The sequence below is a fragment of the Rhizobium sp. 10PS4 genome, from assembly GCF_032464805.1.
Lineage (GTDB): Bacteria > Pseudomonadota > Alphaproteobacteria > Rhizobiales > Rhizobiaceae > Rhizobium > Rhizobium laguerreae.
In genome coordinates, this window is record NZ_JAWDIW010000013.1 from 107,890 (window position 1) to 163,185 (window position 55,296).

A 55,296-nucleotide genomic window follows, 5' to 3' on the forward strand; every position below is an offset into this window, starting at 1 on the left:
TGGTTTATCGTCCTTGGCGTCAGCGGGGCGATCCACATATTTGACGACCCGTCGGTGTTGGGCGCAGTCAATCCGGTCCACGCACTCTGGTATATCGCAAACAACATCGGCTCAGCCATCGCGGTGCTTGGGGCCGTCTTTCTTGCCGTGACTGGCGCGGAGGCCCTCTATGTCGACCTTGGACATTTCGGACGCCGTCCGATCGTCACGGCGTGGTTTTCGCTCGTCTTCCCCAGTCTGCTTCTGAACTACTTCGGGCAGGGAGCGTTCGTGCTCGCGAACCCGCAGATGGCTGAGCATCCCTTTTTCAGCATGCATCCGGAGTGGGCGCGGATTCCTATGGTCTGTCTGGCCACCGCGGCAACGGTCATCGCCAGCCAGGCCGTGATCTCAGGCGCTTATTCCCTTGTCCGTCAGGCGATGCACCTCAACCTGCTTCCTCGCCTGCGCATCCTCCACACCTCCGAAACTCAGTCCGGACAGATCTTCATGCCGCAGGTGAATAACCTGCTGTTCATCTTCGTGGCTGCTCTGGTGCTCTTCTTCCAAAACTCGAGCGGCCTTTCCGCCGCCTATGGCATCGCCGTGACAGGCGAAATGTTCATCACTTCGATCCTCCTCTTCATCGTGATGCGGCGGATCTGGAGCTGGAAGCTGGCGACGGTTCTTGCCGTCATCGTGCCGATGACACTGATCGACGCCGGGTTTCTGGCCGCCAACATCGCGAAGTTCGCAGATGGAGGATGGGTTCCCGTTGCGGTGGCGACGACGATGGCGCTCATCATGCAGACATGGACGGCGGGGCGTCGGCTGCTTGCCGCCCGCACCAAGGCCGACGAAATCCCACTTTCCGCGATCATTGACAACCTGGCCCGGAAGAAGCCACCCACGGTGCCCGGGACTGCGATGTTTCTGACAAGCGACATCGAAGGCGCGCCAACCGCACTCCTCCATAGCCTGAAGCACTACAAGGTGCTCCATGAGCAGAACGTCATTCTCAGCGTCGTGACTTCGACCACGCCTTTCGTCCCGGACGATGAGAAAATCTTCCTCGAAAGCTTCAATCGCCACTTCAGCCGGCTGGTGATCACGTTCGGCTACATGGAGACGCCCAACATCCCTCGTGCGCTCGTTCTCGCCCGCAAGCTAGGCTTGAAGTTCGATATTATGTCGACCTCGTTCTTCCTCTCCCGCCGAACGATCCTGCCATCGAAGAAAGGCGGCCTGCCGTTCTGGCAAGACCGGCTGTTCATCTCGCTTGCACAGAATGCCAGCAATGCCACAGACTATTTCGGGCTGCCGTCGGGGCGAGTGGTCGAACTCGGGCTGCAGACAACCATCTAGCGGCTGCCGATAAGCGCAGATCTTCTGTCACATTGCGAGGAACGCTGATCTTGTCCGTCTTCGATCTCATCTCGCTGCTTCTGGTTCTCACTGCCGGGTTCTCCTGGGTCAACCATCGCTATTTCAGGCTTCCCCCCTCGATCGGGATCCTCGTGATGGGACTTGCGGCCTCAGCTTTGCTCGTCCTGCTGGAGCTTTCGATTCCAGACGTTTCCGTCTACGCGGATGTCGCAGCTCTTGTGCGGCAGGTCGATTTCCAGACGACCGTCATGAACGGGCTTCTCGCCTTCCTCCTGTTTGCTGGCTCGCTCCATGTCGACTTTTCCGCCCTTCGCTCACGAGTCGCGGTCGTTGGTGCTATGGCCACCTTCGGCGTGCTGCTTTCAACGGCGCTCGTCGGCGTCGCGATGTGGGCCCTGGCAGCCCTGCTTGGCATAGAGCTGCCATTCCTGTGGGCGCTGGTGTTCGGCGCGCTGATCAGCCCTACTGATCCCGTGGCGGTTCTTTCGACGCTCAAGGCCATCAAGGTTCCGCAAGCGCTCGAGACCGACATGGCGGGCGAGTCGCTGTTCAACGACGGCGTCGGGGTCGTCGTATTCACCGCATTGCTCGCGCTGGCGAGCGGCGGCGCCGATGTTGGCGCGGCGCAGGTCGCGGAACTGTTCGTCCTCGAGGCACTGGGAGGGGCAGTGATCGGCCTGCTATCAGGTTACGTCGCCTACTTGGCCATGAGGGCGATCGACGACTATCCTGTCGAGGTTTTGATTTCCATCGCGCTGGCGATGGGTTGCTATTCCCTCGCCTCCGCACTGCATATGAGCGGTCCGATCGCCGTCGTGGTCGCCGGAATCCTCGTTGGCAACCGCGGACCGAAGGACGCGCTCAGCGACGTAACGCAGCGATATCTCTTCGGCTTCTGGACGTTGGTCGACCAGATCCTAAACTCGGTGCTCTTCCTCCTTATCGGACTTGAGGTACTTGTTCTTCGCTACGAGGCGCCGATCCTGCCGCTCGCCCTCGCCGCGATACCTGTGGCGCTCGCGGCCCGCTTCGCGTCGACCATCATCCCCGTGACCTTGCTCCGCAGACAGTACGACTTCGTTCGCGGGACCGTGATCGTTCTCGTCTGGGGAGGTCTCAGGGGCGGCATATCGATCGCCTTGGCGCTGTCCCTTCCGGAAACGCCTTTCAAGGCGGCTCTGCTTGCCGCCACTTATGCCGTCGTGATTTTCACGATCGTGGTTCAGGGACTCACGCTGGGGAAAGTCGCCAGCCGCTCGTTGCGGCCGTCCGGCCCTTGACTGTAAAGAACAACAGTAGCTTGAGTGGACGACGAAATCGCACGGTGACACTGGCAACATCGGCTATTGAATCAGGCGGAAGCGAGGTGACGGCGCAATGAGGGTAGCCATTCATGCGCTCGGCACGCGCGGCGACGTTCAACCCTATATCGCTCTGGCATTGGGATTGATCGAGCGAGGACATCGCGTACAGCTCGCTGCTCCGGTTCAGTTCGAGAGCATGGTGCAAGACCACGGCGTCGCATTCGCCCCCCTGCCTGGAGAGTTTCTCGCTCTTCTCGATACTCCGGAAGGAAAGGCGGCGATCGCCGGCGGCAAGGGCTTCAGTGCGGGTTTGAAGCTGCTCAAGTACGTCCGTCCGATGATGCGAACCCTGCTAGACGCGGAATGGAAAGCAGCGCAGGCCTTCAACCCCGACATCTTCGTGCATCATCCGAAGGCAATCGCGGTGCCACACATGGCGGAGGCGCTTCAGTGCCCATTTATTCTGGCCTCGCCCCTGCCTGGCTTTACGCCGACCGCCACTTTTCGCAGCCCGATGTTGCCTTTCAGAGATCTGGGCTGGTTCAACCGGATCAGCCATATCGCGGCGATCAGGGGCGCGGAACTTCTGTTCGGCACGTTGCTCTCGACCTGGAGGGTGGAACGGCTTGGTCTGGCGCGACGCAGGACGCCAGCTATCGCTTCGAGTGGCGCGCTCTACGCCTATAGTCGCCATGTCGTGCCGGTCCCTCCGGACTGGGGCAGTGACGTGCTGGTGAGTGGCTACTGGTTTCTCGACAGCAAGAACTGGCGACCCCCAGACGATTTGGCAGCATTCCTCGCGGAAGGGGAGCCGCCAATCTACGTTGGCTTCGGAAGCATGCCGGGCGTCGATCCGGGCCGAATGACAGCCACTGTTGTCGAGGCCCTCGCAAGGCAGGGCAAGCGGGGCATCTTGGCTCTTGGAGGCGGTGCCCTGGCCGCGGACCATAAATCCGAGCATGTTCACGTCGTCCGCGACGCCCCTCACGACTGGTTGTTTCCCGAGGTGAGCGCGGTCATCCACCACGGCGGCGCCGGAACGACCGCGGCCGCTCTTCGGGCCGGCAAGCCCATGATCATTTGCCCATTTTTCGGCGATCAACCGTTCTGGGCAAGGCGTGTAACAGACCTCGGCGTCGGACTGTCACTCGATCGCAGAGCATTGACCGTCGAGAGCCTGACAGATGCACTCGCAGCCATGGACGATCCACATATGCGACGCCAGGCAGATGCGGTTGGCGCACCAATCCGGGACGAGGATGGGGTTGCGAACGCAGTCGGTTTCATCGAGGCTGCTGCGGACAAACTTCAGGCGCATCCTTGAAATGCATTGGACGACATCGTGCCCAATCGACACTCCGTATTCGTGCCAGACCGGTAAGATCAGGAAAGCGCGATAAGCTGCAGCGGTGCCAATGACCGGCGCGAAGAATTCGCTTGCCTGCACAGATCGATGGCTTGGGTTCCGGACACGGGCCTCTCGATATATCATTCGATTGTGAACCCAAGCGCTCACGCGGCGGAAGGTAAGGAATGCTGTTTAGGAGACGGAAGCCGCTCTCACCGGCTCAGCGGATCCGTGAAGTCTTTTGGCCATCCAAGGGGCTATTGCGGTCCATCCGATACATCGCCATTCGAGTTCTTCGCTTGAAGGCTACTCCTCACGCCATTGCGGCTGGCGTGGCAGCAGGGGTGGCCGTGTCCTGTACGCCGTTCCTCGGCTTTCACTTCATCTTGGCCTTTTGTCTAGCCTTCATCCTCAGAGGCAATATGATCGCGGCTGCGCTCGGGACGGCGTTTGGGAACCCTCTTACCTTTCCTCTGATCTTTGCTGCCGCTTACCGGATCGGCATTTTTCTTTTGGGTCGGGCGCCCGAGCGGGTGGGTGAAGCCAATCTGTTCACGCTGCTCCGGCACCTCGATTTTGTGCCACTTTGGCATCCAATTCTAAAGCCGATACTTGTCGGCGGCCTTCCGCTCGCCGCGCTATGCGGTGCAGTTTTCTATGTATTGACATGGCAAGGCGTTCGCCTGTTCCAGCAGCGAGGAAAGCGGCGGAGATCGTAAGATCCAAAAGAGCCGGCAGCGCGCGAAGACCAATTCTGGCAGATGGACTTGACGTCCGTGAGAAGCGTCGTCGCGTATTTGTAAACGACTACGACCGGCTGCTTTTCCTCCTGCTCGCCATCAGCGAGCAAGCCAGCTCAGACTTGTCTCTTACCGTTTCGCAGTTCTGCCATATATTTCAAGATATGAGAGTCCGGCGGACGATTGTGTGGCGTTTGGAGCTTTGGCGGTGGATGCCGTCAATCCTTGCTTTGCTGCTGACGTTGCTCTCGGCCTTGGGCCTGGCGACGCCCGCATCCGAAGCTGAGCGTGTCGCTATAGTCCTGAAGATGAACGGGGCGATTGGCCCGGCGACGGCCGATTATGTAAGACGCGGCCTTCAACGAGCCAATGAACGCGGCGCCAGCCTGGTTGTTCTGCAGATCGACACGCCCGGCGGTCTCGACACGTCGATGCGCGACATCATTCGCGCGATCCTTGCCTCCTCGATACCGGTCGCGAGTTTGGTTGCACCCAGCGGAGCACGAGCCGCCAGCGCCGGCACCTATATTCTTTACGCAAGCCATATCGCGGCAATGGCACCGGGCACCAATCTGGGTGCGGCGACGCCGATCGCACTTGGCGGCCGACCATCCGATGATGACCGGAACGACAGCCCTGATACGACCGGCAAGCAGCGGCAAGTGCCGGGCGCTGCCGGCGAGGCGAAGGCGATCAACGATGCGGTGGCCTATATCCGCGGGCTTGCGGAACTGCGCAATCGTAACGCCGACTGGGCGGAGCGCGCCGTGCGCGAGGCCGCAAGCCTTTCCTCCGCCGCAGCTCTGCGTGAGAAGGTCATAGATTTCGTGGCGGCCGATATAAACGATCTCCTGGCACAGGCGCAGGGTCGGGTCGTGCAGGTCGGTCAACAGGATGTCCGGCTCGAAACATCGGGTCTCATCGTCCAGGAACTTGAACCGGACTGGCGAACCCGCCTGCTTTCGGTGATCACCAATCCGAACATCGCGCTGATCTTGATGATGGTCGGCATCTACGGCCTGATCTTCGAATTTCTGACGCCTGGGACGCTGGTGCCGGGAACCATCGGCGGCATCTGCCTGCTGCTTGGTCTTTATGCTTTGGCCTTGCTGCCGGTGAGTTTTGCGGGCCTCGGGCTGATCATTCTCGGCGTGGGTCTGACGCTGGCCGAGGCGCATTCGCCCTCCTTCGGCGCACTCGGCGTCGGCGGCGGCATCGCACTGATGCTCGGCGCTACCATCTTGTTCGACACGGACATACCCGGGCTTAAGGTTTCCTGGTCGGTGCTTGGCGCAATCGCCGTCGCCTGCCTCGCTCTTAGCCTTGTCATTGCCCGTCTCGCCTACATCTCGCGCCGGCACGATGTCGTCACCGGCGGCGAGCAGATGATCGGAATTTCAGGCAAGGTCGACAGTTGGACGGGCATCTCGGGCTACGTCATCGCCCATGGCGAGCGCTGGAAGGCCATTTCAACTGAGCCGCTTTCCGCCGGCGACGGCGTGAAAGTGACAGGCCGGGATGGGTTGACGCTCGAAGTGGTCCGCAGTTCGCAGGAGGCCTAACCGCCTTCAGGATGCAGGAGGAAAAGTCATGGGCATGTTTTCAGATCTCGCCTTCTATCTTGTGATTATCTTTGTTCTGCTCGTCGTCGTCGCATCTGCGATCAAGATCCTGCGGGAATACGAACGCGGCGTGGTTTTCACGCTTGGCCGTTTCACCGGCGTCAAGGGGCCCGGCTTGATCCTGCTCATCCCCTATGTCCAGCAGATGATGCGGGTCGACTTGCGCACTCGGGTGCTCGACGTGCCCGGCCAGGATGTCATTTCGCATGACAATGTTTCGGTCCGCGTCAGCGCGGTGATCTATTTCCGGGTTGTCGATCCCGAGAGGTCGACGATCCAGGTCGAGGACTTCATGATGGCGACGAGCCAGCTCGCCCAGACCACACTGCGCTCGGTGCTCGGCAAGCATGACCTCGACGAGATGCTGGCGGAACGCGACAAGCTCAACATTGACATTCAGGAAATCCTGGACGCCCAGACCGATGCCTGGGGCATCAAGGTCGCCAATGTGGAGATCAAACATGTCGACATCAACGAATCGATGATCCGCGCAATTGCCCGTCAGGCGGAAGCCGAGCGCGAGCGGCGTGCCAAGATCATTAATGCCGAAGGCGAGCAGCAGGCTGCAGCCAAACTGCTTGAAGCAGCCGAAATCCTCGCCAGGCAACCCGAGGCAATGCAACTTCGTTATTTGAGTACATTGAACGTCATCGCCGGCGAAAAGACCTCGACGATCATTTTTCCATTTCCGATGGAGTTCGGCAATTTGATGCCGCCCAAACCGGACCGATGACGACGCCTTGAATGCGCTGTTTTTGCCGATGGAGCAATGGTCCTGCGGTCAAGGTGTCAGCTAAAGAAGTGCGTTTGCAATCCTCATCGGCAACGCCATAATGCCGGTGGCGGTGCCCTTGGCGCTGGAGCCGGACTGCGAACCGGCATCGGTGCCCGTCTGAGAACCGGATTGGGCCTGGCCGCCGCTCCTGGTGTCCTGCTGGGCTGCGGCGGGCAGTGTGGCAAGCGGCGACACGCTGAGTGACAGCGCTGCTACGAGCATGGTGAGATGCTTGCTTTTCATGATCAACCTCGGAGGTTTCGGGCACGCGATGCCGTCCCGCATTCTCATGCGTCGCATGCGTGCCCTAATCGTCGTAAGGGGCGGCTGAGCCGCCCGAGGTCACTGAATGACCTGGATGACCTTCCGGGAGGAAGGTTCGACGATCACACGCTGATCGTTGATGATCGCGTATGCATAGTTCGGATCATCGGGAATTGGCGTGACGACCACGGTCTCCGGCAGGGGCTGTCCGACGACCACTCTCTCCTTCACCACGACACGCTCGGTCGGGGCCGGAGCCTGCTGAACATAGGTCACCACCTTCGGCGGCGGCGGATCGATGACGCTACCTCCGACGCCGCCGACGATGCCGCCGACAGCAGCGCCGACCGGGCCGCCGACAATCGCGCCCGTTGCAGCACCGCCTGCGGCGCCCGTCACCGTGGACGACTGCGCAAAGGCAGAAGTCGACGCCACAAGGATGCCCGCTGCGAACCCTACTAGTTTGATATTCATCTGTTTTCCTCCTTGGATGCGGTTGGTTCCGCTGAGGAGACAAACCGCAAGATGGAGGAAGTGTTCCAGGTGTGGGACTTCAGGCCGGGGCGCTCCGACCTTGGTCCTAGAGCCTTTCCGGGTTAGATTGCAGCATTCTGCCGGAGCAGGTTTTCGTCAGGGCAAAGGCGATTGGCGAAGGGCATACCCCAAGGTACGTGCGAGCCGATCGCCTTTGCCCTGACGTAAAGATGCCCGGCCCTTCGGGTTGGCTGAAACGGGCCGGCTGATCGACCGGCCGGCTTGGCCGTAGAACTGGGCTACGACACGCGCCGGCCGGTCGACCATCCGACTCCGTTTGAGCCAACAGAATGCTGCAATCTAATCCGGAAAGGCTCTAGCGTAAGATTCGCCTGTCTATTGCGTGGGAAAACGGCTGAGCATCCGGTCCTGGACATTCTCCCAGCCAACGATCATCGCAGCAAGCGAGATGGCTTTGTCGCGGTCTGCAGCCTTGGTTATAAAGCCTTCGAGCAGGACGACAGGGCCGAGCATCCTGATCTCGATGGCACTGCTGTCGATATCCGGATCGGCGGAAAGGGCTGCTTCGATTGTGGCGATCGTGGATGCCGAACTATGGCCTTGCGAGCAGCGCTCTTCGTGATTGTAGTTATCGGGGCCGAACTTCATTTTCTCCTCCTGTACGCCCCTCCACGGACCTTCATATTGCCTCAGACCTAATATGAGCAGCGTGTCCCGACATCGCCAGCCGGACTTAAGTCCGCCTTTCCCCCGGGACGATCCGGCTTAGATTCTCCTGATCCTTGCTGAAAGGACGTCAGGGAGGTTCAGCATGTTGCCCAACTCCAGTCAGAACCTCCCTGATGATTTACCGATCAATGCCAGCGGATGGAGCACGCGTCTTGCGAGGTAAATGGTTGGTGATGTGCCGCTCGCACCTTCACGGTAAATCTTGGGTTCGGTGTCGAGGATCGTGGCCATTTTTTCGCCATGTTATTTCCCTCGTCCGGCTCGGAAGAATGCCGTTGATCCGTGTGCCTGGTTTTTCATACGCTTCAACCGGCCATGCTCCTCAATCGTGGGCATAGAACAAGTCTCTTCGTGTCGCGTGGAGATCTCAATGATGTTGGTTTCGCCATGCCCTGACGTGCTGGGTGCTCCCCAAACGCCTCGCAGCCGCCATTGCATCCGCCGATATCGTGGCGCCTAGTCACACGAATTCAGGCGACCTGCTCTACCGCCAACTTTCCGGCTATCGGCTCGCGAACAGCGAGTGTCGAAAGAGATGTCTGTTTCCTTTCAAGAAAATTGCAGAACGGCCATGGCTGCCCCAAGGTACAATATCGCGACGGGCCGCCGTTTGGTAGGTTGCGCGCTGTGAGCCTCCTTTCGCAAACCGAGGGACCTCACGTTTGGGCGGTGCCGCTCCCAATTGAAGGGCGTCCGAAACTGAAATTGCTCCAGTTGTTTCGATTGAATTCAGAGTGAATACGCGACTGCGGCGCTCGTTGAATTTTGCTGCCGTGCGTTCGGATGGTTCGTCGTTCGGCCGGAATTCACAACGGAGGAGTCAAATGTATCGCAGGATCATCTACGGCATCGGAGCATTGGCTGCTTCGGCCGTTCTCTGGGGCGCGCTTGTCCCGGCGCAGGCACAAGAAGCGCAAAAACCCAACATCGTTGTCATCATGGGCGACGATATTGGCATGTGGAACATCGGTGCATATCACCGCGGCTTGATGGCCGGCCGTACGCCGAACCTCGACAAGATCGCCGCCGAGGGCATGCTGTTCTCCGACTATTACGCCGAGGCGAGTTGCACGGCGGGCCGGGCGAACTTCATCACGGGCGAGCTTCCGATCCGTACCGGCATGACCACCGTCGGGCAGGCAGGTGCCAAGACCGGCCTGCCGGCGGAAGCCGTGACGTTGGCGACCGCCCTCAAGGACATGGGTTATGCCACCGGCCAGTTCGGCAAGAACCATCTTGGCGACCTCAACGAGTTCCTGCCGACGGTTCACGGGTTCGACGAGTTCTTCGGATATCTCTATCACCTCGACGCAATGGAAGATCCCGCCCATCCCAACTATCCGCAGGACTTGCTGGACAAGGTCGGGCCGCGCAACATGGTCCATAGCTGGGCAACGACAACAGACGACGCGACCGTAGATGCGCGCTGGGGGAAGGTCGGCAAGCAGAGAATCGAAGACGCCGGCACGCTCTATCCGAAACGGATGGAAACGGTGGACGACGAGATCCGCGACCAAGCCTTGAAGTTCGTGGAGAAGGCCAAGGCGGAGAACAAGCCTTTCTTCCTGTGGCTCAATCCCACGCGCATGCACGTCATCACTCATCTTTCGCCCAAGTATGAGGCGCTGCGGACTGCGGAGAATGGCTGGTCGCTCCAGGAAGCCGGCATGGCTCAACTCGACGACGACGTCGGCTTGGTGATGCAGAAGCTCAAGGATTTAGGCGTCGACGACAATACCATCGTCCTGTTCACGACCGACAACGGCACGGAGACATTCACCTGGCCGGACGGCGGCAACACACCCTTTCGGGGGCAGAAGGGTACGATCTACGAGGGCGGCTTCCGCGTGCCGGCGCTTATTCGCTGGCCCGGCCAGATTCCTGCCGGAACTGTGGAGAATGGCCTGATCTCCGGACTGGACTGGCTGCCGACTTTCGTGGCCGCTGCCGGAAATCCGAACATCACGGACGAACTGTTGAAGGGAAAGCAGATCGGAGACCGGACCTATAAGAACCATCTCGACGGCTACAACCAGTTAGATCTGCTCACTGGCAAAGGCCCGTCGAAGCGCCACGAGATCTTCTATTTTGGCGAAAGCACGCTGGGCGCGGTGCGCATCGATGACTACAAGTATCGCTTTATCGAGCAGCCGAATGGCTGGCTCGGAGCCAAGGAGCATGTCGACGCGCCCTCAATCACGAACCTGCGCCTCGATCCCTTCGAACGCCTGGGCACGCCGGCAAACGGAACGCTGGACGGCGCACAGGGGTATTTCAACGAATGGTTCATGTTCCAATTCTGGCGCTTCGTGTTTGTCCAGCAGGAAGTCGGGAAGCTGGCGGAAACCGCCATCGAATTCCCGCCGATGCAGAAAGGAGCGAGCTTCAATCTCGACGCCGTCAAGGCGCAAATCGAGGCGGCTAGAGCCGCAATGGCGAAATAATCGAAGCTATGTTGCGGGCGGCTTGCAACGGCCGCCCTCTGGCCTCCACGAAACCACCGCTGGGATGCCGGCTCAAATGTCTGATTCTAGCGTCCGGCTGCGGAGACGGGGCTTGTGATTTATAGCCGCCGGAGCGAACTCCTTCGCAAGGGGTTCTAGCATTGAACTCAGCTCGGCATCCACCGCTGCCAGTCGCATCAGGTGACGTCGAAATTGCTCGGTCTCGTCCGGTCGTTCGACAGGGGAAGGGACAATTTGCTGGTCGAATTTCGACCTGTTCATTCGCGGTGGAGCTTGACCGTTCGCTGTTGTGGTCACGAGACGAAGACAGTGTTGTATCAGGCGCAGGGATTTATCGAGTACAAGTCGAACGATGAAACCTGGCTCGCTTCGTGCTATCGACCAAATGGTCACAAGTGACAGATATGTGTTCCTGGCTTGTCGAAATTCCCAAAATGCATATTTCTGGGTGGCGTTGGTTGCGCTTTTCGTTGCATATTTTGGAAGCGGAGCATTTGCGGCCAGCGAGCGCCTGACAACTTCCAGAGCGCCTCGGCCCATTTGCAGGTGATTGGACGACATGTTGCCGGGATACTGCCTGTATCCAACGAGCCGTTCAGGCACGACTTCGATATGATAGCGCGCAGCCAGCCTGAGCTCGAAATCGAGATCTTCGCAGCCGCCAATTCCTGCCGCTGCATATGAGCTGTCAAACCCGCCAATCTCGAGCGCGACATCCCGACGGACAAGAAGGGCGCTTCCATTGCCGACATATTTGAAAGTCAGATGCCGGGCGAAGATATATCCTCTCGCGACATCGGGCCGGCAGGAGCGAAGGATCTCGTCGTGACTATTGATGATGTAATGCAGCACATAAACCGCAGCCCACTGTGGGGATAAGCACTTGAGCGCATTCACCTGCTTTTCGATTTTTGTCTGGTGCCAGAGATCGTCCGCGTCAAGAAATGCGACGAACCAACCTGCTGCTTCCTGGATGCCGGTGTTCCTTGCTGCGGCAACGCCGCGGTTTGGCGTGGACAGCAAGCGAACCCGGGAATCTTCCAGCGCCACTTGCTCGACCACCTTTGCGGTATCATCGGTAGAGCCGTCGTTGATGACTATGATCTCCAAGTTCCGGTAGGTCTGGCGACCGGCAGATCGAAGAGTGCGTTCAATATAGCGGAAAGCATTGAACGCCGGGATGACCACCGAAACCAACGGCTCGCTGAAATGACGAACGTCCCTCCGATCCTTGTCTGAAGAGGAAAGCATTCCAGATCCCTCATTCGGCCAACAATAAATCTTTTCGTTATAATGATGGGCGATCAGTCCCGCTTTATTCTAACTTCGGGCGACCCGAAATGGACTTTCGTCCGATGCAGCCGCCCTTCAGAAGTTCGGTCAAAAACGTACACTCGCTCGAGCGTGGAGAGGCGCCACCCTTCAACAGCCAGCGGCCATCACTGGGTCAACTCGATCTCGCTCGGACGCCACTCCTTGGTGAAGAATGGCTCAAGCGGGCTGTAGAGGCGCAGGAGCGTAAACCAGCCTTTCTTCGGGTCGGTCTGGATCCTGTTGCCCCGCGCAACGCCGTCGGGCTGGGTCGGGCCAAAGTAGACGATCGTGGAGCCGTCCGCAGCCTCGGCTGCCGGCGAGGGGAAGCTCTGGCTGCCGGCGCGCGGATAGCCTTGTGGCGTGTCGAGCATCGAGCGGGTCATGTTGTCGTAGAGCGTAAACCACCAGAAGTTCGCTTCCGGGATGTCTTTCGGCAACGTCACTTTGTAGGTCTTGGCGCCGTCAAAGTAATTCTTGTCGGCATCCGTGAAAGCAAACAAATACTGCGACCCGATGCCGGTCAGGTGCATAGCCATGCCGGCGTGGTGCCCCTGAACCATAAAAGAAATTGGTGCGCGCATCACTTACGGTGCGAGCGGGGTGCCTCGCCGCGCCTACGGCATAGCTTCGTAGTCAAATTATTCCTCAGTGTCGGAATAGTTTTTATACTGCAGCTTCTGGAGCGGCGCATCCAGTCTTAGGATGAGCCCTGTCGGCGCATAATCAAGTGCGACCTCTCCAAAGGCGGACAGGCTGGAATTGACGAGGCGTGTGCCGAACCCCTTCTTGCTCGGAGCTTCCACCGCCGGGCCTCCAACCTCCTGCCAAGTGAATTTCAGGCGTTGGTCGCCCGCCTCATCGCGTACGGACCATTCGATTTCGACCGTCCCTGTATCTACCGACAGCGCACCATACTTGCTGGCGTTGGTGACGAGTTCGTGCAGCACCAGGGAGAAGCAAAGGGCCGCCTGCGGACCCAATTCAACCGCAGGACCGCTCGCATTGAAACGTCCTGACGTCTCAAGTCCAAGATTGATCGCGGTCGCCTCGACGATTGTCGTCATGCTCGTGCCCAGCCAGTTCTGCTGAAGCAGAATGTCGTGCGCCTTTGAATAAGCATTGATGCGTGCCGTGATCGAATGCTCCGCATCCTCCAGAGAGCTGGCGTTTCGGAAGGATTGGCTGGTGATGGCCTGAACGACGGCCAGCGTATTCTTCATGCGGTGAGAGAGTTCGTGCATCAGGATGCGCTGCCGTTCCTCATTCTCTCTCTGCTCGGTGCGATCTCTCAGGATCTTCACGAAACCTTCGACTTCGCCGTCGTCCGATGTCAACGCCATCATCTGACCGGACGCCCAGAACAATGTGCCGTCCTTGCGAACGTGCCAGCGCTCATCATTGCCGTGACCTTCGGTCAAAGCGGCAGTCATTTCCAGCTGGAGAATCCCGGCCTGCCTGTCTTCCTCGGTGAAAATGACCGCTGCAGGCTGGCCGACAATCTCATCCGCATCCCATCCGAGGATCCGGCGCGCGCCCTCATTCCACGTGGTCACCAGGCCATCGAGATCCATGGAGATGATCGCATACTCGATCGCGCTTTGGAGGATCGCTTCGAGAAAGCGCTCCCGGGAGCGGCTGGAATTAGAAAACAGTTTCATGATCATGTGGTGCGTCAGATCCTTTCAGGGCCTGCAAGGCTGAAAGGCCTCATCTGATTTATACCGGACGGCGTGGCGTTGGCAAAGGCCGCAGCCGTGACACGTTGTCCGGCAAGTCTCGGGGAGTAGCAATCGCTTAAGCCACGCAACTGTCTCGGAAACAAAGATACACGAGCTACGTTATCAGCCGACGACTTTGTGAGCGTACAAGCATGACAGCCCATACCAAAGAAAAACTCCACGGGGATTTGCCCTCCGCATCTTCAAAAGCAGCTTCTGCCGATCGCAAAGAGTTGGCAGCGATCGCATTTGAACGCACCAGGATGCCGATGGTCGTTACCGACGCGCGCAAGCCCGATCTGCCGATCGTGCTCGCCAACAAGGCATTCCTTGAACTGACAGGTTACGAGGCAAGGGAGATACTAGGCCGCAACTGTCGTTTCCTCCAAGGTCCTGCTACGTCTCCGATCGCCGTTGCCGAACTTCGTGCCGCTATCGCCGAAGAGCGCGAGATCACCGTCGAAATCCTCAATTACAAGAGACGCGGAGAGCAGTTCTGGAACCGCTTGCATCTCAGTCCTATCCATGGAGATGACGGAAGGATCCTGTATTTCTTCGGGTCGCAAATCGACATGACGGAGTACCGGCGGATCGAGGCACTGGAAGCCTCCGAACATCGCCTGCTCATGGAGGTCGACCACCGATCCAAGAATGTCCTGGCGATCGTCGACAGCATCGTCCGCCTGAGCAACGCCGAAGACCCCGCGCTTTACGCCGCCGCCATCCAACACCGCGTGCAGGCGCTCGCCCGTGCGCATAGCTTGCTTGCTGCACGAAGATGGACAAGCATTTCTCTTGAGGAACTCATTCGCCAGCAGGTGGCGCCATTCGCGGCCACCCGCGCCTTTTTTAGCGGGCCGGATGTCAAAATGCCGGCACCAGTCGTCCAGCCTCTTGCGCTCGTGCTCCATGAGCTCGCTGTCAACGCAGCCCATCACGGTGCGCTTGCCACTGCGCAAGGCAGGCTTTCGATCAGTTGGAAGCCCGGACCATCAGGGGCCGGCTTTAACATCCGCTGGCAGGAGATAGGCGCCCCCACTCCACCCAAATTGGCCAAGCGGGGTTTTGGTACGGTGATCGTCGGCGCAATGGTTGAAAAGCAGCTTCAAGGACGTCTCGAGAAAACCTGGTCGGAGGAAGGGCTGCTTATCGACATTGAAGTTCCAGCTGCCGGCTCGACCTCCGCATAACGGCACCTTGGCACAGGAAAAGTAATGTCAGGAACCCGCCATCGAGATCGAACGCTTAGCGTCCGCTAGCGAAGGACTCCGAACGATGCGGTACCTTGCCTCAACAAGATTATAAATTCCGAAAGCCGCCAATCCCACGGCGACGGCGACGTACAGAAAGGATCCCAGCGGAAGCTGGCGGAGCCATTCCAAGGCGTCGCCCATGCTGCCGGCTTGTCCAGGATCCACCCTGAAACCCGCATAGGCGAAAAGGACCCCGGTAATCGCGAACACGACGCCGCGGGCGACAAGACCGTAGATGCATACCAATGCCACAATACCCTTTTGATCAGATATCCGAAGGTGGCGCTCGAACTTCCTGGTGACGCCCTTGGCGGCCGTCACGAAGCCGCCGATGACGAAGCCAGCTCCGACGGCGATCGCAAGATAGGAGCCGAAGGGCTGCGACATGATCCATCCTGCCAGATCCTTCTCACCTGAACTTCCGCTGCTGCCGCCCATGAAAAGAGCGTTGCCGAGTGCATATCCGGCAAGCCCGAGATAGGTGATGGCGCTGCCGAAGAGTGCGGATCGGATCGCCAATCCTCTTGCCTTGCCACCATGGCCGTCGCTATCGGCTAGAGACTGCGCCAACCTCCAGGCGACAAAACCGAGAAGGCCGAGCCCGATCAATCCGACCCAAACGCGACCGAGCGGCTGCCCAAGCAGTGCCGAAACCGCGGATTTCGTCTCCGGCCGGCCACCCGCCAGGCCGGAGAAGAGAGCAAGCCCGGCCACAAGGAAAAAGACAACGCCGCGCGCGGCATAACCGCCTTTGGCGAGCAGATCGAATCGAAATCCCTTGGTCATCAGCGGTCCTCGTGTTCTGGGCGCGCGATGTTAACGCGCCAACCCGCTGAAAGTTTTCCTGAGAAGCCGCGATGCATTCTCCGGCCTGACCGGCGCGTCTTCCAAAAGGACCGGTCCCTTGAACCGCCGATAGCGGCTGGCGCCCGAAATCGAGGGCAAACCAGGCAAGTGCCACTTGGAGTTTGCGGCAAGAAAGCGCGCAAAGCTCAGGTCGCGTTCATTTTAGCTCGCCGCGCGTTGGCCTTTCGGCGGGTCGAGGCAAGCAGAGCGTCAAGCCGGACCGGCTGGAGTTCACACGCATCGACGCCGACATCGAACTGACGGGGGACCGGCTTCAGCCTACCGTGGGAGTGTCCGTGTAGATTGACCGAGCCCTTGCCCATCTTATTCCAGGTTCTAAACGCGTAGTGGCACAGCACCAGATGGTAGCCGTCCAAGGTCAACTCCTTGTAATGCTGGACGCTGCTCCAGCCCGATGCACCGGTCGTCGCCTCTGAATCGTTGTTGCCGACAATGAGATGTTTCCTGCCGTGCAGGCGGTCGAGGAGCGTGTCGCAATCGCCCGCCCGCGATGACATGAAGTCGCCCAAATGCCAAACCTCGTCGTCGATCCCGACGATCAGGTTCCAGTTCTTGATGAGGGCGACATCGTGGGTCGCCATATCAGGGAATGGTCGCCGATCGATGCGAAGAACGCGAGAGTCGCCGAAATGGGTGTCGCTGGTGAAGAAGATCATGCTGTTCACTTATGATCGAGTCCGTCTTCGACCTTCTTGCGGCTGTTGCCGACCTCCTTGACGATGGAACCACTCGCCGGTGCGAGGTAGGAAATACCCACTTCGTTCCTTCGAACAGCGGCCGCTCTGGGCATTCGGATCGAATGATCACGTTTGTACGCCCAGACGTCCGGCGTTCCCCGGTCCACCATCATATCAATGCGCCAGCAACGAGCGGCCATGTCAGCGTCCCTCCAGGGTCTTTTGGGCGAACGTCAGATCCGACGCAACGGGCTGAAGTGGGACGGCTACCGCCTACAGGGATGGCATCATGCTCCGCGCGGTCCGGCTGTCAAACTCTCGGCGAAGTTTGTTTCTCGGCGGAACCGGCTGGTTGCGCTTTGCTCGCGCAGCAGATCAAAAAAGGAGCCCCGCCGAAACGGGGCAATCTGGAAAGGACGGATCGTACAGGAAGGAAGGGATGGCGGACGGCCCCGGGATTGGGGCCACCTGTACGATCCTTTTGGCCAAACAACGATTGATCGAAAAGGTTCCTGTGCGTTTCCGCACCAATGCTTGGATTAATCTGTACTTGCTCGACGATTGTTGAGTTCAGAAAAGAAAAACCCCGCTGGAGCGGGATCAGGAAAGGGGGTGTTTTCTGGGCTGGCGAATTAATTGCGCCGCAAAAACTATTTCGAACACAAATCATAGGTTTTCAATAAAACAATAATCTATGAACTAACTTTTCCCCAGATATCTGCTGACAACTATCAAATTATCGAGCGACTTCGCTTTTTCGGCAAGGAGGGTTGTAGCTAATTACAAGAGATGACTTGTGGTTCGTATATGTCGGATAGAAACTGTGCTTGACAGAGATGGGAGAAATCGGCCAATGCATAGAACTATACTGATTGGACTATCTGTGATGTTTCTCGGAACGCAAGCTATTGCTGCTACCGCGATGATAGGAAAGGAGCTTCAGGCTCTGCTTTCAGACGGCAAAGTGATTGCGCTGGGCGGCCCAAAAGAGGGCTACAGTGGGGAGCTTTCTGTACTCAAGGACGGCACCGCACATGGTCAGGTTAAACTCGATTCCGGAGATGTAATCTCAATTGACGGCGTGTGGCACATTTCTGGCAACACGTTCTGCCGTACCTGGAAGGGGGGGAGGGACGCGGGCAAGGCGGTGTGTGATACCTGGAATAATACAGGCCCGAAGTCTGTTAGCGTGTTGAACGGAAAAGAGAATATTGGCAGAAATTCTTGGAAATAGCCTCGAGGCCGTGATCGATTTGCAAGCCGGGCGCGGGCGCTGCAAGCATCGGTGAAGCAGGTGAGCTGTCGTCCTCTTCCAATTGAAGGATCTGCAACATCGATCAAGAGGACCGTCGACCAGTTAAGCCGGGGCGGCCGCCCGGCTTAACAGGAGACAGCGGTTTTCGGGGTGAAAACCAGCCGAGCGACCGGCTCTCAAACCCGCTTAGGGTTCGGCGGTTCCGCTTCTCACCCGAAAGGACTACACCTTCACGAAGCACGAAGCGTCGGCCCTGGACGTCGTCGATCGCCGATACCGGGATGTCGTCATCGACCGAAAGATGGAGGAAGTGTTCCAGACGTCGGACGTCACGCCGGGGCCATAGCTACTTCAGGGAAGCCGGATATGAACAGACCTAAAACAATCTCGCTCTAGCAGGTCGCGCTGCAGATCGGGTTGACCGAGGACGATCCATGACTTGGCCAGCTTGGCAACGTGCTATCCCGAGGCCTCGACAAGCTGGTCAGGGACGGCCGCGTCCGGTATCCAAGCACCACCGACGGACCGCCCCGTCTCTGCGAGCGCGCTGCCTGATCATTCCTGTCCGGACTGACTCCGTTTTCCCAGAGACGAGTGGGCGGCTGTTAGCTTGCTCATGGCATGGCCATACTCCCCCGCCTCTGGACGTGGCCTCAGCGTCCTATCACTCCGGCAATCCCGTTCCCAACAGGCCCTGTCTGAACTTCTCAGTCTGTTCGGCGGTTTCAACCACGATCCCTCGCGCCAAAAACTCTCCGATCGTCAGATCTGGATGATTTTCGCGAACGCTTTTGGCAAGTGCGGCAGCCTCGCGGGAGCGGCCCGCCATCGACAAGCAGGCGATCATTCGGGTGCTCGTATACTTTCCGGGGTTCGGTAGCTGCTTTAGCGCCGCTAGGGCTTGCTCGTAGTCGCCCTTAAAATAGAGAAGATTACCCAAAACTGCGTGATACCAGTGAGGCGGGTAGGGGTTGAGTCGCATCCCTTCTTCGACCAAGGGAAGCGCTTCCTCTACACGGTTTCGTCTTGCCAGAAGTCCGCCGAGCTGGACCAATGCATGGGCGTCACTGGAATTGAGCTTATATGCCAAGCGGAATTCTCTCTCGGAGTTGTCAAAATCCTTCAAGTAAAGGTGAGCGAGCCCGAGTACACGATGGGCGCCAGCCTCTCCCTCGTCCAACTTTACGGCATGACGAGCGAGGGCGATCCCGTCGCGAAGTACAGCCTCCGGCGCGTTGGCATAGCCGCCGACCGCTATCCTCGCCAACGCAAGATGAGCGTGTGCCAGTGCAAAGCCTCCGTCGCCGGCAACCGCTGCTTCGAACATCTCCACCGCCTTGACGTTGTCATCCGGCTCGTAGCCTCTGAGATGCACGAGCCCTCGCAGATAATATTCGTAAGCAGCGAGGCTGGCCGGCGGCCGCCGGAGGGACTCTCGATAATCACAGCTTTCAATTTGGCCCACGAGATTTGCGACAATCATTTTCACGATCTCGTCCTGGATGCCGAAAATATCTGCCGCTTGCCGCTGATATTTCTCAGACCAGACCAACCGCTCCGTGTCGGCTTGGATCATCCGCACCGTGATCCGAACCTCGTCTCCCGACCGACGCATGTTGCCTGTCACGAGATAGTTGGCAGCGAGCTTGCGCCCAACTTCCTTTAAACCCTCCGAGCGATCACGGAACGCAAACGCTGAGGACACCGCAATCACCGACAGGCTCCTGAATCTTGCCAGACCGGAGATGATGTCCTCAGTAAAGCCGTCGACGAGGAACTCGTTCGCTGCTTCATCTGCGCTTTGAAAGGGAAGGACGGCGACGACAGTTCGAATTGACTGCACTATCGTGGGAGTGCGAGGCCAATGCCATGCACGCACCGGCCTGGAAATATTTTTCAGATGTAGCAGTCCTCCATCTACAAACAGCCGCTGCAATTCCTCTGGAAGGATGTCGTGCGTTGTTTCTGAGATGCAGATGCCATCCGGTAACGCGTATTGTTCGAGGCGCGCCGCAACATTCACGCCGTCGCCGAACACATCGTCCTGAGTGATCATGACCTCGGCGTAGTTTATACCAATTCGAATTCGAAGAGCATCGGTGCCACTGGCACCTACAGCCTCGCTTGCCAGCAGATGCTGTACCTGTAACGCCGTCGAGATGGCGACGGCCGGGCTATCGAAGATCGAAAGTAGGCCGTCACCCATAACTTTGATTGTCCGACCGCCACTCTTGAGGATTCGAGGCTTGAGGATCTCTTCTTGCAAGCGGCTAAGGCTTGCCAGTGTTCCTTCTTCGTCGGCTTCCATCATGCGCGAATAACCGACAACGTCCGTCGTCAGGATTGCCATCAGTCGTCTGGTAGTGGGCGAAGAGGACATCTGTGACAAAACCCGAGTAAACGGCAAGTGCTTCGAATGGAATGTACAGTCTTACGGCACTGATGTCATGCACACGGAGGTGATCTCCGCGACGGCTGCCCTCTCTGAAACGTGATTACATCTGATAACGCGTCATCAGTCGCCCTTGAGCTGCAATCCGATGGCTCGATCCCGCATTGATCCCGGATACCAACTCGTGTATATCTTCTGAGGTACGTACATCATAACCATGGCTTGCGGGCGGAGACGAGCTTTGCGAGGTCTGAATTCCAGACCTGCAGTTCGGCCATGCGATGAGAGGGATTTCGGGAGGGGATCATGACGGACTTAAAACTCAATCCAGATTTTGCCATCGCCGATGAGCAGTCGCTTCGGGCGCTGTTCGAGCCGACCCATGCTCTGGCAATCGTGAAGTGTCAGAATTCGCTTGGCGAGCACGCGCAGGAATTCATTCGGCGCTCGCCATTCTTCTGCATCGGCACGCAAAGTTCGGAGGGAAAGGCTGACGTCAGTCCTCGCGGCGACCCTCCGGGGTTCGTCAAGGTTCTTGACGAGCGCACCCTGGCGATCCCGGATCGACCCGGCAACAATCGTCTTGATACGTTAAGCAACATCATCGCCAACCCGAATGTCGGGCTCTTGTTTCTTATCCCCGGTTTCGACGACACATTGCGCGTCAACGGGCGGGCAAGTCTGACCAATGATCCTCAACTGCTGACGAGCATGAGCGTTGCCGATCGTCTCCCGAAACTCGCGATCATCGTCAACGTCAGCGAAGTCTTCATGCATTGCGCCAAGGCGTTCAGACGGTCCCGCCTGTGGAGCCCGGATCATTTCCAGGACCGCACGGAGATGCCCTCGCTGATAAAGATCATTCTGGATGAGACGACAGGGGCGCCGAGGGACGGGGATGAAATGCGAAAGATGGACGAAGACCTGGAGCAAGCCTACCGAAGGACACTTTACTAGCTGCCCGGCGCCGGCAGAAGCGGGCGATGGCGACGCTCCAAGAAGGGTAGCCTCAGCCAGATGTGGCGGACGATCACAAAACGATGGGCGGTTTCGAAGTCATCAGGCGTTCAGGGATTGACCCAGCGGGAGGAGGTCAGCGCGCCCAGATGGTCGTAGGCAAAGACTGCGCGTCGGTTGTCGGCGTGGCACAGCTGGAACCAGTCCAGCGTCTCGGCCCGGAAGATCAGCACCCCGAAGAAAGCCCGTCCATCGGCGTCTGCGATCACTGCCTCGTTTGCCGGCCGCTCGCCGATATCGTCGCCCGGCGGCCCGCCCATATAGGTGCTGCGCGTCGATCGCGGCAGCAGGCCCCAGGCCACGGCCGCGCGTTCGCTTGCTGGTCCATTGAGTTCGGCCGATCCCTGAAGGCGAAGCTGCACTTTCGGCTGCGGGCCAAAGCCGAGGATGGTGACCAAAGGGTTGGCCGATATTTCCTGCCATTTCGGGCTTCTGACATCTGTATGGATTTCCAGGACGCGTCGCGCCACATCCACGCGCCGCAGCACCACCATGCGGGCTTGGGGCCGGCCGTAGGCGTCGACCGAACAGAGGTTCAGGTAGCGGAAGGCCGACTGCGGATCGGCGGCAGCACCCTCCAGCTCGGCCCAGGCCGATACATCGACCTCGGCGAGGGTCACTGTACCGCCTCCGGCTCAACGTTCTTTATCTCGCCGGCCTTGACGTTCCAGTTGAAGCACATCGCTGTTCTCCTTGGCGTTGAGAGCGATCCTGTTAGACGGACCGGGTAAGGCCGCCGTCGATCCTGAGGCTCTGGCCGGTGATATAGCCCGCCCCTTCGGAAACGAGGAAGGAAATCGTCGCGGCCACTTCGGCGCTGGTGCCGTAGCGCTTCATCGGCACGCTGTCGCGGCGCTTGTCCGTCGGCGGCAGGCTGTCGATCCAGCCTGGCAGCACATTGTTGATGCGGATGCCGTCGCCCGCATAGGTATCGGCGTAAATCTTGGTGTAGGCGGCAAGCCCGGCGCGGAAGACGGCCGAGGTCGGGAACATCGCCGACGGTTCGGACACCCAGGCAGTGGAGATATTGACGATTGCGCCCGACTTCTGCGCCTGCATGATCGGCGTGACCAGCCGAACCGACCGGATGACGTTCATCAGATAGACGTCGAGGCCGGTATGCCACTGTTCGTCGGTGACCTCGGTGATCGGCGCGCGCGGGCCGTGGCCGGCACTGTTGACAAGGACGTTGATCCGACCCCACTTTTCCATGCATGCGTCGACCAGGCGCTTGAGGTGGTCGTTGGACTGGTTCGAGCCGGTGACGCCGATGCCGCCGAGTTCGGTGGCAAGCGCCTCGCCCTTGCCTGACGAGGACAGGATGGCGATCTTGAAGCCATCGGCCGCCAGCCGCCTCGCGGCCTCCGCACCCATGCCACTGCCGCCAGCCGTGATGATCGCTATCTTTTCTACTGCCATCGTCGCTCTCCCTGCTCGATTTGCACCCATTGCCGGGCGTTGATCCATGGAATAGCATGGGCTTCGAGCGGGAACGAACCAGTTTTCGTGACATGTCCCAGTAGAAAAACTATCGAATGGCCATGCTGATCGGCAATCTTCCATCCCTCAACGGCCTCAAGGCCTTCGACGTGGCGGCGCGTCATCTGAACTTCCGGCTCGCGGCCGAAGAGCTCGGCGTCACCCAGGGAGCCGTCGCCCAGCACGTGCGAGGGCTTGAGGCGGAACTCGGGGTGACATTGTTCGAGCGCCTGCCGAAGTCGTTGGCGTTGACGGGCGAGGGGAGAAGCTACGTCGCCGACGTCAGGCGCGCCTTCGAACTGCTCGCAAACGCAACGGCGAACCTGAAGCCTCAGCCGGTCAAACTGGTGGTCAGCACGACACCGACCTTCGCCTCGAGATGGCTGATCCCGCGTCTTCCTGATTTCACCTCGAGGCATCCCGATCTCGATCTCCACATCCTGGCGACGGACCGCATTTCCAGCTTCCAGGCAGACGGCGTCGATCTCGCCGTCCGCTATGGCAGCCCTCCCTTCGGTCCCGGCCTTGCCGCCGAACTGCTGTTCGAGCAGGAGATCATTGCCATCTGCAATCCGAGCCTCGTCGCCGAGGGAGCCGAGCCCAAGAACGCGGAAGAACTCTCGCACTATACGCTGCTTCACGATGTCCATAATTCCTGGCCGGAATATATCGATCGCTTCCTCGGCGGCGGCGATCCCTCGCTGTTTCGGGGCATCAGCTTCTCGCAGACATCGCACGCGATCGAAGCTGCCATCGCCGGACAGGGCATCGCTGTGGCGACCCGCGCTTTCGTCTCGACCGACATCGAGGCGGGCAGGCTGAGGCAGGTCTTCGACGGCGCCCTCAAAATCCGGTCGCACTTCTATCTGGTGAAGCCGCGATATCGGAAGTCCGAAGCGGTCGAAAAGCTTCAGGAGTGGCTGCGCTCGCAAGTCCAGGCCTGACGGCTGGAAAGCCATCGCTCGAGGAATGAACCAGCTGCGGCAGGCTTGCGCCCAGGAGCAGTTCTTGCCGCCAAGGTCAGGTTTGGCCAAATCGGACGGCGTTTTATAAATTATAAAAACCCGCAATGACATAACGGGAGGCAAATTCGAATATCGCGAAACTTGCGGAAATGGACTTAGTCTAAAGCTAGGTCATGCGCCGCTTCGCCGCCCACACCGGACAGTGGGGCTGCGTTCGACGCCGGTCCTCACATTGCTGCGGTAGGCACACGAACAATCGGGCTCACATGGGCATTTCACACCGAGGGACTGCCTGCGGCGTTCAGTGGAAGTGTTGGATGAAACGCGGGTTCCCCTGAAGCGCTGTTGAGGTCGGTCGTTTCATTTAGGTGCGACCAGTCCTATAATAGGGCGGGTGAGGCCGAACCAATGGACCGCAAGCTTTCCGCCATCCTCGCTGCTGATGTCGTGGGCTATTCTGCGCTGATGGAGCGCGATGAGGCTGGTACATTCGAGCGCCTTCGTGCGGGACGCAAGGAACTGTTTGAGCCGGATATTGCTCGCCATCACGGCCAGATTTTCAAGCTGATGGGCGACGGGATGCTCGCCGAATTTGGCAGTGTGGTGGACGCGGTGGAATGCGCCGTCTCGCTGCAGCGCGGGCTGGCGGAACGGAATGCCGCCGTTCCCGAGGACCAGCGGATCAGGGTCAGGATCGGGATCAATCTCGGCGAGGTGATCGTTGAGGGCGAGGACCGGTATGGCGAGGGCGTCAACGTCGCGGCCAGGCTTCAGCAGTTGGCAGACTCTGGCGGCATCTGTGTCTCGGGAAAGGTCGCCAGGGAGGTTGAGAAGAAGCTGGCTTTCGGTTTCGAGCCGATGGGCGAGCAGAAGGTGAAGAATATCGCCGAACCGGTACAGGCCTTCCGCGTCCTCCTTGAGGGACAAGCCCCACGCCGACCAGGGCGGTCATCGCCTCCGCGCTGGGTTTGGGCAGCAGCAGCCGTGCCAGTCCTCATTCTGGTCTTGGCCGGGACGGTCTGGCAATTCTGGCCGACCGCGACAGTAAGCGGCAAGCCGTCGGTAGCGGTGCTGCCGTTCGACAACTATGGCGGCGACGAGGCGACCGGACGCCTCGCCGATGGCCTCACTGAGGACATCATCACCGATCTGGCGGGGTTTCCTGAATTCCACGTGATCGCCCGTAACTCGACTGAACAATACCGGGACAAACCAGCCGTGCCGAGTGAGGTGGGTAAGGCGCTCGGTGCGGGATTTGTGGTCGAGGGTTCCATCCAGCGTCAGTCTGACCGCGTTAGAATTACGGCGCAGCTCATCGACGCCAAAACGGGCAGACATCTTTGGACGCAGCGCTGGGACCGGCCGGACGAGAATTTGTTCGCAATCCAGATTGAAATTTCCGAGCAGATTTCGAACCGCCTCGGCGGCGGCGCAGGTTTGGTCCAGGAGGCAGGCCGCATCACCGCCCACCGAAAGCCACCCGCGAATCTCAACGCCTACGAACTTTATCTGCTCGGCACCGAAAAACTCGAGCAAGTCAATCAGGCGGATGTCGAAGAGGCCGTCAGGCTGCTCACCCGCGCGGTCGAACTGGACCCCGGCCTTGCCCGCGCCTGGGTCGAACTTAGCCATTCCTATGGTGTTTTGATCGGTTTTGGGGTTGAAGCCGACAAGAACCGCGCTCTGTCTGCCGAGGCTGCCGAGCGCGCCGTCCAGCTCGACCCGAGCGATGCCGAAGCGCATGCTGTTTATGCCGTGACTTTAGGCGATAGAGGCGAATTCGAACGCGCCAAGGCAGAGTTCGATACCGCGCTGCGCCTCGCTCCCGGCCAGTTCGAAGTTCTGGCTTTCTATATCGATGGGGCCTCGACCTTCGGCGAGCCAGAGCGCACCGCGGAACTGGTCGACAAGGCGGTCAGTCTCAACCCCGGTTTCCCGATGTGGAGTGCCAGGATTTTCACTCATGCCTATTTCATGGCGGGCCGGTATGAGGATGCCCTGCGGATGCTGGACCGCCTGACGCCGGAAAACTATGGAAGGAAACACTGGGTTATGCGTTCTGGCGCGCTTGCGGCTCTTGGCCGAACTGAAGAGGCGAAGGTCTCGGTAACGGACGCACTCAGGCGGTTTCCCAATTTAACCGTCGAGGGATTTGTCAATATTCCCGGATTCAACGAAGCGGAGCGCCAGCGGTTGATCGAAACCATGCAACTCGTCGGCTTTCCTGATTGCGCCAAATCGGAAGAGCTCACGAAGCTAAAGAAGCCGTTGCGCCTGCCGGAGTGTGCTGCGCCGTAATCGCGTTGACGAGCAGCCACAGATGACAAACGCTTGGAAGGGTCCGAGACGCGACCTTCGTTTCACCGACCGCGAAAGCCCAGATGCGGCGCTCGTCGCTCGTTCCGATCGGCGAGACGTATGTCTGGAAATGGGCGCAAAGCGGTCAAGACCGCTGTCGGCCCCTTTGCTGCCGTTCGAGGTCGATCCGAGAACGTGCGGTATGTGCTAGCATGCGGCCCGAAGGCGGAATGCGACAGACGCACTGCGAGGGGCGGTGTGATCGTACCGGAATTCGCGCGACCGAGAGCCGACGTTGTGCTCTTGAAACGGGAGACGAGGACGATGCCGACACCACAGCAACCCAGTCTAATAGTTCGACAGAAATCCCCACAGAACATCGAGTTTCCGTTTGCGTCGCTCTCCGATTGGCTGATCCCAACCGAGCTGTTCTTCGTGCGAAACCATTTCCCGTCGCCGGACCTCGATGCGCGAGACTGGAGATTGCGCGTTGGCGGGGCGGTGGAGCGGCCGATCGAACTTGACCTCGACAGCATCAAGGCGATGCGGAGCACGACTTTCACCGCCGTCGTCGAGTGTGCTGGGAACGGGCGTGTCTATTATGAGCCGCCGAAGGAGGGGTTGCAGTGGCAGAACGGAGCCGTCGGCAATGCCGCGTGGACAGGTGTTCTTCTGCGCGAGATTTTGGAAATGGCAGGCGTTAAGCCAACCGCACGTGAGGTTCTGCTCGCAGGCGCCGACAGCGGCGTCGTCGACACGAACAAGAAAACGGCTTCGCCCGGCCCCATCGCTTTTGCGCGCAGTTTACCGCTTGAGAAGGCCATCGCTGACAGCACGATCCTTGCCTATTCGATGAACGAGGAGCCGTTGACGCGTGATCACGGCTACCCGCTACGCGCGGTCGTGGGTGGCTGGTTCGGCATGGCTTGGGTCAAGTGGATCACGCATATCACGGTTGTGGAGCAACCGTTCCTTGGCTACTGGCAGGCGCGCGACTATTTCCGTTGGGAGCGCAGCCTCGGGGAACCCAGGCTGGTCCCCCTTGCGGAGATGGAGGTCAAAGCGCAGATCGCGCGTCCCGTGCAGGGGGCGCGTCTCATCGCCGGCCAACCGTACCGGATTTTCGGAGCCGCCTGGAGCGGAGAGGCTGTTATCCGGCAGGTGCAGATCTGCACCGGAGATGGCACGGGCTGGCGCGAGGGAAGGCTCCTCGAAACAGAACGTCCCTTTGCATGGCGCTTGTGGGAGTACACGTGGACCCCTGAAAAAGTGGGGCGATATATGCTGCGATGTCGCGCGATCGATGGGGCGGGGTGCGTGCAGCCCGACCTCCAGCGTTCCGACTGCGAGAGCTACGCGGCCAATTGGATCGTTCCGGTGGAGGTTACGGTCGTTCCCGAGCCAAAGACGTACGAGGAGGAATTCGTGATCTAATCACCCGCATGGGGCGGAATGGCGGCTTTTGGCGCAACTGCGAGCCGCGTTGTCACTGCGTCATGTCCGCTTTGCAGCAACAGCGACGGGTGGCTCGATGACCATTATGAGGGCGCATTGCTGCCGTGGTCGAGGTCGCGTATCGGTCCAAAGCGCACAAGAGGTTGCTCTGTCGTCCCTGCTGGCGGGGCTCGTCCATTCGAATTCTGGACGTCAAACTACCCACCTAGCCTATGATTCCGCGGAGTTCGTCGTTGCGCCAGGCGCTAGAAAATCTTCTCGGTGGGAAGTCCGAGCGCGAATGAACCCGCGTATTGCGCCTGGGCTCCGGGCTGCATCGGATGATAGCGAGCGCCCTGTATGTCACGGAAGCAGCGCTCCAGCCCGTTCTCTCGATAGAATGCCGCGCCGCCTGCGACCTCCATTGCAAGCTCCGTCACCTCGATAGCGTGCCGTGCGACCAAGGAACGGCCGATCATAACCTCGTTGACGGTTTCCGCGGACGGTTCGTTTCGAGCAACTACCTCTAACATCCAGCGATGTGCGATCTGTGCGGCCCTCAGAGACGTTTCCATGCGCCCGACCAACCCGATCACATGATCGCTGTTGGCCTTGCTACGGACCATCTTGACTGCGATGTCGCGGGCGCTCTCGGCGACGCCAAGATAGACCGCGTAGATCAGAGGAAACGCGATCATGCCGATGACTTGAAATACTGGATGCCATTGCCCCGCGCTTCTGGAAAATGCGACACTCGCATCCGGCACGAAGAGGTTTTCGATGATGATATCGTTTGACCCGGTTCCCCTCATTCCAAGTGTTCGCCACGTATCTTCTATCGAAACCTCTGGCGATGCCATCGGAACGCCGAAATGAATGACGGAGCGCGCGCCGTCCCGTTCTTCATAAACAGCACCGGTCATCAGGATGTTTCCTGCCTCCGCGCCGGAAGTGAAGCGTTTACGCGCGGTGATCCGGTATCCGCCATCAACTTTCATGGCCTTGCCCGATCCGCCGATCCAGTCCGATCCGCCGCTCGAGAGCAATATGATTTGCTCCGATGCAACACGTCTCAGGAGCGGCTCCACCGCGGCCACCTTTTGAAGCCGCCAGCGCCAGGCGGGGATGGCGACTTGATGGGTATGCATGGAAAAGGCAAGCGCAGTGGACCCACATGCTCGAGCAATGGATTTGAGCATCTCAGAAAGTTCGGGCACTTCCGCGCCCAGCCCGCCCAATTCGATTGGGACGCCTGCCCGCACGAGTCCAGATTCCTTTAGAAGCGCGTAATTCTCGCCGACGAAGGTGTCGCTCTCGTCGATCGATGCGGCGCGTTGCGCGATGGTGGGCAGGACCGAATTGGTTAGTTCGACAATGGTCCGACCGCCGGCAAGGTTCTGTTTTGGTTCTGTAAGCCCGAGCATATCAATGCCTCCTATCTCGTGAGGATTGAGACTCTGCGCTCGTTTCACAATTGCGGCTAGTACACGAACTGTACTGAACGCCGCCGCCGTATGGCCAGGCAAGGAGCATTTGGCGGACCGATTGTTTTGCAATACTGTGCCTGATCCAGACCGGTGGAGGTCCTTATGATAGAGCGTGACGGCTACGGGCAATTCTGTCCAGTATCAATGGCATCGGAAATCCTCTGCTCGCGGTGGACGACCTTGGTCGTCCGCGAATTCCTTTGCGGATCGACGCGCTTTAATGAGTTGCGTCGCGGTCTACCAAAAATGTCTCCGGCACTCCTATCAAAACGACTGAAAGAACTGGAACAATCGGGCGTCATTACGGTGACAAGGAGTGCGAACGGCATTACCGATTACCAACTCACGGCAGCGGGCGAAGAATTGAGACCTCTGATCATAGGTCTCGGAAATTGGGCTCAACGGTGGATGGAATCGCGACTTTCCTTGAAGAATCTCGACCCTTCTCTGCTCATGTGGGACATGCGGCGGAGCCTCGATACAAGAAGACTTCCGACCCGCCGTTGTACGATACAGTTTCTGTACCCGGAACTTTCGGCCGCGCAAAAGAGCTGGTGGCTTGTGGTCGAAAACGGAAAAGTCGATCTCTGCAACTTCGATCCGGGCTATGATGTAGACCTTCTCGTTGAAGGGTCGCTCCGTTCGATGACCGCAATTTGGATGGGCCTCACGACCATACGTCGGGAAACCGATGCAGAAACGCTGAAACTTGACGGGGACAGGGTCCTCGCGCGCGACATGCAGGAATGGCTCGGTCTTAGTGTGTTTGCCAAAACCCCCCGGATGAGGGCTTGACGACGTGCGGAGAACCTAGATGAGCGAGACCAACCGTAAGCGCCCGTTACTGGGCACCTGCCTGTGCAAAGCAGTCTGCTATCGGGTCACAGACGCGTTCATCTTCGCAGCAAACTGTCATTGCGCAGCTTGTCGTCGCACAACGGGGTCGGCGTCCAAGGCATTCGCTCGCATCCATGGCAACGAACTGACTATCGTTCGGGGTGAAAGCGAGATCTCCTCATTCGAAAAAGACCAGTTCAGCGATGAGCATTGCAAGACATGCGGCTCGCTGCTGTTTTCTCGCGTTGACGGAGGGTTCGTGCACGTCGCGATGGGGACGCTGGTCGATGCTCCGTCAATTTCACCGACGGACCACATGTTCGTCGGTTCGAAAGCGCCCTGGTTCACCATCACCGACGCATTGCCCCAGCACGAAGGGCACGTAACGCGGAAAGAAGCCGATTAGGCTCGAAATGTGGACCACCTGCCCGTCAACGGTTTGCTGCATACCAGTAGGACACGGTCCCGCCAACCGCAGAGTGTCAGATCATGCTCGACATGCCGAGCGAAGTGAGCAGGTCGTTCTGGATTGGGCTGACGGCCTCGTTCAACCGCTGGACACCGAGATCCATGCCTTCAGGCATGACGACCGTGCGCAATGGACGCCGTTCCGTGGCCTCGACCAACTGCGCAATGGCATCGGCCACACGTTGGGGCCGTGGCGGATTGGCCTCGTCGTGTCCGTCGTTGGCGTGGGCCTTGATCTGACCCGGTATCGCCGCAACCTCGCCATAGGATGCAAGCACGGTCTGATCGGAGGGCTCCGGGCTCGACGAGATAAGGTTGCTCGGGAATGGCCCTGGCTCGACGATGACGGAGTCAATTCCAAAGCCCTTCAGTTCGTACCGATAGGCTTCGGCAAGGGCCTCAAGCGCGAACTTGCTCGCAGAATAAACGCCGAAGAACGGAAAAACCACGCGCCCCATCAGGGATGTCACATGGACGAGAAGTCCGCTGCCGGCGGCACGCATGTGCGGTAGTGCGGCGCGGTCGGCCCGTAGGGCGCCAAAGAAATTGACCGCAAATTGCCGTTCGACGTCCGCGACCGTATAGGCTTCCGTGACCCCGACGGCCATCGTTCCCGCGTTGTTGATCAGGGCATCGATTTTTCCGTGCTGCCTGATGACCTGCTCGATCGCGGAATTGACCGATGCCTCGTCGGCGACATCCATTTCAAGGACGTGCAATACATGCCCTTCAGCTTTCGCCGCCTCGATGAGCTCGCTCCGGACCTTGGCATTTCTTCCTTCGACGTCTCGCATGGTCGCAACAACCGTATGACCCCGCCTTGCAAGCTCCAATACCGTGAGTTTCCCAAAACCACTGCTCGCGCCGGTCACAACAATGACTTTTCTGCTCATCTTAAGTCCTTTCTCTGAAATCCAAGGGGCGTTCCATCCTCATAGACAGACCTGTATGTATTTGCAATCTTTAAATTGACAGAATAGTCTGTATACCAGTGTAAGAAGAATCTGAGGTGGCGAAGGATGGAAACGCGCGGCATGCTTGAGTTCGTGGATGTGGAGGGGCAGCCGCTCAACGCCCTTGCCCCGCGAGAACGTATATTAAAGACGGCGTCGGACCTGTTTTACCGGTTCAGCATCCACTCAGTTGGGATAGACCGCATCATTGCCGAAAGCGGCGTGGCCAAGATGACGTTCTACAAGCACTTTCCATCAAAGGCAGACCTGATCGCTACCTATTTGCGTTACAAAACGGACACCTGGTTTCAGATGCTCGCAACCTCGACTGAAAGAGCCGGGCTGTCGCCGCTGGAGCGCGTCCTCGCCATCTTTGATGCGTTAGAGGAACCGTTCCGTGCGCCTTCCTTCCGCGGCTGTCCCTTCGTGAAAGGACTGGCCGAGTTCGGGCCGGAGGCTAACTCCCCAGACGTGCAGGCAACCATCGCCGCGTATTTTAAGGGCTTACATGGATTTGTTGCGTCACTCATCGAGCCTTTGCCATTAAGCAAACCCGAAAGAGCCGTGATCCAGATTCTGTCGCTCTTCCAGGGCGCGATGGTGATCGCACAATCGACGCGCGATCCTGCCATAGTGGAGGCAAACCGCGATGCAGCCAGGGTGTTGCTTGAGGATGCGTTGATCACGTCGCCTGAACCTGAATTTCGTTAAGCGGCGGGGTAGACGATCTCGGCCAGCGCGGCTCGACGCAGCGGCTCCTTTTGATCTGGCGATGCACAGCGGGCAGTCACCAAAATATTCTGGTCGCTTACGCCGGATCTTGCGACGCTGCGGCACGCGCATCACGACGCATGAACGCCCAGTCGATGAGTTCCGCCATGGATGGACCGAGTGCGATCCCCATATCACTCAGTGCATATTCAACCTTTGGCGGCACCTGTGGATAGACGGTTCTTGTCACGATACCATCCTTCTCCAACTCCTTGAGTTGCTGGATCAGCATCTTCTGGTTCACGCCCTCGACGCGCTTTTCGAGTTCCGAGAATCTTAGCGGACCCTTTGCGGCGAAGAGCTGGCAGATGATGACGATCTTCCACTTCCCTTCAAGGACCCGCAGAGCATCCTGGGTTGCCGCCGCCCATACCATTCGCTGCTTCGGGTCGTCGCAGCGCCAGTCTCGTTCAACTGCCATACATACCTCTGGGTAGGTTACCCACCTTTTAGTCGGTTCTTGCCGTACCCGGTAGCTGATCCTATTCTTTGGAGCACAACAAGTCACGCTTCCGTTGGCGTGCGTTGAATCCAATATTCGCAGCAAGGAAATGATATGAACATCGGAATTGTCGGCGCAGGGAACATCGGCGCGACACTTGCACGCAAGCTCGCGGCCGCAGATCACGAGGTCAAGCTTGCCAACTCAAAGGGTCCGGAATCCATCCGCGATCTCGCCGCGGAAGTCGGTGCGACGGCAACGACCAAGGAAGATGCCGTGACGGGGGTGGACATTGTGATCCTTTCCATCCCGTTTTCGGCTCATCGCGATCTTGCCAATTTATTCGCAAATGTTCCCGAGGACGTCGTTGTCGTAGACACGTCCAATTACTATCCGTTCCGTGACGGAGCGATCACCGATGTTGATGGTGGCAAACCGGAAGCGGTCTGGGTCAGCGAGCAGATCAACCGACCGATCATTAAAGCCTGGAATGCGGTGCTTTCTGCGACTCTCGCGGAAAAAGGCGTAGACAAGTCGCAACCCGGCCGCATCGCCCTTCCGGTAGCGGGTGATGACCTCGAAAAGAAGTCGATTGTTATGCAACTGGTAGAGGCGACGGGCTTCGCCGCTCTCGATGCCGGGGGTCTCGCGACCTCATGGCGACAACAGCCAGGCACGCCTGCCTATTGCACGGAACTGACTGCTGACGAACTGCAAACGGCGCTCGAAAAAGCTGATCAGAACCGCTCGGCGGACAATCGCGAGGCCCTGATCAAGGTCTTCATGGAAAAAGGCGGCAGCCTTACTCACGATGACATCATAGCCCTAAACCGCGCCGGGACCGCGTGAGCGACAAGAAGATGAAGGTTGGTATCCTCGGACTAATTTCACGCCACGATGGCGACTCGAGTTTTTCCAACGATATCGGCGCACACATGTCATGGCTTCAAACATCAATGCGATGGCCGCTTTCGGGCAGATACTGCATCCATGGCTGACAAGCGGCGCAAAGCAACCTTATCCTTCGATAACCAAAAAAGTCCGCTTATGGCCAACGGGGCCGGTGGCCCCTAAGTGCTGATATCCCGACAGGTTCCCATATATCGACCTTCTCGGGCGTCCCATTATCTGCACCAGGCCAAGTGGGCGAAGGTCGAAGCGATCGCCGACTGCGCCGACGCACCGCCGATCCTCCGGCTGCCGAGCAGAGCTGAATTCAGAGCAGCCGATCGACACATCGCTCGGTCTCCCACGTCTTGAGGAAATTCGCCTGCCTGGCAATCCAGCCGACCGCCTCGCTTCCCCATTCCTGGGCTCGGCTGGCATACTCACCCATCAGCCAGATGTGGCGGACGATCACGAAGCGATGGGCGGCTTCGAAGTCATCAGGCGTGATCGGTCGGACGGCCCGATAGGCATCGACGAAGGCGTCCCACATGGCGGTCGACCTCCGGCCGAAGGATGTTTGCGCCCACAAAAACACCGAGAGGTCGTAAGCGAGGTATCCCGGACCGCTGTCGTCAAAGTCGAAAAACACGGCTTCGCCGGCGTCGTTGATCCGCGCATTGGAGCCGTGACAGTCACCATGGCAATAAGTCCACGTCAAATCGCCGAAGGCATCGATCGCCTGTGCGGTCCGCGCCGCGATGTCTTCAAGGTCGCTGCGGACCTCGGCGTCTTCCACGACGCCGCTATCGCCTATGCGGGCAAGCGGCCGATGCAGCAAGTGTTCGAGGTCGAGCCGATAGAGCGCTCCGTCCGGCTGGAATGTCTCGGCGGCGTTGTGCATCAGAGCAAGGGTCTTGCCGTTGGCCCGCGCATCGCCGGCATCCGCCGCATCCGGCTTGCGGCCCTCGATCGCCCGGAAGAGCACGGCCTGGCGCGGACCCTCCGGCGCATCTCCCTGAACGAACAAGCTGCCCTCGCGTGTCGGGATGGGTGCGGCGACGGGAACGCCCGATTGCGCAAGATGCGTTAGGAACGCCGTTTCGGTCTTGACGTCGGCCGGACCACGAGCGCGGCGATGGGAAAGCCGGAACACATACCGCTCGCCGTTGCTTGCAATGGCAAGATACACATCATTCAGGCCGCGTTGCAGCATCCGGCAGGAAACCGGCCCGGCAAGCGGATAATGCTGATTGATGAACTGTTCGATAGCCGCAACCTGCGGGGTCGAATAGAGCGGATTAAAGTCGAGCATGGGCGCTGTACCATCGGCTTTGCTGGCAGGCTGCTTCCGCGGTGAAAGACCATGAAGGCGGTGGCGGCCGCAGGCACCTACGATTGCAATAGGCTGCTGTTTGGATAAGGTGAATGGCGCTATTACTAAACCAAGAGATGAAAAACAAAATGCAGGCTTCGCGATTTTTGAAAGAAAACTCTCTTTCGATTTCTGTCCTTTCCATCATTTTCGGTCTGTCTGGATGTGTCACCACTCAAAACGGTGTCGCTATTTCTGCGGATCACAGTCGGGCTCTGAGTGGAGAGCGGACAAAGATGGGCCAGTCCTACAATTTGAATGAAGACTGCACGGCTGCAACAATCGCCAATATAAAATTGGTAGAAGCCCCGGCGCATGGCTCGGTTGAATTCGTCAAAGAGAATATTTATTCCAATTACAAAGATGGCATCCGCAATAAATGCAATTCCAGGAAATCCCTCGGCGTGTCGGAATACTATACATCCAACAGCGGCTATTCTGGACGTGACATGTACAAGGTGAGGGTGTCCTACGGGGAGGGGACCATCAAGGACGTCACCGTCAACATCAATGTGATCAAGAACTAAAGTCGCCGGCAGAGCTGGGCTTATGCGGCTTTCTCAATAATATCGTCGCGAAGCGGGGTTAAGTCTCCTTCCGCAACGGTCTGTTGCGGTCGTGAACAGGCTTAGCTACGATTGCGGATGCGGTGAGCTTATTCGTTGCGCTTGGGGTTGGGATGAAATTTTTGCTTCCGGCAGTCTACGCCCTGATGTCCGTTTTCACTGCAGCGACGAGCGCCGACGCGTGCGCAGTACCTCGACCATTTTTTTCGGAGCTGTTCGACGCTGACGTGATCGTTCGGGGGGCTTTTCTGAAATATGAAGTCTTAAGGCCGGGCCATGAGGCGCGGGTGACCCTCGAAATACTGGAGAACCTGAAGGGGAGCGTTCAGCAGGGTCCATTGTCTTTCAATTGGACACGGAGCCGGCTTGCGGACCAGTGGAGGGGGCCGAACGACGTGATTGTTGCACTCAAGCGATCGAACCCGGAGAACCGCGAAGACTATGAAACCATGCGCGGCTGCATGGTGCAGGGAATCTACCGGACGGACAAATACAAAGAGCTCGTGATCGGGATCGTAGCCAGAAGCGCTCGTTGATCTGCTGCCGTCCGCTGTTGGTGATTCCGCACATTGGGAAGGCTGCTGAGATCGCGGATGCCGCATTTTTCGACATTCGCGGCGCAGTGCTGACCTGGCCAGCTTTTCTCCGTGGCGCGGAGACCATAAAGGCGGGCGCGGCGCACGCTGTAATTAACGAGTTCCAAATCGTTCGATAAGCATCTCAGTGAGGGTTCGCACTTTTCGAGAGGGATACTGGCCGGGCGGCCTCACGACGAAAATGCCGGCTGGCGGAATCGGATGGCGCGTCATGATTGGCACCAGTGCACCCGAACAGATATGGTCCGCGACAAGCGGTTCTGGCAGATAGGCGACCCCGAGCCCATCCAGAGCGGCCACTACGAGGGACAACGCGTTATCAGCTATGAAGCGTCCCTGGGGACGCACCGTGACAATCTCGTCGCCATCCATGAATTGCCACTTCTCGGCGTCCCGCATAACGACTTGGTGATTGACAATCTCGTCCGGTGTTTCGGGGGCACCGTGAGCCTCGATGTAGGCAGGACTTGCAACCAGCTTGCCAAGGATCGGTCCGATACGTCTTGCGACGAGGTTCGAGTCCGGCAGATGCCCCAGCCGGATTGCGCAGTCAAAACCCTCTCCCACGAGATCTACGAAGCGATCGGTATAGGAAGAAAGGATTTGCAGCTGCGGGTGTCGGCTAGCCATCTGGGAGAGGACGGGAGCAAAATAGGTCGGACCAAATGACAGTGGCGCGGCCACGCGCATGCGGCCTCGAAGCTCACCGGCGGGCAGGATCGTTTCGCGCACCACATCCAGGTCAGCAGAAACCCGTGCTGCGTAATCTCTGAATGTAGAACCTGCTTCCGTGAGCGCTATGCCACGGGTCGTCCTTGCAAATAGCTGTGCGCCGAGTTCCGCCTCAAGCCTGGTGATCCGCCGGCTGACCATCGACTTGGAGATACCCAGTCGCAGCGCTGCAGACGATACTCCGCCCGCATCAGCGACTTCGACAAATATTCTGAGATCCTCAAGTTCCACAAAGCGTTCCTTATTTTGCAACACGGCTTCACACGACCGAGGACTACCGAGGCAAAGAAGAGAATGACAACTTCGCTGCGGCTGACTCTCCCATGAGCATCCTCGCTGCGGCTTCGACTCACTTCTTCGTCCATCGCACGCATCCGTAAGCGCCGGCTTGTGCATGACCGCAATTCATAAAAATCATTCGAACGAGGATAAAATCATCAGAAAAATATTCATCGCGTTTGTGACAAGTTTGTCTTTCTCTGCGGTTCAGGCACAAACGACGCAGGAACAGCCCGGTGCTGACCTGATCATTCTCAACGCAAAAATCTTCACCGGCAACCGTGCTCAGCCCGAAGCTTCAGCTTTGGCGATCAAGGAAGGCCGCATTTATTCCGTCGGCTCTGATGTGGATATTCTCGCTCTGAAAAATTCGGAGACCAGGGTGATCGATGCGCGCAGCCGCCGGCTCATCCCCGGCATCATCGATGCTCATACGCACGTCCTCAACGACATGGCTTACAACTACAATGTAAGATGGGATGGCGTGCCGACGTTGCGTCGCGCGTTGACCATGCTCAGCGAGCAGGCCGCACGCACACCCGAGGGCCAATGGGTCAAGGTAATCGGAGGCTGGTCCCCCTCCCAATTCGAGGAGAACCGCTTTCCCACGCTGGCCGAACTGCACGAGGCCGTCCCCGATCGCCCTATGATCGTGCAATATGCCTACAACCGCGCCTTCTTGAACAAGCAGGCGATGGAGGCACTTGGCGTCGGCACCGATCGGTTCCCAAAGTTGCCGGACACCGAATTCGAAAAGGACAGCCGCGGCAATCCGACCGGTGTGGTCCACGGCTATACTTGGTTGTTTCTCGCCCTCGAGACCATGGTGCCGCAGCCTACGTTAGACGAACAAGTGAGTTCGATCGTCTATAGCATTCACGGTCTGAACCGGGTCGGCGTGACCTCGATCATCGATAACGGCGGCAGGTGGCCATACCCCGAGGCCCAGGCGAGGGTAGACGTGCTTGCACGAGACGACCGTCTCAATGTGCGCATGCCCTTTGTGGACTTGCAACTCGGCGACGGCCGGCCGGCAAACATGGTGGATCTGGAACTCGAGGCGATCACGAAGACCGCGCCGATAAGTCCAGGGCAAAACCTGCACCCCACCCTGGCACATGGCCATGAATATCGAGGGGCCGGGGAGGTTCTGAGCGGGGAAGTGCACGATCATGAGAACTTCGACCGTCCGGCGGTCATCATCGCGCCCGAGAAGATGCGACGCTTCGTCGAGCAGGATGTAATGAAGCTGATCCAGCGGCGTATCCCGTTTCGTATGCACGCCAGCTACGACGAGAACATCTCCCCCTTTCTCGACGCCCTCGAGAAGGTGAACGAAACGACCCCGCTTGATGGCCTGAAATGGAGTCTCGAGCACGCTGAGACCATTAGTCCGGAGAACATCGATCGGGTGAAAAAGCTGGGGGGCGGCATCGCCCTGGACGCCAAAATGGCGCTGCACGCCGATGGCTTCATCAAGACATATAGTCGCGAGAAGGCGTTGGAGACACCGCGCCTGCGTACACTCGTGGATAGTGGCATCCCTCTGGCCATGACCACCGATGCATTCCGGGCAGCCACGTTCAACCCGTGGGTTGGTATAAGCTGGATGGTCACCGGCCAGTCTGTGTCCGGATCGGAGGTTCTCGCCGAGAACAACCGGCTCTCCCGCGCTGAGGCGCTGAAACTGTTCACCAGTGGGGCAGCCTGGTTCATGAATGCAGAAGCCGAGCTGGGCGTAATCGCCCCTGGAAATCTGGCAGACTTCGCCGTTCTCGACAGGGACTACTTCGCCGTGCCGGAAGATCAAATCAGCTCTATATCTTCTGTACTGACTATTATGGACGGAAAGGTCGTGTTTGGTGCGCAGGACTATAGCGCTCTATCGCCAAAACTGCCCGAAATCCTTCCGGCCTGGTCACCCGTGAAATACTTCGGCAGTTATCATGGGGAAAAATGAAGCCGGCGGAAAGGTTCTCCCCACTTTCCCAGCAGTTCCATTGCAGACGCTCGTTGGACTCCGATTTCGCCGCATGGCCGTACGTTGGAAGCACCATCGCCTAGCGAAGCTCCGTCGGCAGCGGCCATTGGGGGCTATGCTGCTCTAAGGGCGATCAGTCCGTCTTCGGTTGCCCGGGAAGCTGGCCGTAAGCCGTCAGGATGGCCTTGATCAGGCCCGGGAAGCGTTCGTCCAGCTCGGTGCAGCGCGTTTGATTGCGCATCTCCACACCCTGGCGCTCGCTCCGGATCAGCCCGGACTCGCGCAGCACCTTGAAATGGTTGGACAGCGACGACTTCGGAATGACGCGGTCGCCGAGATCGGCAAGCGCCGAGCACGTCCCGCCACCGCCGGCGCCGGCAAGCTTTGCAAAAATGGCAACGCGCTCCGGATCGGACAGCGCATAGAGGATCGCCTCGGGCTTGATGTCTTCCAGGGCTGGGTGAAAGAGCGGTCTCATGAATTTTATATAGCGTCCCTTGACATCGAGATCAACAGTTCCGAATTTCTGAACTATGGAACAAGGCCGCCACTCCGGCGGCTGTCCAGATCTGAAGGAACGAGAAATGGCTAAGCTTACAGGAAAAGTCGCTGTCGTAACCGGGGCCTCCAAGGGTATCGGTGCTGCGATTGCCAAGGCGCTCGCGGCGGAAGGCGCGCAAGTGGTGGTCAACTACGCATCGAGCAAGGCGGGAGCCGACGCCGTGGTTGCGTCAATCAGCGCGGCCGGGGGCAAAGCCATCGCGGTGCAGGGCGACGTTTCCAAAGCCGCTGAGGCGCAGGGATTGGTCGATGCGGCGGTCAAGGAATTCGGCAAGCTCGACGTGCTGGTCAACAATTCCGGGGTCTATGAATTCGCCTCGATTGAGGAGGTGACCGAGGAGCAATATCGCCGCATCTTCGACGTGAATGTTCTCGGCGTTCTCCTGACCACGCAGGCAGCGGTCAAGCATCTCGGCGAGGGCGGCAGCATCATCAACATCTCCTCGGTGGTCACCAGCCTGGCGCTGCCAGCCACTGCCGTCTACACCGGCACGAAGGGAGCGGTCGAGGGCATCAACAGCGTGCTTGCCAAGGAACTCGGCCCGCGCAAGATCCGCGTCAACGCCATCCTGCCAGGGATGGTCGAAACCGAGGGCGCGCACTCGGCCGGCGTCATCGGCTCGGATTTCGAAGAGACCATGGTCGCCCAGACACCGCTCGGCCGCATCGGCCAGCCGGACGATATCGCCGGTGTCGCCGTCTTCCTCGCTTCCGATGATGCCCGCTGGCTGACCGGCGAACGATTGGCGGCCAGCGGCGGTTTCCGCTAAAGCGCGATGATCACCGAATCCTGTTCTCATGAAAGAGTGAGAACATCATGTCGTCGGAAAAGCGCTTCGCAGTTTTACTGGAATTGCTCCAGGGCGGAGACCTGAACCCCGCAAATGCAAACGGCGACGTCCACCTCTTCGATAATGTCGAGGGGTAATCGATGAACAGCATCCTGGCACGCATGATCGGATAGCCGGCGTTGCCGGCTCTTCAGCCGGGACATCCTCCGCTGTCCCGGTTTGAACATTGCGGATGGGCGCCATGTCTCCGCTGCCTCAACTCGCCTGAACTTCGGAACGGCGCTACCCGCCCCTTTACGACGCCTTATGCCTTTCGCAAGTCTCAGATCGCGGTCTGCATGAGATATGGAGATTTTTCGACGGGAACCCGCGCGACGATCTTCATCACCAGAGTGGGAGCGACGTCAGGAACAGAGCTCACTCGTCCGTCTTTGTAGAGCACCCGCATGACGCAGGTCTCGCTATCATATTCAAGTTCGGCGATCGTCTTTGAGTGGACCAGAAATTGCATCTTCAGCTGCCTCCTGCACTGCAGCATGACCAAATGAAAACGACCGACCGCGGCCCATCCTAAAGGGACAATTCTTGATCGGCACAAAAACTCTTTGCCACTTCGGCGGCCGGCGCTGTCCGAAACGCGATCCAGAAGACAACGCGTCCCACCAGATCGCCCCGGCGAAGTGGTGAAGATATCTTACAAAATCCGCCATCGAAATCGCGTGAAATCAGCGTGACACACGCCCCGCGACTATATGTGACACGGGACTACCAGAATAAGATGTGCGTAGCGCCTGCCGCAACGAAGACACCCGGACCATGAACCGAGCGAACTTCCCGATGCTGGTCATGGCGGGGGCTCGATCGTCGGCACCTTTGCCGGCGGCCTCTTGCTTGGCATAGTGCCGAACGCCTTCCTCCTGCCGGCCCTGGCCGCAATCCTGCTGACCTTAGCGGTAAAGGTTTGGCGACACAGCTAACTCAATGACAAGCGCGAAAATGATGACTCTTTTCAGCTCATTCGAACGTCCTTGTAGCGACTGCCTTTGCGCGGTTTGGATCGAATGAGGAAAACAACATGGATTTGGATGGAAAACGAATAATTGTCGTCGGTGGTAGCCGCGGTTTGGGCCTCGGAATGGCCGAGGCGTTTGTAGCGCGCGCAGCTAAAGTGACCGTCGTGGCGCGCGACGCGACGACTTTGCGGGCGCTCAGAGAGCAACTGGCCGTCACGACCGTGGCTGCTGACGCGACCAGTGCCGACGCCGCAACGAGGATCATGTCGGAGACACGACCTGATGTCGTCATCATGAACGCCGGCGCGGAACCGCCCATGGAACGGATCGACCGTGTTGGCTGGGAGGCGTTCACGACCAACTGGAACGTCGATGTGAAGACCGCCCTGCATTGGGTACAGGCCGCTCTGACCTTGCCGATGGCGCCGGGCGGGCTGGTCGTTCTCGTTTCCAGCGGAGCCGCGGTGCAGGGCTCGCCGCTATCCGGAGGCTATGCAGGAGCAAAACGGGCGCAGTGGTTCATCGCAAAATATGCCGAGGGCTTGTCGACCCAGCTCGGCCTCGGCCTGCGTTTCCGGGTCATTGTTCCCCGGCAGATGTTCGCAGGAACCGGCGTGGGCAACGCCGGAATCTCCGCCTATGCTGCGGCGGCGGGCCGGACATTCGCCGAACAGGCCGCCACCTGGCCGGACATGACACCGCGCGGCTTTGGCGATACGGTAGCCGAACTGATCGGCAAGACGGCGCTGGAAGAGGCCATGATCTACGCCGTGCGTGGAGATACAGGCGTGACGGTCATCAATGATGGATGAAGCTGCCCTCGAAGCAGAAGCGAAGAACGCACTCTACGCGGCGCTGGCCAAGGAGGCGGATGCAGTTCGCCCGGAACTGCATCGCTATGCCGCCCGATTGGTCGGCTCGGTGATCGACGGCGAGGACGTGATACAGGACGCGTTGGTCAGTGCGTTCGCGATGGTCGGCTCGATCTCGTCCGGCACGCCGCTGCGACCCTGGCTGTTTCGCATTGTTCACAATCGCGCCATCGATGCGCTGCGCCAGCGAAGTACCCGCCGGTCGGAGCCGCTGGAGACGGCCTTTGATCTGGCTGATGTCAGTGCTGTTGATCCGGAGGATGCACTGATAAGGCAGGACACGGTGCGCATCGCCTTGGCTCACTATGCCAAATTGCCGGTGCCGCAGCGTAGCGCGGTGATCCTCAAGGATGTGCTGGGAGAGCCGATCGCCGACATCGCCGCGCTATTGGGCCTGAGTATCGATGCTGTCAAAGCCCATCTCTCACGTGGTCGGGCAGGATTGCGATCCATCTCCGCGAGAGAGTCCGAAGTTCCGCAGCCCCCAAGTGCCGAGGTTCTGAATTTCGCAGCGCTCTTCAACGCGAGGGATTGGACGGCCCTGCGCAGCCTGCTTGCCGAGGATGTTCAGCTTCGTCAGGCACGACGGCCGCAGGTCTCCGGTGCGGCCAACGTTGGCCGGTTCTTTTCCTATTATGCGGACTATCCGCGGGTTTGGATCGAACCGGCTTCTCTGGAGGGCAGGGAAATATTGCTGGTCTCGGCTGCGCCGTCCGCTGCTCCTGCATATTTCATGCTGCTTGAATGGAGGGATCAAAAGATAACACTGATCCGCGACCACCGATATGCGACCTACGTCATGGAGGACGCGGCTGTGACGCGGGCCGCATCGCAACGCGGCTATTAGGCCTGGCGCTCTCACCGCTTGTGTCGGCGCATAGATCGTCGTGTCAAAGCAATGCGATGGCCGCTTTCGGTCCGAGGCAACAACGGCCTCTATGACCGTCAAAAGGGCGCATGCCTGCTGCGGCAATGGCTTGGCCTGACCGGAACCGTGGGTATCGCCTTCAGTCCCGAAAATTGCGCCACGCTTCAACGGCGAGCGTCCAGGCATGCGCGCCCGCAATCATCAATAGGGCGAGATGCACGCCCGTCGCGGACCGTAATAGGGCTGGAACGTGTTGTCGTAAGCCCTGTAGGACCGGTAGCGCGCATAACACCAGCGCGTATGTCCGTTGCCGCCACTATAGACCTGGCGGTAATCGCGCGGCGCGTAGTAGCGCGGGCGGTAAGGCGCGTAGTAGCGCGGACGGTAAATGGTCGACCCGTAGTAGCGCGGCGGACCGTAATAGGGCGATCCGTAGTAGCCCCGGTCGTAGTAGCCCCCACCGTAGTAGCTGGGGCCATAATACCTGGGCTGCGCCAGCATTCCGCCGATGATTGCGCCGGTCGCGAGCCCGCCGAGTGCCCAGGCCCAATCGTCGCCACCATGGCGGTATCCACGCCCGCGATAGCCTCGATAACCGCCTCGGTACCCACCGCGATAATTTCTGTACTGGACCGGCTGCGCCTTCGAGGCTTCGATCTTCGGCACGGCAATGGTGGGAAACGCCATGGCCTGCGGGACGCTCGTCAGCGCCGTCACCAGCGACAGGATAACGATTGCTAACCTTTTCATTGGCTCATCTTTCCTTCGTAAGCGCTACGCGACGCATGCGGCGCGCAAGGACGTTTCGGCCCTCTCGATGCACTGGTTAATTTTACCCTAAAATCGACTTTGATTCGAGGAGTTTCGCAGGAAGGCTTTTCTTCGACGGCGGGGTCGCGGCGAAAGCACGCGCCAATCTCGGTGCGCGCTCCATGCTCTCGGCCCCGCTGCGGAAATCATTTCGGCATTGCGCCGCCTTTTCGGTCATAGAGGACGTAAGTATCCTGCCTGGAAGCCGACATCGCCCCGGCGGCGGCAAGTCGCCTATGCGCCGGATGGGCGACATCGTTTAAGCGTTCTTGAATGGGATGACGTCCGTCATTCAACAATTTTCAATTACGCTGGCGCTTAGCAAGCAAGAGCCTTGCTGCTCTGACGTATGAACCGGACTGGCAACGCTCCCGCCTGCGTTTACATCTCGTTGCGCAAGGCACGATCCACAAAGTCATCTGGATTGAGGGTGAAGTCTCTGTAGAGCTTGAAATGTCGCGTATCGCGCAGTTCAATTTCCGCAAGCCCCCCGCGGGTGATCTCCAGCAGCCGAGCACCAGGGACAGCCATAAGGATGGGCGAATGCGTGGCCATGATGATCTGAGCATTTGCCGATCCCTGAATGGCATGAAGGAGGCGGAGTAGTTCCAGTTGGCGCTTCGGGGAAAGCGCGCTCTCCGGTTCGTCCAGTAGGTATATTCCCTGTTTGGACATGCGTTCCTCGAAAAAACGCACAAAGCCTTCACCGTGGCTCCATGACAAAAAGTCCGGCGGTGCAGCATTGGCGTCTCGAGCTGCTTCATCGAGAAAGCGTGCGACAGAGAAGAAGGATTCGGCGCGAAAGAACCAGCCTGCGGTCACCTTGGGCAACCAGGCTGCTCGCAACGCGCTGGCGAGAAGGGCGCCGCTGCGGTCCACCGCATGGGAATGATCGACTGGCATGTAGCCCTTGCCGCCCCCGCCCTCGTCAAACCCGCACAAGGCTGCCACAGCCTCGATCAACGTGGATTTCCCGGTGCCGTTCTCACCCACTATAATCGTCACCGGCGTGGCGAAATCGAGGGTGAAATTCTTATCCAGCCAAGGCAGATTGAACGGATACTGCTCACTCAGGGCCGCATCCTCCCGCACCCAAAGGCGCTTCAGATATGGGGCTGGCAGGCTTGTCAATCTGGTCTTTCGCATCGCAGACATTGGCACCGGGCAATCTGTTTACAGTTCATGACACGAGCGGGCGCGGCTGGGCCAAAAAGGCGCCCGGCTAGATTAGGTTGAAGCAGCCGGAAGCGTCACCTGAATAGATCTCTTCGTCACCTCAAGCCTCACCTCCGGATATTTGAGGGTAAAGCCCGCGCCCACCCTCCGTCATCTCATATGAGCCGCGAATTGGGCGTGACGCGCAATGCCATGATCAGGTCTATCGTTCGAGAGTGGGTGGAGAAAAACACGTATCTTTCGGTGCACAAACCGGATGAATAGTGGCGACTGCAGATTGCTATTGAGAAATCGACGCATTGCGGTCGGCTTCAGGCAAACTCCACTGCGGGCTGCTTTTCAAAAGCATCCGGAACAGCGCGTCCCTAATTTCAACATAGATCGAATCATCTTTGCTCAATGAGCTAGGTGAGAAGGCTTGACAGATCGCTAGTACCGCGTGTTTACGATGCTTGCCACCCGAGTTGTCTGTCCTACAGTCGTCGTACGCATGTAAAGCCTGCAGAGTTGGCTCACTTGACGCCCGGATAGATCTGATATCGCGAGCTTTAGCGCCGAATACATCCCAAAGGGCGTTTCCTTCAGGTGGACACAGTTGGTCCCTGATGTCGTCCATTTCCTGTGGAGTTCCGTCGAATCTACGCCAAACGGAAAGAGTCCCAGCTAGCAAATCTTTATTATTGATGAATCCGGCCTTCGGACCGGAGTTATTATAGTGAGCCTTCTTCCCAAAGGCGCTGCGGCACAGCACTTCTTCGTCTCCAACAGGCCCAGGAGACACTTCATCAAGTTGCTCTGCTTCATCGAAGCATCCGTAGCTGCAAGCCATGTAGCGTCACTGAGTGAGCAGAGATTGAACGTTATCAGGGCTGAATTTTATGGCCAGCCTGATACTGTCGGATGCCTTTAGCCTCCACGCCGGTGCCGAAGAGTCATCGGCCGAATAAAAGCCTGTGACCCAGCCCTCCCCAACAAATGTTAGTGAAAAGGATCGTAATGCGGCTTGCTGCATCCACCGCAGAACGACGCTTCCATCATCGGGATCAACCTCCACGTCAGGCGAACGGGTCGAACTAGGCAAACTGCTTGCAACAAGCTGAATATCTCTCAGTATATTGCCCGACGGGGCAACGGAATCCAAACCCGCCCAGCCGTTCTTGAGGCGACCGAGTTCACGAACGACCTTCTGGGCAACGTTGGGATCGCGGCCGGAATGCCATTGGGCAATTCTCGCATAAGCCTCTTCCCTAATTGCGCGAAAGCTATTTGCTTTCGTCCACGTGGTGGAAAGACTGTCGACCTCATGGGGAGTGATATAGGTTATGTGAGTTAAGGTGTTGCGGCCAGCCGCATCAACAGACCAGTGCCGGATCATCGGCTCCCATTGGGTGTCTTCTCCCGCGATTGCATCCTCGAACTCAATACCATCGAGGGCATCTCTAGCGAGGAGAGCATCTACGCCCGCTCGGTTGATTTTCAATGTGCTATCAAATGTCGACATTGTTTGCCGCCCCCAGGCCAATCCGGTTGGCCATATCATCTTTCAGAATATCTACCATTAGTTGTTTATTCGCCTTGTGCAAAGTGCTCATCCTTTGCTCTAAGGTCTCGGGAAGTTGCGCGCGGTTGGCGGAAATATTGACTGGCGATGTCATGCCACCCTGCTGATAGTGCGATATGTTAATAACCGTCAGCTCGTCGTCAGGAGTAGCGTCACAATTGAGGTTGTGCAGCGTACGCTGCATGCCATTTGCTTCGACTTCGAACCAGCCGGAATTCGCATGCCAGGCCTGCCCGGCTTCGAAAATGAACTTTGGAAGGCGAACAGATGGTTTCAGGAGCTGGTTAAGAGGATAATCTCTCTCCGTTGCCAGGAAAACATCCTTCACTGTCAATTCAACTGCGCCGATTTCCAGACCAGGCTGGGATTTCGATAGTATCTCAATTACCTTAACGAAGTAGCCTCTGGCTTCCGCCCAGACACGTTCCCATCGAGAATAGAGGGAACATTCGATATCGATCCTATTAACCGCCACCGCCATAGACCAGCTTGGTAAGCCATCAGGACGTAAGAATGAAAATAAAACGCCAGGTGCGCTGCCGCTGCGCCCATTGCTCTCAACGCTCACATCAGCAATAGAGCGAGCGGGAAGACTATCCCGCCATAGGCTATGGCCCTGCTCAACAGCCATAATTGATGGGCCGAGAATTCCCGCAGAAAACGCGACAGAAAACTTCACGCTTTCGATAGCATGGTCCTCGTTGAGAGGTCGAAACCTCATTTGCCCTTCCACGAAACCTCCACAAGGCGATATACCGCCTGAAATGTCGTTGAACCGTGCCTCGATTCTGAGCTAACTCCAACAACAATTAGACGCGCAATTCAACTGCATATTGAATATAGGGTTCATTTGCTCGAATTGCAGCATCGGATGACCCCCACCTTCTCGCGATCTAACCATGTGGCTGTACTATTCCACCTCATAAACCGCCGCCTCATCAGCCGCATCGCGCAGCCCCTTATAGGAAGCATGCCGCAGCTTTCCGTCATGCGTCCACGCCCGATACTCGATTTCGGCAACAAGCTTCGGATCAATGAAAACCGCATTCCGCTGGGAGCACTTCCCCGAGCACTTCAAGGGCGGCTGGGCCGTCAATTTGTGCCATGCTCTTTTTGTAGCCTACTGCGTGGCCGACTGCTTCTTGATGCAGGCGACGATCGCGGCCCCCGACGTCGTCGAGCCCCGCGCATTAAGCAGATGCGGCTTGTCGGAAATCCCGTCGTCGATGGCAATCTGCTTCTTGGCTGCCGCGAACGCCTCGACGAATTGTTGCGCCTGGTCTCCGGTAAGCTTTGTCTCCGAAGCCGCAAGATTGTCGCCGACCGCGCCCGTCTCACCTTCGGCGGTAAATAGCAATTTGCCGTCGAAGGCGAACTTGACGGTCGGCTTAAAGCCTTGGAGCCGTTCATCGAAAACGAAGCCGGGAATCGCCCGAACTTTCAGCCCAGCCTCGGCGCTATTGCATGTCACGATCACGCCGGAGCGAAGCGAACTGGTGAAACTTACAGCCACACTGTCTCCGCCGGAAAAAGGATCATCCTCTTTCTCAACGGACCACGATCGAAAATCAGCATGGGCAGGAATGGCGGAGACACCGCACAGCAGGCAGGCAAGAAACAAGAATCGAGACATGATCACCCCTCAATGAGGGCTGGATTGTGATTGCTTCTCTACCGAAATCAACTCCTAGTTTTGCTAAAACCGGTGAAGAAAATACCTCCCAGCTCTCTATCGAACTGGAGCTCAACGCGGCCGCCGCAGCATCGGGACGAGCGTCGGCGACGAACCGACCTGGATCGCGCCGAGCGGTTCGAAGCCGTAGCGTCGGTAGAACGGAATGTTGCGCGGGTTGGAGGATTCCAAATAGGCTGGTGCGTGGTCGTGATCGCACCGTGCGAGTGCGTATACCATCAAGGCGTCGCCGTGACCTTCGCCTTGATGAGCCGGGTCGACGCCGATCAGGGGCAGGTACCAATGCGGTTCGGTCGGGTGGTACGTGGCCATCTGCTCGAATATGGCCGTGGTTTCGGGAGCAAGAGCGCTCGCAGCCGTGCTCTCGAGCACCGCACCAAGTTCTTCCTCGTCGGAATGCACTCCGGGCGGTAGCCACAGCGCCGTCCCGGCGTAGCCGTCGGTGCAAAAGGCGCTTCCGTTAGAAAATGCGCTGCTCCCGAACGCCCGGATCATTCGCGGCATCGCCGCAAGGTACTGGTGTGCATGCGGCCAGGTCCATCGCGCCATAGGATCCGCTGCAAACGCCAGCATGACCGTTTCGATCGCCAGATCTTCCTCGGCCGCGGCCATGACTCTCACTGTTGGCGATTTCATTCTGCCCTCCTGACGTAGGTGGTCCGACGCAGCGACCGCGCCCGTTCTCAGCTAACCCATCTTAACCGCTATGACGTGGGAGCGAAACCGACTGCTACTGGCTCAGTGGCTCCCGTTTGAACCTATTCACCGAGCCGCTATCCATGCCGCTAACAGTTTCTGTTATCGCGACCTACTGCTCGGCATCATGCGCGGCTTTCAATGCGTCGCATCCCCCAAGCTCTTTCGTCGTGGCCGACGCCCACTCCTGCACCTGCGGTTCGGAGATCGTCAGTCCGGCTTCTCCATTCTGAGCGAGAAGCTTCAGGCTCGCTCCCTCCATCTTGGCAATCGCCGCCTCGAGATCGGAATAGATCTCGGTTCCAGGACCACAGCCTTGTTTCTCGACATATTGTAAAAATCGCGGGCGCATCGGCTTCGGCTCCGCCCCGCAATATCTCTCCGCAAGCACATGCATGATCAGCGCGTACTCGATTCCCATGAAACGCGACTCGATCGATTCGTTAGGCTTGACACTGGTTCTGCAATAATTTGGCTGTTCTGCATGGGCGGTGGCGAGCGGCACGGACCCTAATATTGCGCCAAGTAGATAACGAAACACACCGCTCTCCTTCGGATGTCGATCTCGTCGATTATGGACCAGACTCTCTACGCCTCAAAGCGGGTTCGGTGATCACCGGCCGATATAGGCGGCCAGCTCGTCAGCTGTGCCATTGGGGAAGGCCTGCTTCAGAAAGTCCAGGAACGCCGAGACGCGCGCGCTGAGCAGCCGCCGCGATGGGTAGAGCGTCCAGAGAGCGATTTCGGGGCCGTCGATGTCCCCCCAATTGACCAAGATGCCGTCGGCCAGGTCGTGGCTCACCAGCGAAATGGGAAGACGGCCTGCGCCGACGCCGGCGCGCACCGCATCGCGGATCGTGATGAGCGTTGACAAGGTGAGGACCGGCTCGATCCTGATCGTCGACCGGCCGCCTGGTGTCTTCACCTGCCATGTTTGCGCTTCGCCTGCGCCACGCGCAACGCCGGGCGCGGCGCGTCCGCCGGTCGGGCGGGGAAGATCGGGGCTTGCCACCACCACCAGGCGGTCGCGCAGAAACGCCCGTCCGACCAGGCTTTCGTCGGGATCTGGATTGACCCGGATGACCAGATCATAGCCTTCCTCGATCATATCGACGGCCCGGTCCTCACTCGTCACCTCAAGCCTCACCTCCGGATATTGGAGAGCAAAACCGGCGGCGATCCTGCCCATGGCGGTCTGGGAAAAATGTAAAGGGGCGCTGATCCGCAATCTTCCCTTGGGTTTTTGACCGCCGGAGGCAATCGCCGCAGCCGTCTCGTCCAGTTCGGCAAGCAGCGCCCCGGTTCGCTCGAACAGCGCCCGTCCTTCTTCGGTCAGCTTCAGGTTACGCGCACCCCGTTCAAACAGCCGCAGAGCGAGATCGCTTTCCAATTCGGCGACACGGCGCGACAATGTCGCCTTCGGCCGGCCGGTCGCCCGTGCCGCTTTGCCGAAGCCACCGTGGCGGGCGACGAGATTGAAATCGGCAAGCGCAAGAAGATCCATGTCCGTTCCATCAGCGAGACGGTCTGTCTAAAATCGCCGTCTATCGGACTGCCAGTGAACCACACATATTCGAGGTGTCAAGCAACCCAACGCGGAGAAAGACCATGACCATTCTCGTTACCGGCGCCACAGGCAATGTTGGCCGCCAAATCGTCGAACACCTCGTCAAGCGCGGCGCCGATGTCCGCGCTCTTGTCCGCGACCCGTCGAAAGCGGATTTCCCGGCTGGTGTCAGCGTCGTGCAGGGCGACTTCCTCGACGTCGACTCGCTGCGCAACGCCATGTCAGGCGTGTCGACGCTGTTTCTGCTCAGCGCCGTGGTCCCGGACGAATTCACCCAGGCTTTGATTGCGCTGAATGTCGCCCGATCGGTCGGCATCGAGCGGATCGTCTATCTCTCGGTGATCCACGCCGACGTCTATGTGAACGTGCCGCATTTCGCCGGTAAGTTCGGCGTCGAGCGGATGATCGAGCAGATGGGTTTCAAGGCGACGATCCTGCGCCCGGCCTACTTCATCCAGAATGATCTGATGGTCAAAGACGTCATCACCGGCTACGGCGCCTATCCGATGCCGGTCGGCGCCAAGGGTCTCGGCATGATCGACGTGCGTGATATCGCCGAGATCGCCGCCCTTGAGCTGCTGCGACGCGAACAGGCGGCAGAGCCGCTGCCGCTCGACCGCATCAACCTCGTCGGTCCGGAGACGCTGACGGGGGCTGGTGTCGCCGCCATCTGGTCGGACGTGCTCGCCCGCCCGATCGCCTATGGCGGCGACAATACGGAGGGCTTCGAGCAGAACCTCAGGCAGTTCATGCCCGCCTGGATGGCCTACGACATGCGGCTGATGGGCGAACGTTTCCTGACCGACGGAATGCTGCCCGAGACCGGCGACGTCGAGCGTCTGACAAAGCTGCTCGGCCGCCCGCTGCGCTCCTATCGCGCCTTCGCCTCGGAAACCGTTGCCTCCGCCTGAGGCAGCAACAGCGATCTCGAAAGGACGATCACCATGATCTATTCGACCGCCACGGTTCCGGTGAACCCGGAAGGCGAAACCCCGTTGACGCGCGCTGAGGCCTGGCAAGGTCTCGAACGCAAGGCACGCGACGCCCGGCTCTTTCTTCCCGCCGGTCTCTGCACCCGCTGCGATGTCGTCGAGGAAAGCCAGACCCACTTCGTGCGCGAGGCGACGATTGCCGGGCATGATCTGCGCGAGATCATCACCCTGGAGCCGCAAAGCAAGGTCACCTTCTTTCAGGCGACGGGGCCACGCGAGGGAGCGATCGTCAACGAGCTTTTCGAAGATGAAGATGGCCGGTTGCAACTGCGCTTCTACTGCTATCTCGGCCTGCGCGGCAAACAGCCGGATGGCCCGGAAGAGCAGGCCGAGCAGGCGCAATTCGATGGCGAAACCGGCTACAAGGCCGCCCTGCTGTCGACACTGAAGCGAACCCGCGAATTGCTGGCAGAGGGAAAGCTCTGATCATCAAAAGAAACACGAACAACAGGGCGACCTCTTAACGAGGCGCCCTGCCTCGCTGGGGCACAAGCGACAAGGTGTCGAATACCGGGCAGGGCCCGAGGCCGCCACTCGCGAAGGCGCCAAAACCAGTTCAGGCAAGACTATCGCGAGCTTTCCAGGCGGCCATCGGAGCGCAGAAGGTTCAGCCATGCCTGCGACACTTTCTCCCCGCCGGTGGCCCCGAAATGGCAATCGTCGTAGCGGTCGTCTCCATCGAGTAACGCGTCGGAATTGACACCCTCTCGGATACCGTGGCCGCTTTTTGACAGGGCCAGTTGCGCCCGCACGACCGCATTGTCCGGAATATGCTCCTTGAAACCACCGTTGCTCGGTTCGAGGCATTTCGATGCGGTCGAAATGTAAACGGGTGCTTCGACGCCGTGCTGACGCAACGTGTCGACCATCGACATAAAACGTTCCTGGTAGGCCTCCGCAGGGGTGCCGATAACGAGGTCCGCCTCTCCTTGCACCCAGAGGACGTTGGTTATCCGGTAACCGGAATCCTGAAGCTTTTTCACTGTATCGACCAGCACGGGATTGAAGTCACCACCTGCCGCCCATCGTGCGACCTCAGATCCGGAATAGGCGAGAGGTGCGAGGATGACGTTGTCATTTTGTCCCGATGCAATCAAATTGTTCGCAAGCAGCGTCCAAAACTCTCCCCTGGTATTGGTCGATCCAAGAAGTGGCGACGCCGCGATGAAGCAGCGTTTGTCAAAGGCGTTTACAACGCGAGCGCCATAATTCGACCTGTGCCGTTGTCCTCCGTAGTTGGCCGCGTTCGATTGGCCAAGAATGAGTAAGACAGCAGTTCGGTCGGTCTGAGCCGGGCAGGTCACAAGCGTTTTCGATTCATCCCCAATGAGCCGTTCCTTGTCGTCGAACGTGTAACGGCTTGGAGCCGCCACCTTCTCTCCGCCAACCATTTTCTTCAGCGCGGAAAGTTGTGGCCAAGGAAAGATCTCATGTCTCGCGCTCATGCCGCCGAGTAAGTAGATGGCGATCAAGGCGGCCAGGCCGACTGCCAGTGTTTTGCGCATGTCGTTACCTTTCAAACATCATCCGATGACATGAAGCCGATCGGAACGATCAAGGCTGTGCTCCAGCCAGGAAGGCTCCTTTAAACCAGCCACATCTGCTTTCTTCGGGCATGATCTTTGAAAGGACAGTTCGTCGCGAAGATCGAGCCCCCATCGACGACCATTTCGCGCGGAGTCGCCGGAAACCTGCTCTAAACTACAGATCGGACCGGTGATTACAATCATCCGGATGGGTTAGATCGTACCTGCTATGGGCGGGTCCAGATAAACAGCGAGCCGCCGATCGTACGCGCCGGGGCAGGTCTCCAGCAGACCCGCGAACTGCTGGCAGAGGGAAGGCTTCGCCGCAACAAAAATAACAGAGCAGCTGCCGCGGCCTGAACGGCAGGCTCAAGGGCCGGGACGATGGATGGTCCCGGCGAGCGTCATCAGGCATCCAAACGACGTCGGATATCGTCGGCCAACAGGGCTGCCTCCTCCTCGATTGCCAATATTGTGCCCGACCGTCGCGAGATCGCGAAAGGCAGGCCGGCAAAATAGACGCCAGGAACGCTCGCGAACCCGTTCTCGTGCAATGGCTGGCCTCGTGCATCGAGCACATCGGGAACACGCACCCACCCGAAATCCCCTCTGAACCCAGTGCACCAGATCACCGTTGTGATCCCCCGCGCGGCGAGATCAATTGATCGGATTGGTGGATTCGGCAGAAGCGCACCAATAACCTCCGCCGGGTCCGCCTCAGCCATCGGGGCATCGATCCCGTTGCGGGCGATGTACTCATCGATCAGGCTGCGAACCATAGCGGAGCCCTCGTCTGCGTGGCGAACATGCTCTCCTGCATCGTCGCTGAACGAGAGGCAGCCGCCGCCATCGACGCCCGTGAGCCGGCCCAGCAGGACAACGCCTTGCGCGCTGAGGGACTGCAGACTGATCGTATGGAGCGCTCCTTGGAGCGGTCTTCCAGGGATCGGCCCCTGTTCCAGAATTTCCCGGCGCGTTATATCCATCCGTCCGCTCAGAACCAGCCAGACACTGATGTGACGACCTCGGTACATTCGGGGCAGCCGGCCGACCCGGCCCGTTGCAAGAAACACGGTTCGCCCTGCCTGGATCAGGTCCTCGGCGATTTGGCCGCCAGATTGGGCGCTGCCGACCACCAACACGGCTCCACTGTCGAGAGCAGATGCGTTGCGGTACGCCGATGCATCGATCTGTTGGACTTCGGGCGGCAACAAGGCAGAGAAAGGCGGGCGCACCGGGCAATTCTGGTTGCTGCTCGCGATCACCACATTCCTCGCCCAAAGGGGGCCGCGCGGAAGGGCCACCCGATACAGGCCATCGCTCGCGACAAGATCGGTCACCGGCGTACCGGTTTCCACCGGGAGGCCATGCCGGCCGGCATAGTCCTCCAGCAGCGCGACAAACTCACCGCTTGTCATTGCACCGTCGGGATCGGGGCCGACATAGCTATCCCCGGGCATGATGGTTTGGCTGTTGGGTGTGTTTATCCGAAAGGAGTCCCAGCGCTGGGCCCGCCAAGTCTCGCCGATGCGACCTCGCTCCAACACTCTATGACGCAGGCCGCGTTGCGTCAGCGCATGACTGACGCCCAGCCCCGCCCAACCGGCGCCGACGACGACGGCATCAAGAATATCCGTTCCGTCCGTCATTGCGTTCCCCTCTGATTGTCACCCTATTGTACTTTGTGAAATCAGTAAATGGCCGCTTTCTAGTGCAGAGTTGCTTCCCGACATAACAAAATCGAGGATGACAGTACTTGGCGAGGGGTTGACCGAGATGTCGCCTCTCGTGCTTGCTCCCTGTGGCCGCGCCTCCGTCCCCTCCCGGACGGCACCGCGCGGCCAAGGCTCAGCGGTCCAGCCAGGCGGCGAGGCCATCCAGCGTCTGCAGCCCGTATTCCACCGCGCCGAAGCCGATGACCACCTGACGGCGCTTGGCGCTGGGGTGGAGTTGGCGCATGGTCAGCACCGTCTTGCCGTCGGCCTGCTCGTCGAAGGTCACCGTGGCGCGGAAACGGTCGGG

At 58.9% G+C, this 55,296-nt stretch carries 54 protein-coding genes and 5 pseudogenes (2 of these 59 cut by a window edge); 27 read left to right on the forward strand and 32 right to left on the reverse strand.

The genetic code is table 11. The features are described 5' to 3' along the window. The 6 genes from RWJ89_RS24160 to RWJ89_RS24185 all read left to right on the forward strand — a co-directional run. A protein-coding gene (locus tag RWJ89_RS24160; protein ID WP_168255336.1) for a potassium transporter Kup crosses the window boundary here: on the forward strand, positions 1-1,344 show its 3' portion. It extends 558 nt beyond the left edge of the window; the window shows 1,344 of its 1,902 coding nt (coding positions 559-1,902); its start codon lies off the left edge, out of view; the stop codon is at positions 1,342-1,344. A 50-nt stretch (positions 1,345-1,394) separates the two neighbouring features. Beyond that, positions 1,395-2,645: a cation:proton antiporter gene (locus RWJ89_RS24165; RefSeq protein ID WP_168335658.1), complete on the forward strand. Its 1,251-nt coding sequence runs from the start codon at positions 1,395-1,397 to the stop codon at positions 2,643-2,645. 97 nt (positions 2,646-2,742) lie between these two features. Beyond that, positions 2,743-3,993: a glycosyltransferase gene (locus RWJ89_RS24170; protein ID WP_316031559.1), complete on the forward strand. Its 1,251-nt coding sequence runs from the start codon at positions 2,743-2,745 to the stop codon at positions 3,991-3,993. Between the two features lie 209 nt (positions 3,994-4,202). Beyond that, positions 4,203-4,736: a DUF2062 domain-containing protein gene (locus RWJ89_RS24175; RefSeq protein ID WP_316031560.1), complete on the forward strand. Its 534-nt coding sequence runs from the start codon at positions 4,203-4,205 to the stop codon at positions 4,734-4,736. Positions 4,737-4,969: 233 nt separating this feature from the next. Beyond that, complete coding sequence (locus tag RWJ89_RS24180) at positions 4,970-6,319, forward strand: NfeD family protein (protein WP_316031561.1); 1,350 nt, start codon at positions 4,970-4,972, stop codon at positions 6,317-6,319. Between the two features lie 28 nt (positions 6,320-6,347). Further along, positions 6,348-7,112 carry a slipin family protein gene (locus RWJ89_RS24185; protein WP_077975750.1) on the forward strand — a complete coding sequence of 255 codons (765 nt, stop codon included), beginning with the start codon at positions 6,348-6,350 and terminating at the stop codon, positions 7,110-7,112. A 105-nt stretch (positions 7,113-7,217) separates the two neighbouring features. On the opposite strand, the pseudogene RWJ89_RS24190 reads toward RWJ89_RS24185, so the two are convergent. The 3 genes and pseudogenes from RWJ89_RS24190 to RWJ89_RS24200 all read right to left on the reverse strand — a co-directional run. Further along, a pseudogene (locus tag RWJ89_RS24190) lies at positions 7,218-7,397 on the reverse strand (DUF1236 domain-containing protein); the annotation flags it as partial. 99 nt (positions 7,398-7,496) lie between these two features. Beyond that, a complete protein-coding gene (locus tag RWJ89_RS24195) occupies positions 7,497-7,892 on the reverse strand; it encodes a DUF1236 domain-containing protein (RefSeq protein ID WP_316031563.1) in 396 nt (131 codons plus the stop codon). 396 nt (positions 7,893-8,288) lie between these two features. Further along, positions 8,289-8,561, reverse strand: a complete 273-nt coding sequence (locus RWJ89_RS24200; RefSeq protein ID WP_025393594.1) for a BON domain-containing protein — start codon at positions 8,559-8,561, stop codon at positions 8,289-8,291. Positions 8,562-9,466: 905 nt separating this feature from the next. On the opposite strand from RWJ89_RS24200, the gene RWJ89_RS24205 reads away from it, so the two are divergent. Next, positions 9,467-11,086 carry an arylsulfatase gene (locus RWJ89_RS24205; RefSeq protein ID WP_077975752.1) on the forward strand — a complete coding sequence of 540 codons (1,620 nt, stop codon included), beginning with the start codon at positions 9,467-9,469 and terminating at the stop codon, positions 11,084-11,086. 72 nt (positions 11,087-11,158) lie between these two features. Here RWJ89_RS24205 and RWJ89_RS24210 read toward each other — a convergent pair whose 3' ends face one another. The 3 genes and pseudogenes from RWJ89_RS24210 to RWJ89_RS24220 form a co-directional block, all read right to left on the reverse strand. Continuing rightward, positions 11,159-12,358 carry a glycosyltransferase family 2 protein gene (locus RWJ89_RS24210; protein WP_316031564.1) on the reverse strand — a complete coding sequence of 400 codons (1,200 nt, stop codon included), beginning with the start codon at positions 12,356-12,358 and terminating at the stop codon, positions 11,159-11,161. A 188-nt stretch (positions 12,359-12,546) separates the two neighbouring features. Continuing rightward, positions 12,547-13,018: pseudogene (locus RWJ89_RS24215) on the reverse strand (DUF1214 domain-containing protein); the annotation flags it as partial. Between the two features lie 41 nt (positions 13,019-13,059). Then, positions 13,060-14,085: a sensor histidine kinase gene (locus RWJ89_RS24220; RefSeq protein ID WP_316031565.1), complete on the reverse strand. Its 1,026-nt coding sequence runs from the start codon at positions 14,083-14,085 to the stop codon at positions 13,060-13,062. Positions 14,086-14,291: 206 nt separating this feature from the next. Between RWJ89_RS24220 and RWJ89_RS24225 the strand changes: the two genes are divergently transcribed. Then, positions 14,292-15,329 carry an HWE histidine kinase domain-containing protein gene (locus RWJ89_RS24225; protein WP_316031566.1) on the forward strand — a complete coding sequence of 346 codons (1,038 nt, stop codon included), beginning with the start codon at positions 14,292-14,294 and terminating at the stop codon, positions 15,327-15,329. A gap of 27 nt (positions 15,330-15,356) precedes the next feature. On the opposite strand, the gene RWJ89_RS24230 is transcribed toward RWJ89_RS24225, so the two are convergent. The 3 genes from RWJ89_RS24230 to RWJ89_RS24240 all read right to left on the reverse strand — a co-directional run bounded on the left by RWJ89_RS24230 (position 15,357) and on the right by RWJ89_RS24240 (position 17,136). After that, a complete protein-coding gene (locus tag RWJ89_RS24230; RefSeq protein ID WP_168283671.1) occupies positions 15,357-16,178 on the reverse strand; it encodes a DUF1206 domain-containing protein in 822 nt (273 codons plus the stop codon). A 206-nt stretch (positions 16,179-16,384) separates the two neighbouring features. Then, entirely contained in the window at positions 16,385-16,915 is a 531-nt protein-coding gene (locus tag RWJ89_RS24235) for a hydrolase (protein WP_316031567.1), read from the reverse strand. Between the two features lie 5 nt (positions 16,916-16,920). Beyond that, positions 16,921-17,136: a hypothetical protein gene (locus tag RWJ89_RS24240; protein WP_131666416.1), complete on the reverse strand. Its 216-nt coding sequence runs from the start codon at positions 17,134-17,136 to the stop codon at positions 16,921-16,923. A 653-nt stretch (positions 17,137-17,789) separates the two neighbouring features. On the opposite strand from RWJ89_RS24240, the gene RWJ89_RS24245 reads away from it, so the two are divergent. Then, positions 17,790-18,170 carry a hypothetical protein gene (locus RWJ89_RS24245; protein ID WP_131641574.1) on the forward strand — a complete coding sequence of 127 codons (381 nt, stop codon included), beginning with the start codon at positions 17,790-17,792 and terminating at the stop codon, positions 18,168-18,170. A gap of 685 nt (positions 18,171-18,855) precedes the next feature. Here RWJ89_RS24245 and RWJ89_RS24250 read toward each other — a convergent pair. Continuing rightward, the gene (locus RWJ89_RS24250) at positions 18,856-20,541 is read right to left on the reverse strand and encodes an adenylate/guanylate cyclase domain-containing protein (RefSeq protein WP_231285164.1); all 1,686 of its coding nucleotides are present in this window, start codon (positions 20,539-20,541) and stop codon (positions 18,856-18,858) included. Positions 20,542-20,889: 348 nt separating this feature from the next. Here RWJ89_RS24250 and RWJ89_RS24255 point away from each other — a divergent pair, with 348 nt between their 5' ends. Next, a complete protein-coding gene (locus RWJ89_RS24255) occupies positions 20,890-21,540 on the forward strand; it encodes a pyridoxamine 5'-phosphate oxidase family protein (RefSeq protein WP_131641573.1) in 651 nt (216 codons plus the stop codon). Between the two features lie 110 nt (positions 21,541-21,650). On the opposite strand, the gene RWJ89_RS24260 is transcribed toward RWJ89_RS24255, so the two are convergent. After that, on the reverse strand, positions 21,651-22,220 hold the full coding sequence (locus tag RWJ89_RS24260) for a pyridoxamine 5'-phosphate oxidase family protein (RefSeq protein ID WP_316031568.1): 570 nt from the start codon (positions 22,218-22,220) through the stop codon (positions 21,651-21,653). A gap of 94 nt (positions 22,221-22,314) precedes the next feature. After that, complete coding sequence (locus tag RWJ89_RS24265) at positions 22,315-23,019, reverse strand: SDR family oxidoreductase (protein ID WP_316031569.1); 705 nt, start codon at positions 23,017-23,019, stop codon at positions 22,315-22,317. 116 nt (positions 23,020-23,135) lie between these two features. On the opposite strand from RWJ89_RS24265, the gene RWJ89_RS24270 reads away from it, so the two are divergent. From RWJ89_RS24270 to RWJ89_RS24280, 3 genes are all read left to right on the forward strand, one after another. After that, positions 23,136-24,023 (forward strand): LysR substrate-binding domain-containing protein, encoded by an 888-nt coding sequence (locus RWJ89_RS24270; RefSeq protein WP_316031570.1) that lies wholly within the window; start codon positions 23,136-23,138, stop codon positions 24,021-24,023. Between the two features lie 429 nt (positions 24,024-24,452). Continuing rightward, positions 24,453-26,342 carry an adenylate/guanylate cyclase domain-containing protein gene (locus tag RWJ89_RS24275; RefSeq protein WP_316031571.1) on the forward strand — a complete coding sequence of 630 codons (1,890 nt, stop codon included), beginning with the start codon at positions 24,453-24,455 and terminating at the stop codon, positions 26,340-26,342. A gap of 324 nt (positions 26,343-26,666) precedes the next feature. After that, complete coding sequence (locus tag RWJ89_RS24280) at positions 26,667-27,776, forward strand: sulfite oxidase (RefSeq protein WP_316031572.1); 1,110 nt, start codon at positions 26,667-26,669, stop codon at positions 27,774-27,776. 266 nt (positions 27,777-28,042) lie between these two features. Here RWJ89_RS24280 and RWJ89_RS24285 read toward each other — a convergent pair whose 3' ends face one another. After that, positions 28,043-29,200: an acyl-CoA dehydrogenase family protein gene (locus RWJ89_RS24285; protein ID WP_316031573.1), complete on the reverse strand. Its 1,158-nt coding sequence runs from the start codon at positions 29,198-29,200 to the stop codon at positions 28,043-28,045. A 165-nt stretch (positions 29,201-29,365) separates the two neighbouring features. Here RWJ89_RS24285 and RWJ89_RS24290 point away from each other — a divergent pair, with 165 nt between their 5' ends. Both RWJ89_RS24290 and RWJ89_RS24295 read left to right on the forward strand, forming a co-directional pair. Further along, positions 29,366-30,058, forward strand: a complete 693-nt coding sequence (locus RWJ89_RS24290) for a winged helix-turn-helix transcriptional regulator (RefSeq protein ID WP_316031574.1) — start codon at positions 29,366-29,368, stop codon at positions 30,056-30,058. A gap of 19 nt (positions 30,059-30,077) precedes the next feature. Then, positions 30,078-30,506, forward strand: a complete 429-nt coding sequence (locus tag RWJ89_RS24295; protein WP_316031575.1) for a GFA family protein — start codon at positions 30,078-30,080, stop codon at positions 30,504-30,506. Positions 30,507-30,582: 76 nt separating this feature from the next. On the opposite strand, the gene RWJ89_RS24300 is transcribed toward RWJ89_RS24295, so the two are convergent. Continuing rightward, entirely contained in the window at positions 30,583-31,461 is an 879-nt protein-coding gene (locus RWJ89_RS24300) for an SDR family oxidoreductase (protein ID WP_316031576.1), read from the reverse strand. 126 nt (positions 31,462-31,587) lie between these two features. Here RWJ89_RS24300 and RWJ89_RS24305 point away from each other — a divergent pair, with 126 nt between their 5' ends. Then, positions 31,588-32,232, forward strand: coding sequence for a TetR/AcrR family transcriptional regulator (locus RWJ89_RS24305; protein ID WP_132610363.1), 645 nt, complete (start codon positions 31,588-31,590; stop codon positions 32,230-32,232). A gap of 97 nt (positions 32,233-32,329) precedes the next feature. Here RWJ89_RS24305 and RWJ89_RS24310 read toward each other — a convergent pair whose 3' ends face one another. After that, positions 32,330-32,713, reverse strand: coding sequence for a winged helix-turn-helix transcriptional regulator (locus RWJ89_RS24310; protein ID WP_077975771.1), 384 nt, complete (start codon positions 32,711-32,713; stop codon positions 32,330-32,332). A 135-nt stretch (positions 32,714-32,848) separates the two neighbouring features. Between RWJ89_RS24310 and RWJ89_RS24315 the strand changes: the two genes are divergently transcribed. Beyond that, the gene (locus tag RWJ89_RS24315) at positions 32,849-33,583 is read left to right on the forward strand and encodes an NADPH-dependent F420 reductase (RefSeq protein WP_132610365.1); all 735 of its coding nucleotides are present in this window, start codon (positions 32,849-32,851) and stop codon (positions 33,581-33,583) included. Between the two features lie 367 nt (positions 33,584-33,950). Here the strand turns inward: RWJ89_RS24315 and RWJ89_RS24320 are convergent, their stop codons facing one another. Next, on the reverse strand, positions 33,951-34,934 hold the full coding sequence (locus tag RWJ89_RS24320) for a phosphotransferase enzyme family protein (protein WP_316031577.1): 984 nt from the start codon (positions 34,932-34,934) through the stop codon (positions 33,951-33,953). A gap of 149 nt (positions 34,935-35,083) precedes the next feature. Here RWJ89_RS24320 and RWJ89_RS24325 point away from each other — a divergent pair, with 149 nt between their 5' ends. Then, the gene (locus tag RWJ89_RS24325; protein ID WP_376774625.1) at positions 35,084-35,521 is read left to right on the forward strand and encodes a hypothetical protein; all 438 of its coding nucleotides are present in this window, start codon (positions 35,084-35,086) and stop codon (positions 35,519-35,521) included. A 152-nt stretch (positions 35,522-35,673) separates the two neighbouring features. Beyond that, positions 35,674-36,096, forward strand: a complete 423-nt coding sequence (locus RWJ89_RS24330; RefSeq protein WP_245310375.1) for a hypothetical protein — start codon at positions 35,674-35,676, stop codon at positions 36,094-36,096. Positions 36,097-36,249: 153 nt separating this feature from the next. On the opposite strand, the gene RWJ89_RS24335 is transcribed toward RWJ89_RS24330, so the two are convergent. Beyond that, positions 36,250-37,119 (reverse strand): LysR family transcriptional regulator, encoded by an 870-nt coding sequence (locus RWJ89_RS24335; protein WP_077975775.1) that lies wholly within the window; start codon positions 37,117-37,119, stop codon positions 36,250-36,252. Positions 37,120-37,321: 202 nt separating this feature from the next. Between RWJ89_RS24335 and RWJ89_RS24340 the strand changes: the two genes are divergently transcribed. Next, the gene (locus RWJ89_RS24340; RefSeq protein ID WP_168255299.1) at positions 37,322-39,127 is read left to right on the forward strand and encodes an amidohydrolase; all 1,806 of its coding nucleotides are present in this window, start codon (positions 37,322-37,324) and stop codon (positions 39,125-39,127) included. 154 nt (positions 39,128-39,281) lie between these two features. On the opposite strand, the gene RWJ89_RS24345 is transcribed toward RWJ89_RS24340, so the two are convergent. Beyond that, positions 39,282-39,626: an ArsR/SmtB family transcription factor gene (locus RWJ89_RS24345; protein WP_316031578.1), complete on the reverse strand. Its 345-nt coding sequence runs from the start codon at positions 39,624-39,626 to the stop codon at positions 39,282-39,284. A gap of 106 nt (positions 39,627-39,732) precedes the next feature. Between RWJ89_RS24345 and RWJ89_RS24350 the strand changes: the two genes are divergently transcribed. After that, positions 39,733-40,479 (forward strand): glucose 1-dehydrogenase, encoded by a 747-nt coding sequence (locus RWJ89_RS24350; protein WP_316031579.1) that lies wholly within the window; start codon positions 39,733-39,735, stop codon positions 40,477-40,479. Positions 40,480-40,822: 343 nt separating this feature from the next. Here RWJ89_RS24350 and RWJ89_RS24355 read toward each other — a convergent pair whose 3' ends face one another. After that, the gene (locus RWJ89_RS24355) at positions 40,823-41,011 is read right to left on the reverse strand and encodes a hypothetical protein (protein WP_077975779.1); all 189 of its coding nucleotides are present in this window, start codon (positions 41,009-41,011) and stop codon (positions 40,823-40,825) included. A 340-nt stretch (positions 41,012-41,351) separates the two neighbouring features. Here RWJ89_RS24355 and RWJ89_RS24360 point away from each other — a divergent pair. From RWJ89_RS24360 to RWJ89_RS24370, 3 genes and pseudogenes are all read left to right on the forward strand, one after another. Next, positions 41,352-41,477 (forward strand): annotated as a pseudogene (locus tag RWJ89_RS24360) (sulfite exporter TauE/SafE family protein); the annotation flags it as partial. A 98-nt stretch (positions 41,478-41,575) separates the two neighbouring features. Further along, positions 41,576-42,325, forward strand: coding sequence for an SDR family NAD(P)-dependent oxidoreductase (locus RWJ89_RS24365; protein WP_316031580.1), 750 nt, complete (start codon positions 41,576-41,578; stop codon positions 42,323-42,325). After that, positions 42,315-43,232: an RNA polymerase sigma factor gene (locus RWJ89_RS24370; protein ID WP_316031581.1), complete on the forward strand. Its 918-nt coding sequence runs from the start codon at positions 42,315-42,317 to the stop codon at positions 43,230-43,232. Before RWJ89_RS24365 ends, RWJ89_RS24370 begins: the two co-directional genes overlap by 11 nt. A 222-nt stretch (positions 43,233-43,454) precedes the next feature. Here the strand turns inward: RWJ89_RS24370 and RWJ89_RS24375 are convergent, their stop codons facing one another. Together RWJ89_RS24375 and RWJ89_RS24380 are read right to left on the reverse strand one after the other, a co-directional pair. After that, positions 43,455-44,003: a BA14K family protein gene (locus tag RWJ89_RS24375; protein ID WP_316031582.1), complete on the reverse strand. Its 549-nt coding sequence runs from the start codon at positions 44,001-44,003 to the stop codon at positions 43,455-43,457. A 441-nt stretch (positions 44,004-44,444) separates the two neighbouring features. Next, positions 44,445-45,218 carry an AAA family ATPase gene (locus RWJ89_RS24380; RefSeq protein ID WP_316031583.1) on the reverse strand — a complete coding sequence of 258 codons (774 nt, stop codon included), beginning with the start codon at positions 45,216-45,218 and terminating at the stop codon, positions 44,445-44,447. 189 nt (positions 45,219-45,407) lie between these two features. On the opposite strand from RWJ89_RS24380, the pseudogene RWJ89_RS24385 reads away from it, so the two are divergent. Next, positions 45,408-45,503, forward strand: a pseudogene (locus RWJ89_RS24385) (CopG family transcriptional regulator); the annotation flags it as partial. Between the two features lie 16 nt (positions 45,504-45,519). On the opposite strand, the gene RWJ89_RS24390 reads toward RWJ89_RS24385, so the two are convergent. The 8 genes and pseudogenes from RWJ89_RS24390 to RWJ89_RS24425 all read right to left on the reverse strand — a co-directional run bounded on the left by RWJ89_RS24390 (position 45,520) and on the right by RWJ89_RS24425 (position 50,693). Next, a complete protein-coding gene (locus RWJ89_RS24390) occupies positions 45,520-46,068 on the reverse strand; it encodes a hypothetical protein (protein ID WP_168255285.1) in 549 nt (182 codons plus the stop codon). A gap of 6 nt (positions 46,069-46,074) precedes the next feature. After that, positions 46,075-46,740: a hypothetical protein gene (locus RWJ89_RS24395; protein WP_168255283.1), complete on the reverse strand. Its 666-nt coding sequence runs from the start codon at positions 46,738-46,740 to the stop codon at positions 46,075-46,077. Continuing rightward, positions 46,727-47,521 carry a TIGR04255 family protein gene (locus RWJ89_RS24400; RefSeq protein WP_168255281.1) on the reverse strand — a complete coding sequence of 265 codons (795 nt, stop codon included), beginning with the start codon at positions 47,519-47,521 and terminating at the stop codon, positions 46,727-46,729. The genes RWJ89_RS24395 and RWJ89_RS24400 overlap by 14 nt, the downstream gene beginning before the upstream one ends. 189 nt (positions 47,522-47,710) lie before the next feature. Continuing rightward, positions 47,711-47,884 (reverse strand): annotated as a pseudogene (locus RWJ89_RS24405) (non-homologous end-joining DNA ligase); the annotation flags it as partial. A 36-nt stretch (positions 47,885-47,920) separates the two neighbouring features. Further along, complete coding sequence (locus RWJ89_RS24410) at positions 47,921-48,421, reverse strand: hypothetical protein (protein ID WP_131666397.1); 501 nt, start codon at positions 48,419-48,421, stop codon at positions 47,921-47,923. A gap of 123 nt (positions 48,422-48,544) precedes the next feature. Then, entirely contained in the window at positions 48,545-49,129 is a 585-nt protein-coding gene (locus RWJ89_RS24415; protein WP_168255277.1) for a GNAT family N-acetyltransferase, read from the reverse strand. Between the two features lie 172 nt (positions 49,130-49,301). Next, positions 49,302-49,610 (reverse strand): hypothetical protein, encoded by a 309-nt coding sequence (locus RWJ89_RS24420; RefSeq protein ID WP_316031584.1) that lies wholly within the window; start codon positions 49,608-49,610, stop codon positions 49,302-49,304. Between the two features lie 192 nt (positions 49,611-49,802). After that, positions 49,803-50,693 carry a LysR family transcriptional regulator gene (locus tag RWJ89_RS24425; protein ID WP_221979667.1) on the reverse strand — a complete coding sequence of 297 codons (891 nt, stop codon included), beginning with the start codon at positions 50,691-50,693 and terminating at the stop codon, positions 49,803-49,805. A gap of 104 nt (positions 50,694-50,797) precedes the next feature. On the opposite strand from RWJ89_RS24425, the gene RWJ89_RS24430 reads away from it, so the two are divergent. Together RWJ89_RS24430 and RWJ89_RS24435 are read left to right on the forward strand one after the other, a co-directional pair. Further along, the gene (locus tag RWJ89_RS24430; protein ID WP_316031585.1) at positions 50,798-51,667 is read left to right on the forward strand and encodes an SDR family oxidoreductase; all 870 of its coding nucleotides are present in this window, start codon (positions 50,798-50,800) and stop codon (positions 51,665-51,667) included. A 33-nt stretch (positions 51,668-51,700) separates the two neighbouring features. After that, complete coding sequence (locus RWJ89_RS24435) at positions 51,701-52,174, forward strand: SRPBCC family protein (RefSeq protein ID WP_131641556.1); 474 nt, start codon at positions 51,701-51,703, stop codon at positions 52,172-52,174. A 140-nt stretch (positions 52,175-52,314) separates the two neighbouring features. On the opposite strand, the gene RWJ89_RS24440 is transcribed toward RWJ89_RS24435, so the two are convergent. From RWJ89_RS24440 to RWJ89_RS24450, 3 genes are all read right to left on the reverse strand, one after another. Then, entirely contained in the window at positions 52,315-53,253 is a 939-nt protein-coding gene (locus RWJ89_RS24440; RefSeq protein WP_168255270.1) for a sialate O-acetylesterase, read from the reverse strand. Positions 53,254-53,681: 428 nt separating this feature from the next. Next, on the reverse strand, positions 53,682-54,923 hold the full coding sequence (locus tag RWJ89_RS24445) for a flavin-containing monooxygenase (RefSeq protein ID WP_316030090.1): 1,242 nt from the start codon (positions 54,921-54,923) through the stop codon (positions 53,682-53,684). Positions 54,924-55,122: 199 nt separating this feature from the next. Then, on the reverse strand, positions 55,123-55,296 hold the 3' portion of the coding sequence (locus RWJ89_RS24450; protein WP_316031586.1) for an SRPBCC family protein. The gene runs 315 nt beyond the window's last position; only the last 174 of its 489 coding nucleotides appear in the window; its start codon lies beyond the right edge, outside the window — the gene reads right to left on this strand; its stop codon occupies positions 55,123-55,125.

Bases quoted from the DNA above. Each gene is read 5' to 3' on its own strand.
- RWJ89_RS24240 (WP_131666416.1), bottom strand. From the start codon at position 17,136: ATGGCCGCTCGTTGCTGGCGCATTGATATGATGGTGGACCGGGGAACG.
- RWJ89_RS24285 (WP_316031573.1), bottom strand. From the start codon at position 29,200: ATGCTCGGGCTTACAGAACCAAAACAGAACCTTGCCGGCGGTCGGACC.
- RWJ89_RS24355 (WP_077975779.1), bottom strand. From the start codon at position 41,011: ATGCAATTTCTGGTCCACTCAAAGACGATCGCCGAACTTGAATATGAT.
- RWJ89_RS24350 (WP_316031579.1), top strand. From the start codon at position 39,733: ATGGCTAAGCTTACAGGAAAAGTCGCTGTCGTAACCGGGGCCTCCAAG.
- RWJ89_RS24230 (WP_168283671.1), bottom strand. From the start codon at position 16,178: ATGACCAAGGGATTTCGATTCGATCTGCTCGCCAAAGGCGGTTATGCC.
- RWJ89_RS24245 (WP_131641574.1), top strand. From the start codon at position 17,790: ATGCATAGAACTATACTGATTGGACTATCTGTGATGTTTCTCGGAACG.
- RWJ89_RS24175 (WP_316031560.1), top strand. From the start codon at position 4,203: ATGCTGTTTAGGAGACGGAAGCCGCTCTCACCGGCTCAGCGGATCCGT.
- RWJ89_RS24280 (WP_316031572.1), top strand. From the start codon at position 26,667: ATGCCGACACCACAGCAACCCAGTCTAATAGTTCGACAGAAATCCCCA.
- RWJ89_RS24395 (WP_168255283.1), bottom strand. From the start codon at position 46,740: ATGTCGACATTTGATAGCACATTGAAAATCAACCGAGCGGGCGTAGAT.
- RWJ89_RS24195 (WP_316031563.1), bottom strand. From the start codon at position 7,892: ATGAATATCAAACTAGTAGGGTTCGCAGCGGGCATCCTTGTGGCGTCG.
- RWJ89_RS24265 (WP_316031569.1), bottom strand. From the start codon at position 23,019: ATGGCAGTAGAAAAGATAGCGATCATCACGGCTGGCGGCAGTGGCATG.
- RWJ89_RS24170 (WP_316031559.1), top strand. From the start codon at position 2,743: ATGAGGGTAGCCATTCATGCGCTCGGCACGCGCGGCGACGTTCAACCC.
- RWJ89_RS24185 (WP_077975750.1), top strand. From the start codon at position 6,348: ATGGGCATGTTTTCAGATCTCGCCTTCTATCTTGTGATTATCTTTGTT.
- RWJ89_RS24375 (WP_316031582.1), bottom strand. From the start codon at position 44,003: ATGAAAAGGTTAGCAATCGTTATCCTGTCGCTGGTGACGGCGCTGACG.
- RWJ89_RS24415 (WP_168255277.1), bottom strand. From the start codon at position 49,129: ATGAAATCGCCAACAGTGAGAGTCATGGCCGCGGCCGAGGAAGATCTG.
- RWJ89_RS24235 (WP_316031567.1), bottom strand. From the start codon at position 16,915: ATGATCTTCTTCACCAGCGACACCCATTTCGGCGACTCTCGCGTTCTT.
- RWJ89_RS24330 (WP_245310375.1), top strand. From the start codon at position 35,674: ATGAAATTTTTGCTTCCGGCAGTCTACGCCCTGATGTCCGTTTTCACT.
- RWJ89_RS24295 (WP_316031575.1), top strand. From the start codon at position 30,078: ATGAGCGAGACCAACCGTAAGCGCCCGTTACTGGGCACCTGCCTGTGC.
- RWJ89_RS24225 (WP_316031566.1), top strand. From the start codon at position 14,292: ATGACAGCCCATACCAAAGAAAAACTCCACGGGGATTTGCCCTCCGCA.
- RWJ89_RS24255 (WP_131641573.1), top strand. From the start codon at position 20,890: ATGACGGACTTAAAACTCAATCCAGATTTTGCCATCGCCGATGAGCAG.
- RWJ89_RS24300 (WP_316031576.1), bottom strand. From the start codon at position 31,461: ATGAGCAGAAAAGTCATTGTTGTGACCGGCGCGAGCAGTGGTTTTGGG.
- RWJ89_RS24400 (WP_168255281.1), bottom strand. From the start codon at position 47,521: ATGAGGTTTCGACCTCTCAACGAGGACCATGCTATCGAAAGCGTGAAG.
- RWJ89_RS24290 (WP_316031574.1), top strand. From the start codon at position 29,366: ATGATAGAGCGTGACGGCTACGGGCAATTCTGTCCAGTATCAATGGCA.
- RWJ89_RS24180 (WP_316031561.1), top strand. From the start codon at position 4,970: ATGCCGTCAATCCTTGCTTTGCTGCTGACGTTGCTCTCGGCCTTGGGC.
- RWJ89_RS24250 (WP_231285164.1), bottom strand. From the start codon at position 20,541: ATGGCAATCCTGACGACGGACGTTGTCGGTTATTCGCGCATGATGGAA.
- RWJ89_RS24425 (WP_221979667.1), bottom strand. From the start codon at position 50,693: ATGGATCTTCTTGCGCTTGCCGATTTCAATCTCGTCGCCCGCCACGGT.
- RWJ89_RS24445 (WP_316030090.1), bottom strand. From the start codon at position 54,923: ATGACGGACGGAACGGATATTCTTGATGCCGTCGTCGTCGGCGCCGGT.
- RWJ89_RS24220 (WP_316031565.1), bottom strand. From the start codon at position 14,085: ATGATCATGAAACTGTTTTCTAATTCCAGCCGCTCCCGGGAGCGCTTT.
- RWJ89_RS24305 (WP_132610363.1), top strand. From the start codon at position 31,588: ATGGAAACGCGCGGCATGCTTGAGTTCGTGGATGTGGAGGGGCAGCCG.
- RWJ89_RS24390 (WP_168255285.1), bottom strand. From the start codon at position 46,068: ATGGCTTGCAGCTACGGATGCTTCGATGAAGCAGAGCAACTTGATGAA.
- RWJ89_RS24430 (WP_316031585.1), top strand. From the start codon at position 50,798: ATGACCATTCTCGTTACCGGCGCCACAGGCAATGTTGGCCGCCAAATC.
- RWJ89_RS24275 (WP_316031571.1), top strand. From the start codon at position 24,453: ATGGACCGCAAGCTTTCCGCCATCCTCGCTGCTGATGTCGTGGGCTAT.
- RWJ89_RS24200 (WP_025393594.1), bottom strand. From the start codon at position 8,561: ATGAAGTTCGGCCCCGATAACTACAATCACGAAGAGCGCTGCTCGCAA.
- RWJ89_RS24380 (WP_316031583.1), bottom strand. From the start codon at position 45,218: ATGTCTGCGATGCGAAAGACCAGATTGACAAGCCTGCCAGCCCCATAT.
- RWJ89_RS24325 (WP_376774625.1), top strand. From the start codon at position 35,084: ATGCAGGCTTCGCGATTTTTGAAAGAAAACTCTCTTTCGATTTCTGTC.
- RWJ89_RS24370 (WP_316031581.1), top strand. From the start codon at position 42,315: ATGATGGATGAAGCTGCCCTCGAAGCAGAAGCGAAGAACGCACTCTAC.
- RWJ89_RS24420 (WP_316031584.1), bottom strand. From the start codon at position 49,610: ATGGGAATCGAGTACGCGCTGATCATGCATGTGCTTGCGGAGAGATAT.
- RWJ89_RS24210 (WP_316031564.1), bottom strand. From the start codon at position 12,358: ATGCTTTCCTCTTCAGACAAGGATCGGAGGGACGTTCGTCATTTCAGC.
- RWJ89_RS24310 (WP_077975771.1), bottom strand. From the start codon at position 32,713: ATGGCAGTTGAACGAGACTGGCGCTGCGACGACCCGAAGCAGCGAATG.
- RWJ89_RS24345 (WP_316031578.1), bottom strand. From the start codon at position 39,626: ATGAGACCGCTCTTTCACCCAGCCCTGGAAGACATCAAGCCCGAGGCG.
- RWJ89_RS24440 (WP_168255270.1), bottom strand. From the start codon at position 53,253: ATGCGCAAAACACTGGCAGTCGGCCTGGCCGCCTTGATCGCCATCTAC.
- RWJ89_RS24270 (WP_316031570.1), top strand. From the start codon at position 23,136: ATGGCCATGCTGATCGGCAATCTTCCATCCCTCAACGGCCTCAAGGCC.
- RWJ89_RS24320 (WP_316031577.1), bottom strand. From the start codon at position 34,934: ATGCTCGACTTTAATCCGCTCTATTCGACCCCGCAGGTTGCGGCTATC.
- RWJ89_RS24315 (WP_132610365.1), top strand. From the start codon at position 32,849: ATGAACATCGGAATTGTCGGCGCAGGGAACATCGGCGCGACACTTGCA.
- RWJ89_RS24435 (WP_131641556.1), top strand. From the start codon at position 51,701: ATGATCTATTCGACCGCCACGGTTCCGGTGAACCCGGAAGGCGAAACC.
- RWJ89_RS24365 (WP_316031580.1), top strand. From the start codon at position 41,576: ATGGATTTGGATGGAAAACGAATAATTGTCGTCGGTGGTAGCCGCGGT.
- RWJ89_RS24205 (WP_077975752.1), top strand. From the start codon at position 9,467: ATGTATCGCAGGATCATCTACGGCATCGGAGCATTGGCTGCTTCGGCC.